Raw genomic sequence first — 55683 nt, 5'->3', positions numbered from 1 at the left:
CAAGATCGCCAACCCCGAGCTGCAGATCGCCGTCGGCGGGTGTCTCGCGCAGAAGGACCGCGGGGAGATCGTCAAGCGGGCGCCGTGGGTCGACGTCGTCTTCGGGACCCACAACATCGGGTCGCTGCCGACGCTGCTGGAGCGCGCGCGGCACAACGCCGAGGCCGAGGTCGAGATCCTCGAGTCACTCGAGACCTTCCCCTCGACGCTGCCCGCGCGGCGCGAGTCGTCCTACGCGAGCTGGGTGTCCGTTTCGGTCGGGTGCAACAACACCTGCACCTTCTGCATCGTCCCCGCCCTGCGCGGCAAGGAACGCGACCGGCGGCCCGGCGAGATCCTCGCCGAGGTCGAGGCGCTCGTCGCCGAGGGCGTGCTCGAAGTCACGCTGCTCGGCCAGAACGTGAACTCCTACGGCGTCGAGTTCGGCGACCGGCTCGCCTTCGGGAAGCTGCTGCGCGCGGCCGGCACCATCGACGGCCTGGAGCGCGTGCGCTTCACCTCGCCGCACCCGGCGTCCTTCACCACCGACGTCATCGAGGCCATGGCCGAGACGCCGAACGTCTGCCACCAGCTGCACATGCCGCTGCAGTCCGGCTCCGACCGCGTGCTGCGCGAGATGAAGCGGTCCTACCGCTCGGCGCGGTTCCTGAAGATCCTCGACGAGGTCCGCGCGGCCATGCCGGACGCGGCCATCACCACCGACATCATCGTCGGCTTCCCCGGCGAGACCGAGGAGGACTTCCAGGCCACGCTCGACGTCGTCGAGCAGGCGAGGTTCTCCAGCGCCTTCACCTTCCAGTACTCGATCCGCCCCGGCACGCCGGCCGCGACGATGCCGGACCAGCTGCCCAAGGCCGTCGTGCAGGAGCGCTACGAACGCCTGGTCGAGCTGCAGAACGCGATCTCCTGGGAAGAGAACAAGAAGATCGTCGGCCGCCGGGTCGAGCTGCTCGTCGCCGCGGGCGAGGGGCGCAAGGACGCCGAGACGCACCGGATGAGCGGCCGCGCCCGTGACGGCCGCCTGGTGCACTTCACCCCGGGCGACGCCCAGGTCCGCCCCGGTGACGTCGTCGAGACGGTCGTGACCTACGGCGCCCCGCACCACCTGGTCGCCGACGGCGACCTGCTGTCCCACCGGCGCACGCGCGCCGGCGACAACGCGGAGGCGGGGCTCCGGCCGAAGACGAGCGGCGTCACGCTGGGCTTGCCGGGCTTCGGTGCCCCGGCCGCGCAGCCTGAGCCGGTGAGCGGGTGTGCGCTGTGACGGAGTCCAAGGGCAACGGCGAGCTGGCCGAGCTGGCCGCCGAGATCGACGAGGTGGGCGACCGCGCGTCGCGCACGGTGGAGCTGGGCCGGCGCGGGTTCACCATCGCGGTGTTCTCGTTCGTGCTGCTGATCTGCCTGCTCCTGCCGTGGGTCGGCGAGTACGCGGGCTGGCGGGTGCTGGCCGGCGAAGGCGGCGGCATCCCGCAGCTGTTCGCGGCGACGTCGACCGGCGTCGGCATCGTCGCGTCGGCGCTGGCGCTGGTGACGCGCCGGTGGTGGCTGGCCTGGGTGTGCGCCGCCGGCGGCTGGTTCGCGTCGGTGGACGGGCTGCTGGCCATCTGGTCGCAGCAGTCGTCGCACGCGAGCGGAGCCGCGGGCGGCGGACCCGGGTACGGCCTGATCATCGGCTGGATCGCGACGATCTGCCTCGCGGTGTCGTGGATGCGGACGGCGTTCTCGCGGAACTGAGTCAGATCACGACGATGCCGATCAGGCTCGACACGACACCGACGTAGAGCTCGGTTTCCGGGTGGAAGACCCGCAGCGTGACGTTTGCGCGGATCCGGAAGCTCACGCTGAACCGGAACACACCGTTGGGCTTGCAGGTACCGGTGGTCAGGTCGACCCAGACGCCGGCTTTGAGCTGCTGCACGATCACCGGTTCGCCACCGGAGACGCTCTCCTGCCCGCCCAGGTCGGCGAACGAGCCTTTGATCTTCGTCTCTTCGCCGACCTTGACGCGGGTCTTGTCGGCCTTCGCCTCGAGTTTGGCCTTGTGCTTCTTTTTGCCCTGAACGGCGGCGGGAGCGGGACCAGTGGCCGCCAGAGCGACGGTCGGCGCGGCGAGCGCGACGGTGCAGGCGATGACCAGTGCGGACACGAGGTTCGATGGCTTGCTCATGATCGAAGTGGAGCACCGGCGCGGCGGGAAAGCGCCGGAAAGCCCCCGGTCGTGACGCGGTAGCGCCCCCTCCGGGTGACGGGTTAACCGTCCGCTTGCCGACTGGCTTGCGCGTGTGCGTGGCCCCGGGGAGCCCTGCTTCGCAGCGAGTGGCGACTTGCCGCGGGAGCTGTCCCCACTGACTCAATCGCTCCCAGTGGGGCACTCGCGACCTCGCCCGAACTGCCCGCCGGTGGTGGAGCGAGCCGGATCCGGGGCCCGCGCGCGGCCCGCCCTCCCTGGGGGCTGCCCCCGCTTCCAGCGTATCGGCGCCCACCGACGGGACCGCCGCAACCGGCGCCGAGCGGCCGGCTTGTCCACATCACGGCGGTGCTGTGGACAAGCCGGCCGGTGGAAGCTCAGCGGTAGGTGACCACGGCCTTAGAGCGGTCGGCGACCAAGGCCTTGGCGGCCTAAACGGTCGGCGACAGCGGCCTCAGCGGCCTAAGCGGTCGGCGACCACGGCCGCAGGCCGAAAGAACCTCAGCGGTAAGCGACCACGGCAGCCGAAGCTCAGCGCTCGGCGACCGTGGCCTCAGCGGCCGGCGACCACGGCCGCCGACCGGCGAAACTTCAGTGGCCGGCGACCGCGGCCGCCGACCGGCGAAACTTCAGTGGCTGGCGACCATGGCCGCTGGCCGGCGAAACCTCAGTGGCTGGCGACCATGGCCGCTGGCCGGCGAAACCTCAGCGGCCGGCGACCACGGCCGCCGGCCGGCAAACCTCAGCGGTCCGCTACCGCAGCCTCCGCGGCCTGCAGCCACTCACGCCACTGGGCGGCCTGCTCATCCGCCTTCTTCGCCCGACGCTCATCCCCAGCCGCCCGGGCCTTGGCCGCCTGGGACTCGAACTGCTCCACTCGCTCGCGGAACTGGGCCGCGCGGGCCTGGGCCTCCGGGTCGGTGCGGCGCCAGCGGCTGTCTTCGGCGGACTTGACCGTGTCCTGGACCGCCTTCAGGCGGCCGTCGAGCTCGCGGATCCGCTCGCGGGGGACCTTGCCGATCTCGTCCCACTGCTCCTGGATCTTGCGCAGCGCGTTCTTCGCCGCCTCCAGGTTCGCGGCCGCGTCGATCTTCTCGGCCTCGACCAGCAGCTCTTCCTTGCGGGACGCGTTCTGCGAGAACTCCGCGTCGCGCTCGGAGAACACCGAGGACCGGCGGGCGAAGAACTTGTCCTGTGCCGCGCGGAACCGCTGCCACAGCGCTTCGTCGCTGTCCTTCGGCGCCCGGCCGGCCGCCTTCCACTCGGTCATCAGGTCCTTGTAGCGGCCCGCGGTCTCGCCCCAGTCCTCGGACTCGCTGATCGCCTCGGCCTCGGCGATGAGCTCTTCCTTGCGCGTCTTCGCCGAGGCGCGCTGCTTGTCGAGCTCGGCGAAGTGCGACCCGCGCCGCCGGTTGAAGCCTTCGCGGGCCTTGGAGAACCGCTTCCACAGCTCGTCGTCGGTCTTGCGGTCGACGCCCTTGACCGTCTTCCACTCGTCGAGGATCGTGCGCAGCCGGTCGCCCGCCGCCTTCCACTGGGTGGAGTCGGCGGCGATCTTCTCGGCTTCTTCGGCCAGCTCCTGCTTCCGGGCGACGGCGGCTGCGCGGGCCACCTCGCGCTCCTGCTTCGCGCTGGCCAGCGCCTTCTCGGCGTGCCCGATGACGTACTCCAGGCGCGCGGCGAGCGCGGCCAAGTCGCCGACCACCGCGGCTTCGGCCAGGCCGTCGCGGATCTGGGTGGCGCTCGACAGCGCGTGCTTCGGGTCGCCGGCGCCGGAGGCCAGCCGGGTCTCCAGCAGCTCGACCTCGGTGCGCACGTCGTCGAAGCGGCGGGCGTAGTGCACCAGGCCCTCGTCGGGACTGCCTGCCTGCCAGACGCCGACCGCGCGCTCGCCCTCGGCGGTGGTGACGTAGACGGTGCCCTCTTCGTCGATGCGGCCCCAGGTGGACGGGGTGGTCTCGGCGAGCGGCACGGGCGGGGCGGCGTGCCCGGCGTGCAGCGCGTGCGGCACCGGGTGCGGGGCCGGGGTACCGGTGGAAGTGTTCTCCTGGGCCATCGCAGGCTCCTTATCGCCTGTACGCCCGCTGGTGCGGGCGCCCCGCCGCGGAAGCGGGGCCGGGTAGTGCGGTCGTCACGGGCCGTGCTCGGATGCTACGGCCCCTCGCGGCATTCAAGCAGCTCAGCGCGCACCGTGGTACTGGATGGGCCACTCGAAGCTCGTGATCCTACTTCCGGTGGACGCTCCGTGGCGGCCCGCCGGTATCGTCAGCCGCCGTGAACAGCCAGATCGTCCCGGTCGCGGTGGTCGGGCCGACGGCCACCGGCAAGACCGCGCTCGCCGTCGAGCTGGCCCTCGAACTGGGCGGCGAAGTCGTCAACGCCGACGCGCTCCAGCTCTACCGCGGCATGGACATCGGCACCGCGAAAGCCACCGAAGCCGAGCGCCGCGGCGTCCCGCACCACCTCCTCGACGTGCTGGATGTGACCGAGACGGCGTCCGTCGCGGCCTACCAGCGCGACGCGCGCGCCGAGATCGAGCGGCTCCTGGCCGGGGGCAAGGTGCCGGTGCTGACCGGCGGGTCCGGGCTCTACGTCCAGGCGGTGCTCGACGACCTGCGGTTCCCGGGCACCGACCCGGTGGTGCGCGCCCGGCTGGACGCCGAAGCCGTCGAAGCCGGCACTCCCGCCCTCTACACCCGGTTGAGTGAACGCGACCCGGCCGCCGCGGCCGCGATCCTGCCGACCAACACACGCCGGATCGTGCGCGCGCTCGAGGTCATCGAGATCACCGGCGCGCCGTTCTCGGCGAACCTGCCGAAGCCCGGCCCGGCCCGCTACGACACGGTCGTGATCGGCGTCGACCGGGAAGCGGGCGAGCTCGACGAGCGCGTCGACGAACGCGTCCGGCGGATGTTCGCCGCCGGACTGGTCGATGAAGTCCGCGCGCTCCTGGAGCGGGGTCTGCGCGAAGGCAAGACGGCGTCACGGGCGCTGGGGTACCAGCAGGTGCTCGCCGAGCTGGACGGCGAAGGCGACTTCGAGGCGGCCGCCGCGGCGACGGCGCAGGCCACCCGGCGCTTCGTCCGGAAGCAACGGTCCTGGTTCCGGCGCGACAAACGGATCCATTGGTACGACGGCGCGGAAACCGGGCTGGCCGCACGCGTCCTGGATACCCTGGGCCGGTAATCTTGCCCCTATGGGCGGAATCGAGTTCCTCAAGGGGCACGGCACGCAGAACGACTTCGTGCTGCTCCCCGACCCGGCGGGCCGCCTCGAGCTGACCGAGGCGAGGGTCGCCGCGCTGTGCGACCGCCAGCGCGGCCTCGGGGCCGACGGTGTGCTCCGCGTCGTCCGCGCCGCGGCGCTGGACATCCCGTCCGAGGGCGAGTGGTTCATGGACTACCGCAACGCCGACGGGTCGATCGCCGAGATGTGCGGCAACGGCGTGCGGGTCTTCGCCCGCTACCTCGTCGACGCCGGTCTCGCGACCGAGGGCGAGTTCGTCATCGGCACCCGGGCCGGCGACCGCCCGGTGGTGGTGCACCCGGACCGTTCGGTGACGGTGTGGATGGGACCGGCGACGATCACCGGCACGTCGGTGACGGTGGTGGCCGGCCGGCCGTTCTCGGGTGTGGCGGTGAACGTCGGCAACCCGCACCTGGTGTCGGTGCTCGACGACGTCGACGTCGCCGACCTCGATCTGCGCGACCAGCCCGACTTCGACCACGACGTCTTCCCGCACGGGGTCAACCTCGAGTTCGTCAACCGCATCGGCGAGGGCGCGCTGCGGATGCGCGTGCACGAGCGCGGCGTGGGGGAGACCCGGGCGTGCGGCACGGGCACGGTGGCCGCGGTGGCGGCGGCGCTGCACCTGGCGGGCACGGACACGGGAGCGTCCACGGTGGACATCCCGGGCGGCCGGGTCGAGGTGACGGTGGCGCGCGGCGAGTCGACGCTGTCCGGGCCCGCGGAGATCGTGGCGCGCGGCGAGCTCGACGAAGCCTGGTGGGCCGCCGCCGGTTCGTGACGGCGTCAGCCGGTTTCGAGGGCGTTCAGGATCTTCCAGGTGTGCCAGTGCGAGTCGTGCTCCTGACAGAGCAAGGAAACGGCGGTCAGCACCGCCACGAGCGCGTTGGTGTGCGTGACCTGGCCCGGCGCGGTGATGTGGTGGCTGGTCACCTGCTGGCTGAAACTCGTCGGGGCGGGCGCTCCGCTGCCCGGCGACCACGGTGTCATGGCGTTCAGCAAGGGCATCACGGTGGCCAGTTCGCGCAAGATGCCGAGCGAAGCGAAGAAGGACAACCCCGCGCTGCGGGCTCGTTCCGACAACGTCTGGACGCGGCTCGGCGCCGGGGCGTGGCTGTGCCGATCGCCGTAGACGATCGTGAACGCGGTGCGGGCAAGCTCGTCGATGAGGTTCGCGGCCGCCGACTGAGCCGGTGCCGGAAGATCGAGACGAAGTGCCCGGACCGCTTCCCGGGCGACCCGGACCGACGGTGCCGCCGCGGGGGCCCGGTCCACCTCGTCCAGGCGGCTGTCGCAGTGGTCGAGGATCGGCTCGCGGCGGTCGTCGAGAACGGCGTGGACCGAGGCTGTTTCGTCGTCGTGGGCGGCCAGGAGCAGCTTGACGGTTTCCGGGTCGGGCACCCAGGCCAGGGGAACGCCGTGCGCCAACGAGAGCCGGACGGCCGCGAAGTAGTCGACGTCCGCCTTGCCATCGGAGACCCAGTTCGGCGGAGCGGCCCGCCGATGGAGCTCGTCGACCCTCTTGCCCGAGGCCCTGGCCGTTCGTTCGACCCAGGGCCAGAACCCGTCGATCGCGCGTCCGATGGAGTCCGCCAGCTGCTGCGTGGGCTCGGGGGCCGGCTCGGCCGCAGCCGGTTGGACCAAGGGCCGGAACGGTCGCAGCAGGTCAGCGACGGCGAACACGAACTCGTCTCCGGTCGCCGCGGGACGCTCCCCGCCCGGCGCATCCGTACTCATGGCGAGAGATTAACGGTCCGGCCCGGCGGAATTCCCGTTTCCGCGGCAGGAATTCCGCCGGGCCCACCGGCGTCAGATCTTCGCTTGCACCGAGAAGTCGCCTTCGCGCGTCTCCACCGACGTGATCGCGCCCGCGAGACGGATGTCCGGCTCGATGCCCGCGAACCGGGCCAGCACCTCGGCCGGGCCGGTCACCGTCAGCGTCTCCACCGCCGTCCGCATCGACACCTTCGCGTCCGTCTTCGCCCGGCGCACCGCGGCGATCACCTCGCCGGCCAGCGTCAGCAGTTCCGGATCGCCCTCGGACGCCGACGCCGCGGGCCAGGACGCCCGGTGCACCGAACCCTCCTGCCACCACGACCAGACCTCCTCGGTCGCGAACGGCAGGAACGGCGCGAACAGCCGCAGCACCGCCGACAACGCCGTCACCAGCGCGGCCTGGGCCGACTGCGCTCCCGCCGGCCCGCTGTCGCCGTACGCGCGGCCCTTCACCAGCTCGACGTAGTCGTCGCAGAACGTCCAGAAGAACGTCTCCGTCACCTGCAGCGCCCGCGCGTAGTCCAGTGCCTCCAACGCCGCCGTCGCCTGCTCGACGACGACGGCCAGTGAAGCCAGCAGCGCCCGGTCCAGCGGCTCCGTGGCGACCGCGTCCGGCGTCGGCACGCCGAGACCGAGCACGAACCGGCTCGCGTTGAGCAGCTTCGTCGCCAGGCGGCGGCCGACCTTCATCTGGCCTTCGTCCACCGCCGTGTCGACGCCGGGGCGCGCGCTCGCCGCCCAGTACCGCACCGCGTCGGAGCCGAAGCGCTCCAGCAGGTCCACCGGTGTCGTCACGTTGCCCTTGGACTTCGACATCTTCTTGCGGTCCGGGTCGAGCACCCAGCCCGCGATCGACGCCGCCCGCCACGGCAGCACGCGGTGCTCCAGCTCCGCACGCACCGCCGTCGAAAACAGCCAGGTGCGGATGATCTCGTGCGCCTGCGGCCGCAGGTCCATCGGGAAGACCCGCTCGAACAGGTCGTCGTCGAGGCTCCAGCGGCCGACGATCTGCGGCGTCAGCGACGACGTCGCCCACGTGTCCATCACGTCCGCCTCGGCGACGAACCCGCCCGGCACGCCGCGCTGGTCTTCGGTGAAGCCCGGCGGGACGTCGCTGCTCGGGTCGACCGGCAACGCGGTGTCGTCCGGCAGCAGACGCGCGTCGTAATCCGGCTCACCATGGGGATCGACCCGGTACCACAACGGGATCGGCACGCCGAAGAACCGCTGGCGGCTGACCAGCCAGTCGCCGGCCAGGTTCTCGACCCACGACGAGTAGCGCACCTTCATGTGCTTCGGCACCCAGTTCAGCTCTTCGCCGCGGGCCAGCATGCGGCTCCGGAACGCCTCGTCGGTGCCGCCGTTGCGCAGGTACCACTGCCGGCTGGCCACGATCTCCAGCGGCCGGTCGCCCTGTTCGTAGAACTTCACCGAGTGCGTGATCGGCCGCGGTTCCCCGTGCAGGGCACCGGATTCGCGCAGCAGCCGGACCATGATCTCGCGTCCCGTGTGGACGGTCTTGCCGACCAGCGGCGCGTACGCCTCCGCCGGCACGCCGTGCGGCGCGTCGGGCAGGAACCGGCCGTCGCGCCCCAGGACCACCCGCGTCGCCAGGCGCAGCTCGCGCCACCACGTGATGTCGGTGATGTCGCCGAAGGTGCAGACCATCGCGATGCCGCGGCCCTTTTCGGGATCCGCCAAGTGGTGTGCCACCACCGGCACCTCGACTCCGAACACCGGCGACCGCACGGACTTCCCGAACAGCGGCTTGAAGCGCTCGTCGTCCGGGTGGGCGACCAGCGCGACGCACGCGGGCAGCAGCTCCGGCCGGGTCGTCGCGATCACGACGTCCGAGCCGTCCTCGGCCGTGAACGCGAGGTCGTGGAACGCGCCGGGGCGTTCGCGGTCCTCCAGTTCGGCCTGTGCGACGGCGGTGCGGAAGCTGACGTCCCAGAGCGTCGGCGCTTCGGCCTGGTACGCCTCACCCCGTTCGAGGTTGCGCAGGAACGCGCGCTGCGAGATCAGCCGCGAGTCGTGGCCGATCGTCTGGTAGGTCATCGTCCAGTCGACCGACAGCCCGAGCTGCCGCCACAACGCCTCGAACGCCTTCTCGTCGGTCACGGTCAGGGTTTCGCACAGCTCGACGAAGTTCCGCCGCGAGATCGAGACCACGTCCTTGCCCGGCTTCTCCGGGGCGCGGAAGGCCGGGTCGTAGGGCAGCGACGGATCGCAGCGGACGCCGAAGTGGTTCTGCACGCGACGTTCGGTCGGCAGGCCGTTGTCGTCCCACCCCATCGGGTAGAACACCTCGAGCCCGCGCATCCGCTTGAACCGCGCGAGAACGTCGGTGTGGGTGAAGGAGAAGACGTGCCCGATGTGCAGCGACCCGCTGACCGTCGGCGGCGGCGTGTCGATCGAGTAGACCTCTTCGCGCGTCTTCGTGCGGTCGAAGCGGTAGGCGCCGGTGGACTCCCATACGGGTACCCACTTGGCCTCCAGACCGTCGACACCGACCTTGTCCGGGACTCGCGGGCGCTCGTACGGAGTACTCATGAACCAACTCTAGGCGGCGGGAGAACCGCTTTTCGCCGCGGTCGGCAGATCGCGCATGTGCCGCAGGGGTGAGCACACCACCCACAACGCCGAGGCCACCTCGCCGGCGAGCGCCACCCACAGCGCGCCGTGCAGCCCGAGCACTTCGCCGAGCGCGCCGCCCAGCAGTCCGCCGAGCGGGATCGTGCCCCAGACGACGAACCGGACGCTCGCGTTCATCCGGCCGAGCAGCCGGTCCGGGCAGATCGCCTGCCGGTAGGAGACCTGCGCGACGTTGTAGGTGACGAGGCCGAACCCGCCGAGGACCAGGCCTGCCCCGGCGAGCACGAGGCGCCAGCCCGGCGCGGCGAGGGCGAGCATGAGCTGGCCGGGCCAGGTGAACAGCGGGACCAGCCAGATCGCCCGCGCCTGGCCGAGCCGCCGGGTGACCGCGCCGGAGCAGAGCGCGCCGAGGATCCCGCCCGCGCCGCCGGCCGCCAGCAGCACGCCGACCGCGGCCGGCGGCAGCCCGGCGACCCGAGTCAGGAACAACACCTGCACGGCGGCGAGCGCGCCGCCGAAGAAGTTCGCCGTCGCCGTGCACGCCACGATCGCGCGCAGCGGCTTGTCGGAGAAGACGAACCGCAGCCCTTCGACGATCTGCGGGAGCAGCCGGGCGTGGACGCCGCGGTCCGGCTCGGGGTCCCTCGTGCGGATGCGGAGCAGGCACAGCGCCGACGTCAGGAAGCCGAGGCCGGTGACGAGCACCGTGTTCGCCGCGCTGATGAGCTGGACCAGCACGCCGGCCGCGCTCGGCCCGGCGATCTGCGCGGTCGACTGGACGGCCTGCAGCTTCGCGTTGCCCTCCACCAGGCGCTCCCGGCCGACGAGCGAAGGCAGGTACGACTGGTACGCGATGTCGAAGAACAGCGTCGCGATGCCGACGAGCAGGACGACCACCAGCAGCTGCGCGAGCGTCAGCACGCCCGCCCACCAGGCGATCGGCACGCTCAGCAGCAGCGCGAACCGGGTGAAGTCGGCGGTGAGCATCACCCGGCGGCGGCTCAACCGGTCGACCCACACCCCGGCGGGCAGCCCGAGCAGCAGGAAGGCGAGCGTCTCGGCCGCGGCCAGCAGACCCATCTCGAACGGCGTCGCGGCCAGTGTCACCGCGGCCAGCAGCGGGACGGCGGTGTTCCCGACGAACGTGCCGAGCTGACTGGCCGTGTCGCCGGCGAAGAGCCGCCTGAAGTCGGCGTGGCGGAAGAGTGACCCCCTGTGCATGGCTCCCGAGTCTGGCCCGAGTGATTGGAAAGTGTCAATCACTGTTCGCTCTAGGCTGTGCGCGTGCCGCCCGAGAAACGACGTACCGCCACCGAAGCCGAGGCCGCCGCGCTGGCCTCCGGAATACGGCTGCGCATCATCCGGTTGACCTTTTCGGAGGCGCTCACGAACAAGGAGCTCGCCGAGCGGCTCGGGCGGGACCCCGCGACGACCCTGCACCACGTGCGCAAGCTCGTCGAGACCGGGTTCCTGGCCGCGCAGCCGCCGCGCCGCGGAGCCCGGGGCGCGAAGGAAATTCCGTATCTTTCGACGGGGCTGTCGTGGACACTCGACTCATGCGGTGATCAGGGTGTGAAGCAGGCGGCGCTCGAGGCCTATCTGGCCGAGATCGCCGATACCGGTCTCGAGGAAGTGCGTCAGACGCGCCTCGTCGTCCAGGTGGCCCCTGAGGAGCGGGAAGAGCTGGAAACCCGGCTCGACGCCCTGTTCGAGGAGTTCCGCGCGCGCCCCCGCCGTCCCGGCGCCGAGCGCACCGCGGTCTACCTCGCCACCTATCCCAGCACGTAAAAGTTCGGTTCCCGCGGCGAATCGTGGGAACATGGAGGCACGATGACAGAACTGACACACACCGAAGACCACGACGACGACCTGTACGACCCGTCGACAGGTGAGATGGAGCTCGAGGACCGCGCGTCCCTGCGGCGCGTCGCGGGACTGTCCACCGAGCTCGACGACGTCACCGAGGTCGAGTACCGGCAACTGCGGCTCGAACGCGTCGTACTGGTCGGCGTGTGGACCGAGGGCACCGCCCTGCAGTCCGAGGCTTCGCTGGCCGAGCTGGCGCGCCTGGCCGAGACGGCGGGCTCGGAAGTCCTCGAAGGGCTCATCCAGCGGCGGACCAAGCCGGACCCGGCCACCTACATCGGCTCGGGCAAGGTGCGGGAAGTCCGCGACATCGTCGTTTCGACCGGCGCCGACACCGTGATCTGCGACGGCGAGCTCTCGCCGGGCCAGCTGCGGCAGCTCGAGGAGAAGGTCAAGGTCAAGGTCATCGACCGGACCGCCCTGATCCTCGACATCTTCGCCCAGCACGCCCGGTCCAAGGAGGGCAAGGCGCAGGTCGAGCTGGCCCAGCTGCAGTACCTGATCCCGCGGCTGCGCGGGTGGGGTGCGTCGCTGTCCCGGCAGGCCGGTGGCCGCGCCGGTGGCGCGAACGGCGGCGTGGGCCTGCGTGGTCCCGGTGAGACCAAGCTCGAGACCGACCGGCGGCGGATCAACAAGCGCGTGGCGAAGCTGCGCCGGGAGATCGCCGCCATGGACACCATCCGCGAGACCAAGCGCGGGCGGCGGCTGGCCAACGAGGTGCCCAGCGTGGCGATCGTCGGCTACACCAACGCCGGCAAGTCGAGCCTGCTCAACGCGCTGACCGGGGCCGGGGTGCTGGTGGAGGACGCGTTGTTCGCCACCCTCGACCCGACCACGCGGCGCGCGCAGACCGCGGACGGGCGCGGCTACACGCTGACCGACACCGTCGGGTTCGTGCGGCACCTGCCGCACCAGCTGGTGGACGCGTTCCGCTCGACGCTCGAGGAGGCGGCGGACGCCGACCTGCTCGTGCACGTGGTGGACGGGGCCGACCCGGCGCCGGAGGAGCAGGTCAGCGCCGTGCGCGAGGTGCTCGGCGAGATCACGCGCAAGCGCAACGAGCCGCTCCCGCCGGAGCTGCTGGTGATCAACAAGATCGACGCGTCCGACGAGGTCAGCCTCGCCCGGCTGCGGCACGCGCTGGCCGGCTCGGTGCCGGTCTCGGCGCGGACCGGGGCGGGCATCGCGGAGCTCGTCGAGGTGATCGCCGAGCGGCTGCCCCGGCCGGAGGTCACGGTCGACGCCCTCGTGCCCTACGCGCGCGGCGAGCTGGTCGCGCGGGTGCACGCGGAAGGCGAGGTGCTCGAAGAGGAGCACGCCGAGGACGGCACGCGCCTGCTGGCGCGGGTCCGCCCGGATCTCGCCGCGGCTTTGCGGGAGTACGAGACCAACTCGACCCGGGCCTGAGACGTCTACATTCCAGTGTGCGATCGGCGTGATCGCACACTGGAATGTTTTCGGAGGTGGCTGGGTGCGCTGGGTGGTCGCGACGGCGGCGGGGTTCTTGGCGTTGTCGAGCGGGCCTTCACCGGCGTGGGCGGCGGAAACGCCGCAGCCGGTGTGCTCGGTGAAGGACTCGCGCATCGGCGAGCTGTCCGGCCTGGTTTCCGACGGCGCGAAGCTCTACGCGATCAACGACGGCGGCACCAAGGTCCAGGTGTTCGTCCTGGGCCGGGACTGCAAGGTCCAGAAGGTCCTGTCCGACAAGACGGACCCGTTCGACGTCGAAGACCTGGCCCGCACCCCCGACGGGACGCTCTGGCTGTCCGACACCGGTGACAACAAGAAGGGCCGGCTGACGGTCGCCCTGCTGGAGATGAGCCCGGCGGGCAAGGTGACCGTGCACCGGCTCACGTACCCGGACGGCCAGCACGACACCGAAGCGCTGATCATGGACAAGGCGGGAACGCCGTACCTGATCACCAAGGACATCCTCGGCGAGGCCAAGGTGTACCGGCCTTCGGGGCCGCTGGCCAGTCCCGGGCCGACCAACCTGGAGAAGGTCGGCACGGTGAAGATCTCCGAGACCGACACGCCGGGCGGCCCGGTGGGCTCGTTCGGCTCGGTGCTCGTGACGGGTGGCGCGTCTACGGCCGACGGAAACGTCGTGGCGCTGCGGACCTACACCGACGCGTACGTGTACGCGGTTCCCGACGGCGACGTGCTGGCCGCGCTGCAGCGGACGCCGGTCCGGATCCCGTTGCCGGGGGAGAAGCAGGGCGAGGCGATCGCGTTCGACCCCGACGGGACGCTGCTTTCGGGCAGTGAGGGGGTCGGCGAGCCGATCCGCGCGGTGAAGGGCGCGGCGGCGCTGGCTCCTCCCGTGTCGGCTTCGGCGGACGGCAAGCCCGCGTCGAGTGCGAGCGGCGGTGCGTCGGACGGCGGGGGAGTGCCGGTGCTGCCGGCGGCGGGGATCGCGGTCGCCGTGGTGGGCCTCGGCTGGTTCGGCTTCACCAGGCTGCGCCGCCGCCGCGCCTGACGTGGTCGCCGTCCGGCGGACGGCCGGCCCCTCCGAGCGGTGCGGGGCGCGGCCGGCGTGGCCGCGCGTCCTGCGCATCGCACGGAGGGGCGAACACGAGCACGTCGTCCGGCTCGGCGGGGGACGGGGCCGGGCTTCCCGTCCTGCCCGCCGGCGGGATCACGCCCGCGGTGGCTCCGCTGCCGATCTCGGCTCCCCACGGCCAAGATCATCCGATCCGGTGAACCTCCCGGGCCGTGCGATAGCCCGGAAGGCACCCCTCAAAGGCGTCGCAGCACGGCGACGACCTTGCCGAGCACCGTCGCGTCGTCGCCGGGGATCGGCTCGTACGCCTCGTTGTGCGGCATCAGCCAGATGTGGCCGCCCTTGCGCTTGAACGTCTTGACCGTGGCCTCGCCGTCGATCATCGCCGCGACGATCTCGCCGTTGTCCGCGTCCGGCTGCTGCCGGACCACGACCCAGTCGCCGTCGGTGATGGCCGCGTCGATCATCGAGTCGCCGGTGACCTTCAGCAGGAACAGCTCACCCTCGCCGACGATCTCCCGCGGCAGCGGGAAGACGTCCTCGATGGCCTGCTCGGCCAGCACCGGGCCACCGGCGGCGATCCGGCCGACCAGCGGCACGTACGCCGCCTTCGGCATGACCGGCTGCTGGTCCATCTCGATGCCCATGGGGTTGTCGTCGGTCGCCGAGAGCACGCCGACCGCGCGGGGACGGTTCGCGTCCCGCCGCAGATAACCCTTGCGCTGCAGGGCACGCAGCTGGTGCGAGACCGACGACGTCGACGTCAGCCCGACCGCCTCCCCGATCTCGCGCACGCTCGGCGGGTAGCCGAAGCGGCTCACCCAGCCGCGGATGACGTCGAGGACCTGCTGCTGGCGGACGGTGAGGGTCTCGTCCACGTCGTACACCTCCGGCATGGAGTGCACACTGCCCCCGGGGGACCCACTGGTCCTGCCCGCCTTGTTCTCCTTCGCCACTGCGTCGCCTCCCAGACGTTCGCTGCACGTATCGCGCGCCGGCTGCCGCCCGCCGGGTGCGGGCAGCCTCGCCGGCGGCATCTGCCCGGCAGATGCCCTGGTCACCGACGTTAGCCCCCGGGCACGACGATTTCAAACATCTGTTCGATCGACACGCCGTGTCCGCTCGATTTTGTCGGTGGCAGGTGGTAGACCTTCGCACGGGCGTTCGATAGAACGCCTGTTCGACCTTGATCCACGGGCCGGCCCCGGCCCCGGAAACAGGCGGACACCAGGGTTTCGAGGAGGTTCGGATGTCCATTCTGGCCGAACGCGGGCAGGCCCGCCCGGCGATCCCGGTCCCGGCGCCACCCCGGCCCGTGCGCGTCCTGCGCGGGCGCCGCGGCGAGGTGCAGCGCCCGCCGACACGCGCACGCGTCGTCGCGGGTCGTCGCCCGGCCGGTTCCCCGTGTGCGGCACCGCGCCGGGTGCCGGTGCGGTGGCCGTGGCTCGCCGCGCTCGCCGTCGCGAGCTGCCTCGTGGTCACCGGGCTCGGCGTTTTCGGTGGTGGCGGCGCCGCGAGCGCGCCCGTGCCGGAACGGACGGCCACGGTGTCGGTCGGTCAGGGCGACACCCTTTCTTCGCTGGCCGCGCGGTTCGCGCCGGACAGCGACGCGAGCGCGGTCGTCGCCCGGATCAAGGAGCTCAACCGCCTGGACGAGGCCGTCCTGGTGCCCGGGCTGCCGCTGACGGTGCCGGTCGCCGGTGCCGTTCCCGCGCCGTGACGCCCGCGGACCGGCCGGACGAAGATCACTCGCTCCGGTGAACCTTCCGCTGGGCCGAACCGGTGAACGCCAGCGTCGCCGCGGGATGGTCCGTTCGGTTCTCACCCGGGCGGGGTCGACCGCGGCCGTGTCGCTTGCGCACGCCCCCGCCGAGTTCTACGCTCGCCCGCTATATGTAGTAGTTACACCGCTGTAGTTGGTCCACAGGTTGGGGTAGACTGGACAGCAGTTGTCCACAGCTGGTCGGCTCTTACCCACCGGATGTCCACAAAACGATCACCAGGTGCAGGGGTGCGTGGTGGCCGGCGGACGTCGACCGGGGCGGTCGGCCGTGAGGGGAAGGTGATCGGCGGATGAGGTGCCCGTTCTGCCGGCATGCGGACTCCCGGGTCGTCGACTCCCGAGAGGTGGATGAAGGCCAGGCGATCCGCCGGCGGCGCTCGTGCGCGTCGTGCGGACGGCGGTTCACGACTTCGGAGACGATGGTGCTCGCCGTCGTCAAGCGGTCCGGGGTCACCGAACAGTTCAGCCGGGACAAGGTGGTGAGCGGCGTCCGCCGCGCCTGCCAGGGCAGGCCGGTCGACGACGACGCGCTGCAGCAGCTCGCGCAGCGCGTGGAGGAGTCGATCCGCTCCGCCGGTCTGGCGGAGATCCCGAGTCACGAGGTCGGCCTGGCCATCCTGGGCCCGCTGCGTGACCTCGACGGGGTCGCCTACCTCCGGTTCGCCAGTGTCTACCGCTCCTTCTCGTCGGTCGAAGACTTCGAGAAGGAGATCTCCGATCTCCGTGAGGCCATGGCGGGTTCTGCTGCCCCGGAGGAGAGCGATCAGCGCGACGACGGTGACTGACCGTCCCGCTGCGGGAGTGAGGGATCGACCGATGACCGAAACCGTGGGAACCGGGGCCGGCGCGGCCGCCGGCAAGAAGAGCAAGGCCACCGGCGGCCTGAGCGTGAAGCGCGTCTTCACGACCGAGGGGAAGCACCCCTACGACCAGGTGACCTGGGAACAGCGCGACGTCGTGATGACGAACTGGCGCGACGGCTCGGTCAACTTCGAACAGCGCGGCGTGGAGTTCCCCGCGTCCTGGTCGGTCAACGCCACGAACATCGTCACCAGCAAGTACTTCCGCGGTGCCGTCGGCAGCCCGCAGCGCGAGCGCAGCCTCAAGCAGCTCATCGACCGCGTCGTGAAGACGTACGTCAAGGCCGCGCGCGACCACGGCTACTTCGCCGCACCGCAGGACCTCGAAATCTTCGAGCACGAGCTCACCTGGATGCTGCTGCACCAGGTCTTCAGCTTCAACTCCCCGGTGTGGTTCAACGTCGGCACGACGTCGAAGCAGCAGGTCTCGGCGTGTTTCATCCTCGCCGTCGACGACACGATGGAGTCGATCCTCAACTGGTACCGCGAAGAGGGCCTCATCTTCAAGGGCGGCTCGGGCGCCGGCCTGAACCTCTCGCGCATCCGCTCCTCGAAGGAGCTGCTCACCTCCGGCGGCACCGCGTCCGGCCCGGTCTCGTTCATGCGCGGCGCCGACGCGTCCGCGGGCACCATCAAGTCCGGCGGCGCCACCCGGCGCGCGGCGAAGATGGTCGTGCTCGACATCGACCACCCGGACATCGAGGAGTTCGTCCGGACGAAGGCCCGCGAAGAGGAGAAGATCAAGGTCCTGCGCGACGCCGGGTTCGACATGGACCTCTCCGGCGCGGACATCTCCTCGGTGCAGTACCAGAACGCGAACAACTCGGTCCGCGTGTCCGACGAGTTCATGCAGGCGGTCGAGAACGGCACCGACTTCGGCCTGCGCGCCCGGCTCACCGGCGAGGTGATCGACCGGACCGACGCGAAGAAGCTGTTCCGCGGCGTCGCGCAGGCCGCGTGGGAGTGCGCCGACCCCGGTATCCAGTACGACGGCACGATCAACGACTGGCACACCTGCCCGGAGTCGGGCCGGATCACCGCGTCGAACCCGTGCAGCGAGTACATGCACCTCGACAACTCGAGCTGCAACCTCGCGTCGCTGAACCTGCTCAAGTTCGTCACGCCCGAAGGCACGTTCGACGCGCCGCTGTTCGCGCGAGCCGTCGAGTTCATCATCACCGCGATGGACGTCTCGATCTGCTTCGCGGACTTCCCGACCGAGCCAATCGCCGACACCACGCGGAAGTTCCGCCAGCTCGGCATCGGGTACGCCAACCTGGGTGCGCTGCTGATGGCGCTCGGCCACGCGTACGACTCCGACGGCGGCCGCGCGCTCGCGGCGGCGATCACGTCGCTGATGACCGGTGTTTCCTACCGGCGCTCGGCGGAGATGGCGCAGGCGGTCGGCGCGTACGAGGGTTACGCGCGCAACGCCGAGTCGCACCAGCGCGTGATGCGCAAGCACGCGGCGGCGAACGAGCTCGTCCGCACCTACCACTCGAACGACGCCGCGGTCCGCGCGCTGGCGACGCAGGAGTGGAAGAAGGGCATCGACATCGGCACGAAGCACGGCTGGCGCAACGCGCAGGCGTCCGTGCTCGCGCCCACCGGCACCATCGGCTTCATGATGGACTGCGACACCACCGGCATCGAGCCGGACTTCTCGCTGGTGAAGTTCAAGAAGCTCGTCGGCGGCGGGTCGATGCAGATCGTCAACCAGACGGTGCCCCGCGCGCTCGAGGCGCTGGGCTACCAGGCCGAGCAGGTCGAGGCGATCGTCGAGTTCGTGGCGCAGAACGGCCACGTCGTCGACGCGCCGGGGCTGCGTCCCGAGCACTACGAGGTGTTCGACTGCGCGGTCGGCGAGCGCTCGATCGCGCCGATGGGGCACGTCCGGATGATGGCCGCGGTGCAGCCGTTCCTGTCGGGTGCCATCTCGAAGACGGTCAACATGCCGGAGACGGCGACGGTCGAAGAGGTCGAGGAGATCTACTTCCAGGGCTGGAAGCTCGGTCTCAAGGCGCTGGCGATCTACCGCGACAACTGCAAGGTCGGCCAGCCGCTGTCGACGGCCAAGAAGGACAAGGCCGTCGCGGAGCCGGAGAAGGTCGTCGAGTACCGGCCGGTGCGCAAGCGCCTGCCGAAGAAGCGCCCGAGCCAGACGGTGTCGTTCACCGTCGGCGGCGCGGAGGGCTACCTGACGGCGGGGTCGTACCCGGACGACGGCCTCGGCGAGATCTTCGTCAAGCTGGGCAAGCAGGGCTCGACCCTCGCGGGCGTGATGGACGCGTTCTCGATGTCGATCTCGGTGGGCCTGCAGCACGGCATCCCGCTCGAGTTCTACGTCTCGAAGTTCTCGAACCTGCGCTTCGAGCCGGCGGGCATGACCGACGACCCGGACATCCGCATCGCGACGAGCGTGATGGACTACCTGTTCCGCCGCCTGGCGCTGGACTACCTGCCGCACGAGAAGCGTTCGCAGCTGGGCATCCTGTCGGCGGACGAGCGCTCGGCGGAGGTGGAGGCGAGCTACGGCACACCGGACCTCGAAACCCTGAGGTCCACAGTGGACTCCTCACCGGAGCCGCACGCGGAGGAGCCCCTGCACCCGCACCGCGAAGCCCAGACGACGACGGAGCTGATGGAGCTCCGCCTCGGCAAGGCGGCGGACGCCCCGCTGTGCATGACGTGCGGAACGAAGATGCGCCCGGCAGGCTCGTGCTACGCCTGCGAAGGCTGCGGCGCGACGTCCGGTTGTAGCTGACGGTCGAGCTGCGGCAGGCGTTCAGTCGAACGCCTGCCGCAGCTCGGAAACCGGCGGCAGGTCGCCGACGAAGCCGAACCGGCCCGCGAGCATTTCGCGAGCTCCGTCCATGAAGGACTTCAACGCGAGCCGCGACAACGCCGCGCCGATGCTGACGCGGCGGACGCCGATCGCGGCCAGCTGGTCCAGGGTGATCGACGGGTCCGCGAAGCCCATCACGACGTTGACCGGCTTGCCCACCGACGACACCACCGCGCGCATCTCCGACAAAGTCCGCAACCCCGGCGCGTACAGCACGTCGGCGCCCGCTTCTTCGAATGCCTGCAGGCGCTTGATCGTGTCGGCGAAGTCGTTCGCGCCCCACAGCTGGTTCTCGGTGCGGGCCGTGAGCACCACCGAACGCGCCCGTGCCGTCTCGACCGCCGCGCGGACGCGGTCGACCGCCAGGCCGAAGTCGTAGATCGGCGCGTCCGGGTCGCTCGACTGGTCCTCGATCGACACGCCGGCCGCGCCCACGTCGGCCGCCGCGTCGATCATCTTCGCCGCTTCGGCCGGGTCGTCGGCGAAGCCGTTCTCGAGGTCCGCGTTGACGGGCAAGGGCGTCGCCTCGGCGATCTCCCGGACGTTGGCCAGGATCTCCGCCCGGGTCGCGCGGGTCCGGCCCACCACGTTGGCCACGCCGAGGCTCGTCGTGGCCAGCGCCTCGTAGCCGAGCCCGGCGAGCAGCCGGGCGGTTCCGGCGTCCCACGGGTTCGGCAGCAGGAGAGGATCGGGCCGATCGTGCAGTGCCCGGAACACGTCGGCGGTCGTCATGCGTCCACCTTCCTCCCGCGAGGGCCGGCGGACAATGGTCAGCGGGCCAGGATGCGGTCCACCGCCCCATCGAGGTCGGCCGCCCGCCCGCGCCAGGCGATGAAGTGGTCCGGGCGCACCAGCACCGCGCCGCCGTCCTCGATTCCCGTTTCCCGCAGCCAATCTTCGTCCTCGACGACGTGGACGTCGAAGTCGCCCGCCGGCGGTTCGCCGGGGCCTGTGAGCAGGGTGAGCCGGCGTCCGATCAGGTCCAAAGTAGACATATCGTCGGCGAGCCAGGCGTGGGGGACCCGTGACCCGGGTGTCCCGTCGAGCACGACGTCCTCGGTGGACGGCAGCCCGGGCCGCGCGTCGAGCACCGCCGCCGAGTCGTAGCGGTAGCCGAGGTGGACGACCGGGGCGTTGACGACGCCGGCCGCAGCGCGGGCCGCCGCCGCGGCGGGGCCCTGCTCCCAGTGCAGGCGCGGGTCCTCGAGCCGTCGCAGCGCCTGGTCGAGCGCCAGCGCCGCCACCGGACGGCGTTCGGCTTCGTAGGTGTCGAGCAGAGCCGGACCCGCGGTGCCGTCGAGGACCGCGGCCAGCTTCCACGCCAGGTTGTGCGCGTCGGCGATGCCGGTGTTCGCACCGAACGCGCCGAGCGGCGGCACCGCGTGCGCCGCGTCGCCGGCGAGAACAACGCGGCCGGCGCGGAAGCGGTCGGCCAGCAGCCCGCGCACCCGCCACGGCAGGACGCTCAGCACCTCCACCGCGAGGTCCGGGACGCCGACCGCGGCCCGGATCAGCGCGGCGCAGCGCGACGGCGGGAAGGCGTCCGCCGGCTCGTCGCCGAGCTCGGTGTGGAAGATCCAGTCCTTCTCGGCGTCGACGGTCACCAGCATCCCGGGCGACTCGGGGGTCGTGATCGTGCAGTTCGCGAAGTGGTGGCCCTTCGTGTACGGCGTCAGGTCGGCGCGGAAGAGGATGTTGAGCAGGGGCTGCCCCAGCGCGCCCGGGCCGGTCGTGCCGATGCCGAGCGCGGCCCGCACCTCGCTGCGGCCGCCGTCGGCCGCGACCAGGTAGTCGGCGCGCTCCGTCCGCCGTCCGTCGGGGCCGTCGAGGACCGCGGTGACGCCGTTGTCGTCCTGCTCGAACGAAACGAGCGTCGTCGAGTACGCGACGGTCGCGCCGCGCTCGCGAGCCGCGGTGAGGAGCACCGAGTCGAGCCGGTCCTGCGGGCAGGTGCCGCGCAGCACGCTCGGGCTGTGCCGCGACGCGGCGACGTTCGGGCTGTTCGGCATGGCGGGCGGCGTGTCGGGCAGGTCCGCCGTCGCCAGCGTGGGGGCGTAGATCTTGCCGAGGCTCGCGGTGCGCCGGACGGCGACCGCCTCGACGGCGTCGGCGATCCCGGCCTGGCGGAAGAGCTCCAGGGTGCGGAAGCCGAGGCCGGTGGCGCGCGGGTGCGCGGACGGGCCGTCCGCGCGTTCGACGACGAGCGCGGGCACGCCGTGGTGGGCGAGGAAGAGAGCGGTGGACAGGCCGACGGTGCCGCCGCCGGCGATGAGTACGCGAGTCATGCTTGCCCCCAGTGGCTACGGTGTTCTCATTACGGATACATCGTAGCCAATCAGGTACGCTGTTCGCAACGAACCCCGGGAGGACGACGATGGCGGACGAGCCGGCGCTGGTCTGGGCGAAGGAGCGGCGCAGTCCGCGGCGCCAGGCCCCGAGCGTCGAGCAGATCGTGCGGACGGCGATCACGATCGCCGACACCGAAGGGCTGCCCGCGCTGTCGATGCGCCGGGTCGCGGCCGACCTCGGCTCGGGCACGGCGTCGCTCTACCGCTACGTCGCGAGCCGCGACGACCTGCTGGACCTGATGATCGACGAGGTCAAAGGCGCCGAGACGACCGAGCCCACCGGCGACTGGCGCGCGGACCTGGCGAACATCGCCCGCCAGGTCCGCGCGACGCTGCTGCGGCACCCCTGGCTGAGCGGCGAGATCCCCGGCCGCCCGGCGCTGGGGGCGAACTCGCTGCGTCGCCACGAGGCCGCGCTCGCGGCGGCGGCGCCGCTGGCCGGGGACATCACGTTCGTCGCGGGGGCGGTGGACGTGGTGCTGGCGTACGTCTTCGGCACGGTGACGCAGGAGCTGGCGGAGCTGCAGGCCCAGCGCCGGTCGGGCCTGACGAAGGAACAGTGGCAGGCGAGCGTCGGTCCGTACATCCGCGACGTCATCGCGAGTGGTGAGTACCCGCAGTTCTCGCGCCGGGTGATCGAGGGGGCGGACCGGAGCGCGGAGGAGGTCTTCGAGTTCGGCTTGGGCTGTGTCCTGGACGGCATCGCGGCCCGCGCGCCGCGCTGAGCTCGGCCCTCAGCTGCCGGCTTGGAGGATCCACTCGCGCCCGTCGGGATCGCGGACGGTCATCTCGCGGGTCCCGAAGTGGGTGTCCTCGAAGGGGGAGACGACGTCGACGTCGGGTGTCGCGTCGTCCGGGGTCTTGACGACGAGCTTCATCCCGGTCGGCCGGCTCTCGGGCACTTCGGCGACGAAGACGTAGGGCCCGTCGCCGTTGCGCAGCAGTCCCGAGTTGTGGTCGGTCGCGAAGTCGAGCTCGAACCCGAGGGCCTGGAAGAACTTGGCTGTCTTACCCCAGTTGTGCGTCTCGACGTACACGGCTTCGATGGTCACGGCTGTTCTCCTTCGGTGGCGAGGTACTGGCGAAGCGCCTCGGTGACGAGCGACGACAGCGACTGCCCGGTGTCGACGGCGTGGTGCTTGACCTCTCGGATCAGGTCCACGGGGAGGTACACGTTGAACTGCTTGACGTCCTTGTCCGCCATGACAGGATGCTAGCATCCTAACTTGGTAGCACGTCAACCTTCACCGGATCTCCACCGGAGGCGCTCGGGAAATCCACGACCGCGCGGCAGGATCGGGCCCGATGAACTGGTTGCGGGAGTTCGAAGCGGAAGCGGAGCGGCGCCGGGGTCGGGAGGACCCACCCTGGGCACGCGGCGCCCGGCTGCACCCGGACGTCGCGCGCAGCATTCAACGGTTCCAGGTCGGCGAAGCCGGCGACGGCGCCAACCTGATCGCCAAAGCCGGCGACGGTGACTACCTCGCCGCAGTCCGGCTCTTCGTCGCCGAGGAGCAGAACCACGCGCGGATGCTGGCCGAACTCCTCGCCGCCGCCGGGGTACCGACCATCGAGAAGCACTGGTCCGACACGGTGTTCGTGTGGTTGCGGCGCGCGCTTGGGCTGCGGCTGGAGCTGATGGTGCTGCTCATCGCCGAGGTCGTCGCGCTGCGGTACTACCGCGCGCTGCGCGACGGCGCCGACGACCCGCTGGTCACGCAGGTCGCCGCCCGCATCCTCGCCGACGAGGAGCGGCACGTGCCGTTCCACTGCGACCGGCTGCGGATCGGGTTCGCGGGCCTCGCCCGGCCGGTGCGGGCGGCGGTGTTCGGGGCCTGGCGGGTGCTGCTGCTCGGCGTCGCGGTCACGGTCGCCGCCGACCACGGGCCCGCGTTGCACCGGCTCGGCCTCGGACGGCTCGTCTTCGTCGCCGACGTGTTCACCGCCTTCGAGGTCGCCCTCGCGCGGATCCGCGGCGAAGAGCCGAAACCGAGGCGGGTGTACGTCCCGAAGCGGGCTCGGCCGCGTGGGCTCGACTAGAGGAGGCTCGCCAGCTCCCGTAGCGACGCGGTGATCCGCTCCGGCGAAACGCCCCGCGCCCGCTGGTGCAGGTACAGCTCCGGTGCGAGCGGCGCCAGCAGGATGTCGGCCAGGACGTCGGGATCGGCGGTGCCCGCCGCCAGCACGCGGACATGCGTGCGCCAGAAGCCGTACGCGCCCGTCGTGAAGCGGGAGTGGCCCACCTCCGTGCCCAGCACCAGGTGCGCGTGCCGCTCCAGCAGCTCCACCATCGCCGCGTAGAACGCCGCCAGCCGCTCGGCCGGCGGTGCGCCCGGGCCCAGTGGCGGGTCGCCGCGGATCAGCGACTCCTGCAGCCGGCGCTCGTGCTCGTCCAGCAGGGCGACGGCGATCGATGCGCGGTCCGGGTAGCGGCGGTAGAGCGTGCCGCGACCGACGCCGGCCGCGCGGGCGATGTCCTCCATCGTCACGCCGGCGGCGCCGTGGGCGGTGAACAGCTCGTCGGCCGCCGCGAGGATCTTCGCGCGGTTGCGGGCCGCGTCGGCGCGTTCGGGCATGGCGCGAGCCTAGGGAATAAGCGGACGGGGCGTCCAGTTGGCCTCAAGTGGACACCGCGTCCACTTGAGGAGGAATCGTGAGCCACCTGCTGCACCTCGACTCCAGCGCCCGCCGCACGTCGTTCTCGCGCGAGCTGTCCGCGCGCTACGCCTCGACCTGGGAGGGCACCCGCACCTACCGCGACCTCGCCGCCGACCCGGTTCCGGTGATCGGCGAGGCCTGGACCGAGATCTGCGACGCACTCCTGACCGCGAGCATCACCGATCCCGCGCACTACGCCGACGTCGTCGAGACCCCAGCGCAGAAGCAGGCTTGGGCGATCGTCGAGCCACTGCTGGCCGAGCTGCTCGAAGCCGACGTCGTCCTGATCGGCGCGCCGATGTACAACTTCTCGATCCCGGCCGCGCTCAAGACGTGGATCGACCAGGTGACGTTCCCGCGGATGTCGTTGAGGGGCAAGGCATTCGTCATCGCCGGCGCCCGCGGCGGGACGTACGCGCCGGGGACGCCGAGAGCCCCGTTCGACCACCACGAGCGCTACCTGCGCGACTTCATCGCCGGGCACTACGACGTCGACGACGTCCGGTTCGTGCACGCCGAGCTGACCAACGCCCTGGTCGACCCGCACCTCGCCGCCCGCGAAGCCGACCGCGTGGCTTCCCGTCGTCAGGCTCTCGAAGGAGTCTCATGGGCTGGGTGACGCTCGTCTGCGCCGGGCTCGTCGAACCCGCTCAGCGTCGGCCGGGTGGCCGCGCTGGCCCTGATCGTCGGCGGCGTCGTGCTCGCGCACGTTACTAATCCGACCAAAAGTAGGCCGGCCCCTGAGCGGCAGGAAACCGTTGCCACGAAAGCCATCCGGCCGTGACTGTGGTCGGATTAGTAACCGACGGCTCAGTACTTCGTGAGCTGCTCCCACAGGAACTCGAAGACCAGCGCCCACTTGAACGCCAGCTGCTCGTTGTCCGCCGCGGCGCCGTGGCCGCCTTCGATGTTCTCGTGGTAGCGGACGTCGTGCCCCTGCTCACGCATGAGCGCCACCATCTTGCGGGCGTGGGCGGGGTGCACGCGGTCGTCGCGCGTGGACGTCACGAACAGCGAAGGCGGGTACGCGCGTCCACTGTGGACGTTCTGGTAGGGCGAGTACTTCGAGATGTACTCCCACTCCGCGGCTTCGTCCGGGTCGCCGTACTCGGCCATCCACGACGCGCCGGCCAGCAGCAGGTGGTAGCGGCGCATGTCCAGCAGCGGCACCTGGCTGACGATCGCGCCGAACCGCTCCGGGTAGCGCGTCAGCATGACGCCCATCAGCAGGCCGCCGTTGCTGCCGCCCTGGATGCCGAGCTGCTCCGGCGTCGTGATGCCGCGCTCGGCGAGATCCGTGGCCACCGCGGCGAAGTCCTCGTAGACGCGGTGGCGGTGCGCCTTGATCGCCTGCGTGTGCCAGCCCGGCCCGTACTCGCCGCCGCCGCGGATGTTCGCGACGACGTACGTGCCGCCGCGCGCGAGCCAGCCGCGGCCGATCATCCCGCTGTAGGACGGCGTCAGCGAGACCTCGAAGCCGCCGTAGCCGGTCAGCAGAGTCGGCCCGCCTTCGGCGCCCGAGGGCCGGACGACGAAGTACGGGATCTTCGTGCCGTCCTCCGACGTCGCGAAGTACTGCGCGACGTCCATGCCCGAAGCGTCGAAGAACGCCGGAGCCTGCTTCAGCACTTCGACCTCTTCGCCGACGTGGCCGTAGCTCAACGTCGACGGCTGGAGGAAGCCGCTGGAGTTGAGCAGGTACTCGTCGCTGACGTCGGGATCGGTGTCGAAGATGTCCGCGCTGCCGAACTCCGGCCCGCCGGACAGCGGCTCTTCGGCCCAGCCGTCCGGGCCCGGCGTCAAGGTGCGCAGCTCGGTGCGGACGTCGCGCAGCGTGCCGAGCAGCAGGTGGTTGCGCGTCCAGGCCCAGTAGTCGAGCGAGGTGTGCTCGTCGGGGGTGAAGAGCGTCGTGAAGGCACGGTCGCCGGCCATGAAGTCGTCGAACCGGATGCCGATCAGCGAGCCGGCCGGGTGCTCGGTGCCGCCGGTCGTCCACGCCGTCCGCGGCCGGACCAGCAGCCATTCGCGGTGGACGGACGCGCTCGCGTCGTCCGGCACGTCGATCTTGACCAGCGCTTCGGGCGTCCGCAGGTACAGCTCGGAGCGGTAGAAGTCGACGGAGCGGCTGACGAAGTCGCGTTCGAAGCCTTCGGTCGGGTCGTGGGACGCGCCGATCGAGACGTCTTCGGGCTTGCCTTCGTAGACCAGGGTCGCGGCTTCGATCGGGGTACCGCGGCGCCACTCCTTGGCCAGCCGCGGATACCCGGAGCTGGTCAGCGTGCCCTCGCCGAAGTCGGTGCCGACGTAGACGCGGTCTTCGTCGATCCAGCCGATCCGCGTCTTCGCCTCCGGCAGGGTGAAACCGCCGTCGACGAACTCGTGCGCGTCGAGGTCGAACTCGCGCACGACCGTGGCGTCCGCGCCGCCGCGGGACAGCTCGACCAGGCCGCGCCGGTAGTCCGGCCGCAGCACGGTGGCGCCCTGCCAGACCCAGTTCTCGCCCTCGGCCTCGGCCAGCGCGTCGACGTCGAGCAGCAGCTCCCACTCGGGCTCGGCCCGCCGGTAGGACTCCAGCGTCGTCCGGCGCCACAGGCCGCGCGGGTGGCTCGCGTCCTGCCAGAAGTTGTAGAGGAGCTCGCCGCGGCGGCGCACGTACGGGATCCGGTCGTCGGCGTCGAGCACCTCGCGCAGCTCGTCACGCAGCTCGGCGAACCGCGCGCCGCGGGTCAGCTCGGTCAGCGTTTCGTCGTTGCGGGCGCGCACCCAGCCGAGCGCGTCGTCGCCGGTCACGTCTTCCAGCCACAGGTACGGGTCACTCATCCCGACAGTTTCGCTTGCTCACGGTCCTGGTGGCCACCGGGCGGCGTTTTCGTTTCGTGATCCGGCCCTCTCGCCCGGTCCGTATGCTGGTCACACGAAGCAGGGGGAGAACGTGAACGACGACGCAGAGCCCGGTTTTCCCGCGCTGCCGTCCGGGGCCCGGTCCCCGGAACCCGCGTGGGTGCCCGAGCCGAACCCCTGGGCACCGAACTGGGCCGCCGCGCCGCCCGTCCCGATCGCCCCGCCGCACAGCCGGCTCTGGGGCGCCGTCGCCGGGGTCATGATCGTCGTGCTGGCGATCTCGCTGATCGCGGCCACCATCCCGCACCGCGTCGACGGCCACGCGTTCGTCGCGCAGGGCGTCGACACCGGCCGCGCGTACGGCGGCGGCTCGGACGGCAAGCCCGCGAAGCCCGTGCAGGAGCTGGCCCGCAACCCGCTGCTCTCCGACAGCATCACGCCCGGGCCCGCCACGTGCTCACTGCCGGACCTCGGCCGGGCCGCCGAGCAGCTCAAGGCCTACTACGGGGCGCTCGTCGACTGCCTGGAGCAGTCCTGGCGCCCGGCGCTGCGGAAGGCGAACGAGCCGACGCTGACCGCCACCGTCTCGGTGACCCTGCCCGAGCACAGCGCGTGCGGCGAAGCGCCGACGGAGAACGAAGCCGTCGCCTACTACTGCGGCGGCGACACCACGATCTACGCCCCGACCGACTGGATGCTGGCGGACGCCGGGCTCAACAAGGCCCGCCACGTCGCGACGATCGCCCACGAGTACGGCCACCACGTGCAGCGCGAGAGCGGGATCCTGGCCGCGGCGGCGGACAAGATGACCTCGCCGAAGGAGGACAGCGCCGCCGACAAGGAGGTCGTCCGCCGGATCGAGCTGCAGGCGAACTGCTTCGGCGCGCTGTTCCTGGCGGCGGTCGCGGGCTCCGGCACGGTCAGCCGGTCGCTGGCGAACGCCGCGGTCGCCGACTACGGCCGCGCCAACGACAGCGACACCCACGGCTCGCGCGCGCACCAGCTGTCGTGGGCGAAGACGGGCTACGACGTGAAGACGACGAAGGCGTGCGACACGTGGAGCGCCGCGCCCGCCGACATCAGCTGACGGTCCACGCCGGATCGCGGCCGAGGAGGGCGAGGAACCGGTCGAGCTCGCTCGCGTCCGCTTCGGTCTTGACGCGGTGGGCGAACGAGCCGTTCTTCTCGCGTCCCTCGTCCGGGATGTTTTCGGCCAGTCGCAGTGCGACGTGCACGGCTTCGGCGTCGGGCTCGTAGGGCAGGCCGAGCGTCCGGGCCAGGTCCCAGCCGTGCGCGACGGTGTCGACGAGGTGCATGTGCGCGGCGATCGTGCCGGGGAACGTGCCGAAGTGGTTGATCGTGAGCTGCCGGTCCAGCACGGCGTCGTCGGCCATGGCGTCGAGGAAGTCGTCGACGGACGCCTGGTAGGCCGCTCGCGCGTCGTCGCCGAGATCGCCGGCGTCCCAGTCCGGCGCCGAGCCTTCGCGGGCCGCGGTCGCGAACGCGTGGTTCTCGCTGACCTGGTGGCGGAGGAGGTCGGCCAGGGTCCAGCCGGCGCACGGCGTCGGGCGGGCGAGGTCGGCGGGCGTGGCGGTGGCGACGAGCTTGTCGAGCACGAGCAGGCTGCGGCGGTCGAGTTCGCGGAGATCCATGTTTCGCACGTTAGGCGGGGGAGCGGACCACGGACAGTGCCAAATCCGCGGCACTTCGGGTGTGCCAATCTGGAGCGGTGGACGTGCACATCGACCTGACCGGGACGCGCGGGCACCGCGACGCGATCTACCGGCAGCTGCGGGCGGCGATCCTGGACGGCCGGATCCGGTCCGGCGAGGCGCTGCCGCCCACGCGGGAGCTGGCGCAGCGGCTGGCGGTCTCGCGGACGACGGTCAGCGCGGCCTACGACCGGCTCACCGCGGAGGGGTTCCTCGCCGGGCGCGTCGGCGCGGGTACGTTCGTCACGGCGTCTTCCTTGACCCGTCCCGCGCCGTCCTCGGTTTCGGGGGTGCGGCCGCTGCCGGAGTGGGACGCGGTGCCGTCGCCGCCCGCGCCGTTCGCCCCGGCGCCGGAGTTCGACTTCCGGCCCGGCGTCCCGGACCTGACGCGGTTCCCGTTCGACACCTGGCGCCGGCTCGTGACGCAGCGGCTGCGCGCCGGCCAGGCCGACCTGATGACCTACGGCGACCCGCAGGGACACGCCGCGTTGCGCGCCGAGATCGCGCGGCACATCGGGGTGTCGCGGGACGTGCGGACGAGCGCGGACCGGGTCGTCGTCACCGCCGGAGCCCAGCAGACGACGGACCTGGTCGGGCGCGTGCTGCTGAGGGCGGGGGATGTGGCCGCCGTCGAGGACCCCGGCTACCCGCCGCCGCGGCTGGTGCTGGCCGCGCGCGGTGTGCGGGTCGCGCCGGTGCCGGTGGACGCGTCCGGGATCGTCGTCGGTGCCATTCCGGCGGGGACGCGGCTGGTGTACGTGACGCCGTCGCACCAGTACCCGCTGGGGCTCTCGATGTCGCTGGAGCGGCGTCTCGAGCTGCTGGACTGGGCCGAGCGGAACGACGCGGTGCTCGTCGAGGACGACTACGACACCGAGTTCCGCTACACCGGACGGCCGCTGGAACCGTTGCACAGCTTGGATTCCCGCGGCCGGGTCGTGTACGTCGGCTCGTTCTCGAAGGTCCTTTCGCCCGCACTGCGGCTGGGGTTCCTGGTCGCGCCGCCGTCGCTGGTGCCGGCTCTGGTGAAGGCCCGGTACCTGACCGACTGGCACGCGCCGAACGTCGAGCAGGCGGCCCTGGCGGCGTTCATGGCCGAGGGCGGCTTCGCGCGGCACGTCCGGCGGATGCGGAAGGTCTACCGCGAGCGGCACGAGCTGCTGTCGAAGGTGCTTCTTCGGGACTTCGCGGATTTCTTGACGCCGTTGCCGTCTTCCGCGGGCCTGCACCTGAGCGCGACCTCGCCGGCGGATCTGTCGACTTTGGTCCGTCGCGCCCGCCGTGACGGCGTCCGGCTGTACTCGCTGGGGGACTTCGCCGTGGGGGAGCGGCGGCACGGGCTCGTCTTCGGTTACGGTGCGGTCGCGGCCGAGCGGATCGGGCCGGGGCTGGCCCGGCTGCGGGCGCTGGCGGACGAGGGAGCGGCATGACCGACGACGTGCTGGTGGCGATCGACGCCGGCCTGCGGCAGCACATCGGCGGCGACCGCGCGGGCGCGTACGCGACGTTCACGGCGTTGTGGGCGTCGATCGGGCCGGACGGCGAGCCACTGCACCGCGTCGCGCTGGCGCACCACATGGCCGACGTGTGCGACGACCCGGCGGAGGAGCTGCAGTGGGACTTGCGCGCACTGGCGGCGGCGGGCGCGATGACCGACTCGGCGACCGCACGCGGGTTCTACCCGTCCCTGCACCTCAACCTGGGCGAGGACTACCGCAAACTGGGTGACGCCGAGGCGGCTCGCGAGCAGCTCGAGCTGGCCCGAAGCCGGCTGGACGCCCTGTGCGTCGACGACTACGCGGCCGGCCTCCGCCTGGCCCTGGACGGCCTGGCCGAGCGCCTAGGCTGAATCTTTTTCATTACCACGAATTCGCCCCGTTTGCCGGACTTTCGCGCCGGTCCCGGTGCCCTTACCCTGTGGTGATCCAGCTCACCGACGGGAAGGATCGCCATGCGGATTGCGGATCTGCTGCGCAAGAAGGGGTCGGCGGTCGCAACGGTCACCCCGGAGACCACGGTGACCGCGCTGCTGGCCGGCCTGGCCGAGAACAACGTGGGCGCGATGGTGGTGGTGTCCCCGGAAGGCTCGATAGCGGGCATCGTCTCCGAGCGCGACGTGGTACGCCGCTTGAACGAGCACGGCCCGGGCCTGCTGGACGGGCCGGTATCGGAGATCATGACCAAGCTGGTGGCGAGTTGCGGTCCGGAGGACTCGGTGGACCAGCTGTCGGTCCTGATGACGGAGCGCCGCATCCGGCACGTCCCGGTCCTGGTGGACGGTCGGCTGGCGGGGATCATCTCCATCGGCGACGTGGTGAAGAACCGGATGGAGCAGTTGGAGAAGAGCCAGGAACAGCTGGAGGCGTACATCTCCCAGGGCTAGAAGTCGGCTGGACACGAGGGCCGGTTCACCCGACGACGGGTGGCCGGCCCTCGGCCATGTCTCACTCCCGCCAGCCTGCGAGTTCCACACCCTTCGCCACATCCACCCGGTAAGACAGCTTCACCTCGCCGGTCTCACCCGCCGCCACGGTCAGTTTCCACGTGAACTCGCCCAGCTCCGAAGTCTCGACCGGCTCCGGCGATGTCTTCACATCCCGAACCGTCACCGCGTCGTCCCGCGAAACCGGCGCCTGATCCAGCACCGTCACCACCGCGGAACGCGGCCCGTGGTTGGCCACGGAAATCCGATACTCCGCCTCACGCCGCCTCTGCCCCGACAAAGTCGCCTTCGACGCGGTCCGCCGAACCAGCTCCCGCTCGACCCGGATCCGGTCGTCCACTCCCAACGCCAGCTCCAGTTCCTCCCCGGGCGCCCATGCCTCCAAAGAAGTCGTCCCCACGAACTCGGCGTCGTGGAACACCGAAGCCCGTCCCGGCCGCAACGCAAAAGAAGACGTGTTGACAACGACAGCCCGCAGATACGCCTCCTCCGCCAACACCGGCGCGGTCACGTAACCCAACTCAGCCGTCAGCGAAAGCTCAGCCAACGTTGTCCGATGCCCCTGCGCCCCCGACGGCACCGCCACCGGACGCGACGGCCGGTACGTCACCGCCGTCGTCCCCTGTTCGACGGTGGCGAACTTCGGCGCCATATTTGCGGCAGCAGCGGAGAAACCCCTCATCCGCGCACCCTCCGGAATCCCGCCACCGGAACCGCCGTACGCCCCCGCCGGCGCTGGCGGGACCGGGTGGACGCGGTCCAGATACCAAGGCGAAAGCTCCGGGACCACCACCGAAATCGCCGGCCGCGCCGTCGACAAAGCCAGCTCGCACTCCGGCCAGTCCTCGCCCGTGTGCTGGCTGACCAACCCGTACGACATCACCGTGACGGAAGTTTCGCGCACCCGGACGTCGTACCCCGGCTCCCAGCTAGCCCCGGGGACCACATAGGACAGTTCCAGCTCGGCCGACCCCGACGGGTCCGAGATCTCCAGCTCCACCACCACCGACGTACTGTCCTCTTCGGACCGCGCGCTATGCGACTCGATCCGCCGATCCAAAGCGGCGAGGTCCTCGCGCAGCCGCGTGATCCGATCCACGAGCACCCGTCGCGCCTTCAACGCGGAAGCCAGCCGCTCACTCAGCGCGTCGGTCACCTCCGCGACGCGCGACGGCTCGGCGGTCCCGGCTGCCAGCGCCTTCGCGAAGCTGCCGCCGCTGCGCTTCGCGAGCGAAGTCAGCAGATCCACCTTCATCGCTTCGGCCGCTTCGTCGTCCACGACGCCGTCGAGGGTCGCCTGGTCCGCGCGTCGCTGCTCCACCAGAACGCGCAACGCCGCGTCGGCCGGCGAGGCGTGCCGTTCGGTGCGCACGTCGACGCCCGTGATCAGTGCGGGACCGGTCCCGGTGACGCGCACCGAGCCCGGGTCGAGCGACAGGGGGAGCCCGGCGAAGGTCAGGCGCGGCCCGCCGTCGAGCGGGGCCTTGCCCCGGCGGGTGATCCGGGCCTGCTGCGGGTAGACGGTCACGGCGGCGATCGGCGCTTCCACGGTCGGCATGCCCCCGACGTTAGTCTCTTGACACTCCCGAGGCCGGAGCGGAAGTCTCGACAGTCGTCCGCTTCGCCCGGCTTGGGGGTTTGAGTGAAAGCCGCACGAACCGCAGTCCTGCTCCTCGCACTGGCCACCCTGCCGCTCACGGCGGTCACCGCCGAAGCCGCCGACCCGCCCGGTCCGGTCTTCACCGGCGGCCAGGCGCAGCCGGTCTTCAACCCGGCCGACGTCATCCGCGAGGACGTCTGGGTCACCGCACCCGTCGACAGCGACCACGACGGCCGGGACGACCTCGTCCACGCCCAGGTCGTGCGCCCGCGCGCGACGCAGCAGGGCCTGAAGGTCCCCGTCGTCTACCAGGCCAGCCCGTACTACGCCGGCGGCAACGACATCGCGAACCACGACGTCGACGTCGAGCTCTACGCGCCCGGGTACGCCCGCGGCCCGGAAGGCCCGCGCGTCGCCGCGCACGGTGTCGGCCCGGCCACCCCGATCACCTGGCGCTACCAGGACTACTTCACCGCGCGCGGGTTCGCCGTCGTCTACGGCGAGTCGCTCGGCTCCGGCCTCTCGACCGGCTGCCCGACCACAGGCGATGTGAACGAGACGATCGGCGCGCGCTCGGTCGTCGACTGGCTCAACGGCCGGACGCCCGCCCGCGACGCCGCCGGCGCCGCGGCGAAGGCCGACTGGAGCACCGGCAAGACCGGCATGATGGGCGTGTCCTACAACGGGACGCTGCCCAACGCCGTCGCGAGCACCGGCGTCGAAGGCCTCGAGACGATCGTGCCGATCGCCGCCATCTCCAGCTGGTACCAGTACTACCGCAACGACGGCGCCGTCGTCGCGGCCGGCGGCTACCAGGGCGAGGACGCCGACGTGCTCGCCGAGTACGTCTACACCCGCGAAGACCGGCAGGTCTGCCGCCCGGTCATCGACGGCCTGACCCGCGACCAGGACCGTGTCACCGGCGACTACACGCCGTTCTGGGACGTCCGCAACTACCGCAACGACGTCGCGAAGGTGCACGCGTCGGTGCTCGCGGTGCACGGCCTCAACGACTGGAACGTCAAGACCGACCAGGTCGCAGAGTGGTACGACGCGTTGAAGGCGCACGGCGTCGAGCACAAGATCTGGCTGCACCAGTCCGGCCACGCGGACCCGTACTCGCTGCGGCGCGACGTCTGGCTCACGACGCTGAACAAGTGGATGTCGCACTACCTCTACGGCATCGCCAACGGCATCCAGAACGAGCCGAAGGCGACGATCCAGCGCGAAGACCTGTCGTGGGTCGACGAAGCCGACTGGCCGGCGCCCACGACGGCCGACGTGCGCGTCTACCCGTGGCCCGGCGGCAAGGCGAAGGGCACCATCGACACCCGCAACCCCGTCCCGGGCACCGCGGCCGTCGAAACCCTCGCCGACGACTCGTCGAAGACGATCGAGCAGCTGGCCGGCCTGGCCTCCTCGGGCAACAGGCTGCTGTACGCGACTTCGGCGGCGAAGCAGTCCGTACGTCTCTCGGGCACCGCGCGCGCCGACTTGGCGCTGGCGTTCGACCGGCCCGCGGCGAACGTCTCCGCGATCCTGCTCGACCGCGCCCCCGACGGCACGTCCCACATCATCAGCCGCGGCTGGACCGACCCGCAGAACCGCACGTCACCGGCCCGGACCGAGCCGATCACGCCCGGGCAGACGTACAAGATCGGCGTCGAGCTGATGCCGAAGGACTACATTCTCGCGGCGGGGCACCGGCTGGAGTTCCTGCTGGCGTCCAGCGACCACGACTACACGCTGCGGCCGAAGCCGGGCGCGGGGCTGGCGCTCGACCTGACCAAGACGTCGGTGACGCTCCCGGTCACGGGCGGCAAGCCGGCCCTGCGAGCCGCGTTCGGCTGATGCTGCCGGAGCACCTGGACGCCGACGTCCGCACGCTGTGGGACTACCACGACCTGCGGCACGAGCCACGGCGTTCCGACGCCGGGATCGGGCTGGGCAGCCGCGATCCCGGCGTCGCCGTCCACACGGCGGAGCTGTTCCACGCGGGGCGCTTCCCGCTCGTGGTGTTCACCGGCGCCAACGCGCCGACGACGGTGGAGCGCTTCCCGCGCGGCGAAGCGGTCCACTACCGCGAGATCGCGCTGGAACTCGGCGTGCCCGACGAAGTGATCCTGGTTGAGCGCGAGGCGCGCAACACGGGGGAGAACATCGTGTTCACCCGCGCGTTGCTCGCCGGTCGGGAGATCCGGTCGGTGACGCTGGTGACGCGGCCGTACCAGCAGCGACGGGCCTACGCGACGGCGAAGCGGCTCTGGCCCGGCGTCGACATCGTGTGCGCGTCGAGGGCGGTGTCGTTCGAGGACCACCTCACCGGCGAAGAAGACGTCGACCGGGTGATCAGCATGCTGGTCGGCGAGACACAGCGCATCACCGAGTACGCGGCGCGGGGTTTCGCGATCCCGCAGCACGTCCCGGACGTCGTGGAGGGCGCGTTCGGCCGCCTCGCGGCGGCGGGGTTCACGCAACGACTGCTCTGAACTTCGTCTCCGATGGGTAACGCCGGTCGCTCGGATTTCGACCCCGGTGGCGACGGCCGAGACCGCCGAGGAGGAAGCCATGGTGAAACTGGAGGAACTCCGGGCAGCGACTGATTTCGTTCTCTCCTCGGGAGAAATGATCTCGGTCAGGTTGACCCTCCGGGCCGCGGACGGGGCATCCCTTGCCGCGTACAAGCTCGGCGAGCTCGTGAGCGGAGGGGAGAAGCTGCTCCTGCACGCGGCGCGGCAACAGTTCAAGGACGTCCGAAGCGCCACTCTCGAGCTCGACGCGAAGAGCGTGGTCATCACCGCCAGGCTCTACGCTTACGGACGACTGAACTTGGGCAGGTTCAGTCGTCTTACGGTGGGCACGCGGTTCGAAGTGAAAGTCCTCGCGTTGCTGAAGGTCTTCATCCCAGCGCTGAAACATCGCGGCGAAATGCAGCTCAAACGGACCCTTCGGGTAACTGCCGCCTGGAGTCCGGGCTGCGATCTGGAGGTGGAGAAGACCGACCCGGTTCTCTCCGCTGACTCTGCTGCGATCGACCATCGAGTACGCCGGATGGATACACGACGGCATCGGCTGAGGTGGCTTTCGGCCGCGACGATCTTGGTGGCCGTGCTCTGCATCGTGGGCGGCGGGTTCGCGTTCGCTTTGACCGGCTCCGCGAGAGTCTTTGCGTTGACTGTGCTTTGCGGCGCTGTACTACTGGCGTATGGCGCGTGGGGTCGGGCGAAAGCACTCTCGCTGTTCCAAGACATCGCAGCGATCCGCGACAAGGAGGAGATCGTCGAATCACTCCAAGACGAGGAGCTGGAGCCTCGGGCGATGAAACTGTTCCAGGTGCACAGCCAGCAGCTGAAGCGGTATTACGACCAGGCACTCCGGCAGCGCGGGCTGATCTTCTTGACCGGGATCTTCTGCATCGTCGCCGGGTTCTCGGTCATCGCGGTCGCGTTCGCCCTGCTCCGCTCCATGGACCCGGCTGGGGCGCTTGAGAAGATCCTGGTGGCGGCGCTCGGGGCGATCGGCGGGATCCTCGGCAACTTCATCGCCGTCGTCTATCTCCGGATGTTCACGGAGACCGTGAAGTCCATCGGCACGTTCCATGACCGGCTGGTGGCGACTCACCACCTGTACTTCGCCAACTTCCTGGTCTCGAAGGTGGCGGACGACCAGGGCCGGGACTCCGCGTTCCAGCTCGTCGCGGAGATCGCTGCGAGACAGGAGCGCGGCGGCGCCACCCCGCCTGCCGGGTGAGTCAGTCCGCGATGCCCGTCCGATAGGCGAAAGCGACCGCCTGCGCCCGATCCCGCAGCCGGGCCTTGGTGAACAGGTGGTTCACGTGGGTCTTCACGGTCGCCTCGCTCACCACGAGCGTGCGCGCGATCTCCGTGTTCGACAGGCCCGCCGCGATCAGCCGCAGCACCTCGATCTCGCGGGCGGTCAGGCCTTCGATCTCCTTGACCCGCTGGGGCGTGCTGCGGGTGGCGGCCTCGACGAGCCGGCGCTGCAGCTCGCCGTCCACTGTGGACTGGCCGGCGGCCGCCGAGCGCAGGGCCCTGGCGATCGCCTCGGCGTCGGCGTCCTTGGTGAGGAACCCGCGGGCGCCGGCGCGCAACGCGGCCAGCAGCGACTCGTCGTCGGCGTACGTGGTCAGCACGACGACCTCGGTGCCCGGGTGCTCGGCGCGGATCCGCTCGGTGGTCTCGACGCCGTCGCAGCGCGGCATCCGCAGGTCGACCAGCACGACGTCGGGGTGGTGCTCGGCGACGAGGTCGAGGGCGGCCAGGCCGTCGGCGGCGGCGCCCACCACCTCGACGCCCGGCAGCAGCCCGAGCAGCGTGACCAGGCCTTCCCGGACCACCGCCTGGTCGTCGGCCAGCACCACGCGCAGCGTCACGCCGGCACCGTCAGGTGAATCCGCCATCCGTCCTCCCCCGGCCCGCTCTCGAACCGCCCGTCGAGCAGCGCGACCCGTTCGCTCATCCCGCGCAAACCGTAGCCTGCCGCCGGCGCGTCCGGCGGGCGCCTGCCCTGCCGGTCGGCGACGGTCAGGTCGACGCTCCCGGAGCCGTAGTCCAGGGTGACGTCGACCTCGGCCTGCGCGGCGTGCTTGCGCGTGTTGGCCAGGGCTTCTTGCACCGCGCGGACCAGCGCGGTGCCGACCGCCGGGGCGAGCTCGCGCGGCTCGCCCTCGATCGTCAGGTCCGCCCGGGCCCCGCTGTCCAGCCGGTAGGCGGCGAGGAGGTCCGCGATCGTGCGTTCGACCGGGACGGCGTCCTCGCGCAGCGCGGCGACGGCCTTGCGGGCTTCGGCGAGGCCGTCCGACGCGAGCTTCTGCGCCCGTTCGATCTGCGCGACGGCGTCCGGGCTCGCTCCGTCGCGCACCAGCATGAGCCGCGCGCCCTGCAGGTTGAGCGACAGCCCGGCGAGCGAGTGCGCCAGGACGTCGTGCAGCTCGCGGGCGATGCGGGTGCGTTCGGCCAGCGCCGCCGCGCGGGCGTGCTCTTCCGTCGCCGTCTGCGCGCGGGCCAGGGCCAGCTCGGTCTGCTCGATCCGGGCCAGCCGGGTCCGCCGGTTCAGCCCGAGCAGCACGATCACGGCGACGATCGCGTACGTCGGCAGCGCTCCGTCCCAGGCGTGGTGGTAACCCGCCCAGAACGTGATCGCGGCCAGGTCGATGCCGACCGCGAGGAAGATCGGCAGCTTCGGCTGCCAGAGCACGACGAAGAACGTGGTGCTGAACATCGTCACCGACGCCCAGCTGTTCGGCACGATCGCCCACAGGGTGCCCGCGGCCGCGATCACGGTGATGCTGAAGACCGGCAGGAAGCGGCTGCCGCCCGCGTCGAAGATCCACAGCAGGGGGAGCGACAGGACCAGGGTGATCCCGATCAGGATCCACGCGAGCGTGTTCGCCCGGGGCATCGCGGCGAACATCGGCACCGCGACGAACCCCCAGCGCACCCAGTCCTGGGCCTGGGGGCGCCCGGGTCGTGTGGCGATCATCAGTGTCCTCCGCTGGGTGCTTGTACGGAAAATGTACCGACGCGGGCTTCGCTGTGCGGTGTCGAGATGTCCCCTTCGTCAGGAGGTTTGCCCATGTCCAGGTTGCGACGGCTCGCCGTGTTCGCCGCCGCCGCGGCGCTGCCCGCGCTCGGCCTCACCCTCGCCGGCTCGGCGACCGCGTCGGCCGCGCCGAACTTCCAGGTGCCGTTCAAGTGCGGGGTCACCGTGACCGCGGCGACGTTCAGCGGCCACAGCCCCGAGTACTCGGTCGACTTCCAGAAGTCGGGCATCACGGGCATGCCGGTGCTGGCCGCGGCGTCCGGCACGGTGACGCGGGTCGCCGACGAGGGCAGCACGAGCTACGGCAAGTGGATCGAGGTCGACCACGGCAGCGGCTGGCGCACCCGGTACGCGCACCTGTCGGCCCAGGAGGTCTCGGTCGGGCAGTCGGTCGCCGGCGGCAAGGAGCTCGGCAAGGCGGGCGCGACCGGCGGGGTCACCGGCCCGCACCTGCACTTCGAAGAGCGGCTGAACGGCGTGGTGCAGAAGGCGAAGCTGAACGGCGTCGCCGTGCCGTACTACGGGCACACGGACTTCACCAGCAAGAACAACTGCGGCGGCAACCCCTACTCCGCCGAAGAGGTCTGCGGCTCGGGCTTCTCCGTCGTCGACCAGCAGGCGCTCGCCGGCTCCTCCGGTACGACGTACCTGCTGTACAACGCCTCGACCAAGGCGAACTGCGTGACGACGCTGAAGGCGACGTCGCTGGGCACGGCGAGCCCCGTCTCGGCGTTCCTCGAGGTCCAGGGCGCGGCGCGGGTGACCGACTCCGGCAGCTTCACCTACTACGCCGGGCCCGTGAAGAAGACCGCCGAGGCGACCTGCGTGAAGTGGGGCGGCTCGGTGGGCAGCAACACCTACGAAAGCGGCTTCGAGCACTGCGGCTGAGCCGGGCCGGTCGGTGGGGCCGGGCAGCATAGCCCGCCCCACCGACAAGAAACCGCCGACCGGCCGGCTCCCGGCCGGATCCGTCCACATCGGTCCCGGCCATCCACAGATTTGCCGCCACCGCCCCCACCGGCCCCGGCCGGCCCCAAGGTGGAGGCATGACCACCGCCACCCCGACCGGCCGGCCGCCGGTCGACCTCCGAAGCCCCGCGCAGCTGCTGGCCGCGCTCCCTTACCTGATCGGGTTCCGGCCCGCGAACTCCGTCGTCCTGCTCGGGCACCGCGGCGACCGCCCGGGCCTGGTGATGCGTGGCGACCTCCCGCGTCGTGAAGACCGCGCCCAGCAGGCCCGGGCGCTCGCCCCGCGGTTCGCCCTCGTCCCGCACACCGGCGTGACCCTGGTGGTGGTCGGCGGCCGCCGAAGACCCGGCAGCCCGCCACCGCACGCGGGCTTCGTCGAGCAGCTGACGGACGCACTGGGCGAGTTCGGCCTTCCGGTGCTGCACGCGATGTGGGTGGCGGACATCGCCGAAGACGCGCCGTGGGGCTGCTACACGGACCCGGAATGCGGCGGCGAGCTGCCGGACCCCCGGGCGACCGTGATGGCGGCGATGGCGACGGAAGGCGGCTCGGTGGCGTTCGACAGCCGCCACGAGCTGGAGGCGCTGCTGGCCCCGCGTTCCCCGGAGGCCGTCGCTCGCCGAGCCGCGTCGATGACACCTTCGCTGCCCTGGCCCGACGCGACCTGCGTGTCCGAGGCGGCCTCGGTGATCCGAGCGGCGTTCGAGCGCCAGCGGCGCGGCTCGGGGCCGCCGACGGACGAGGAAGCGGTCCTGCTGGCGTACGCCCTGAAGGTTCCGCAGATCCGGGACGTGTGCCTGGCGATGGCGGTCCCACCCCACGGCCCGGCCGCGCGCGAGGCGGAGCGCCTGTGGCTGACGCTCGTCCAGGAGCTGCCGGCTCCGGAACGCGCGGAAGCGGCGGCCCTGCTGGGCTACACCGCCTTCATGCGCGGCGACGGCACCTTCGCGGGCATGGCCCTGGAGAACGCGCTGGCGGCGAGGCCGAATCACGTGCTGGCCGGGCTGTTGTGGACGGTGCTGAACCACGGCATGCCGCCGGCGCAGCTGCTGGGACTGGCGCTGGCCGCGGACCCGACCGGGTTGTCCGGTTTCGGGCTGACCCCACCGGATTTCGGCGAGGCCGGGGAGTTCGTCGCTTGTGGACGCTCGGAGGCGCCGGGCGAGCAACCCTGAGGGGCCCGCCGCGGCCTCCGTCTCAGCCCTGCCGGGCCTGGGTGAACTCCCAAGCGTCCCGGACGATCCCGGTCAGATCGGTGCGCTCCGGCTTCCAGCCCAGCTCTTCACGGGCCCGGTCGCTGGCCGCCACGAGCACCGAGGGGTCGCCGGCCCGGCGCGCTGCCACCTCGGCCGGGATCGCGTGGCCGGTGACCTCGCGGCACGCCTCGATCACCTCGAGGACGGAGAACCCCGTGCCGCTGCCCAGGTTGTAGATGCGGTGCGTACCCGCCGTGGCGTGCTTCAGCGCCAGCAGGTGCGCGTCGGCGAGGTCCACGACGTGGATGTAGTCGCGGATCGCCGTGTGGTCGGGCGTCGGGTAGTCGTCGCCGAAGATCTTGATCTGTTCGCGGTCGCCCGTGGCGACCTGGAGAACGAGGGGAATCAGATGGGTTTCCGTGGTGTGGCGCTCCCCGAACGCGCCGTACGCGCCCGCGACGTTGAAGTACCGCAGGCTCACCGCCGCCAGCCCGTGCGCGCCGGCGAAGCTGGTGATCGCGTGGTCGATGGCGAGCTTCGTCGCGCCGTAGGTGTTGGTCGGCCGGGCCGGCGCGGACTCCGGGATCGGCGACTGCTCCGGCTCGCCGTACGTCGCCGCGGTCGAGGAGAACACCAGTCGTGGCGTGCCGTGCTCGCGCATGGCCTCGAGCAGGCGCAGCGACGTGACGACGTTGCCTTCCCAGTACTTCGCCGGCTCCGTCATCGACTCGCCGACCAGCGACTTGGCCGCGAAGTGCAGCACGCCGTCGAAGCCCTCGCGCAGCAGGCTGCCCGCCACCTCGGCCGCGTCACCTTCGACGAACCGCGCGTCCGGGTGGACGGCGTCGGCGTGGCCGGTGGACAGGTCGTCGACGACCGTGACCTGGTGCCCGGCCTCGATCAGCCGGGCGGCGCAGACACTGCCGACGTACCCGGCCCCGCCCGTGACGACCAGCTTCAGGGCGTTGCTCTGCTCCGACACGTCCAGGCCTTCCTGTCGAGGGTGACTGTGCGCCACAGTCTTCCCTCATGGCGACGCGCGGGTCCGGGCGGGGGTTGCCCCGGCCGGACCCACGCGGCCTCAGAGCTCGTCGCGCCCGGCGCCGCGGGAGGGCACCGCGGTGAACATCCGCGGCCGCCGGTAGCCGGCCTTCTCGTACGCCGTTTCGACGGCCGTCTTGACCCCGTCCAGGTCGGCGTCGCGGACCAGCGCGATCGCCGAGCCGCCGAACCCGCCGCCGGTCATCCGGGAGCCGAGGGCGCCGGCCGTCCGGGCCGAGTCGACCGCGAGGTCCAGCTCGGCCGTGGAGATCCGGTAGTCGTCGCGCATGCTGACGTGCGAGGCGTCCAGGTACGGGCCGATGTCGGCCAGCCGGCCGGCGCGCAGCAGCTCGACCACTTCGAGGACCCGCTGGTTCTCGGTGACGACGTGCCGCACGAGCGGCACCAGGTCCTCGGGCAGCCGGTCGAGGGCCGCGGAGAGCCCTTCGACGGTGATGTCGCGCAGCGCCTTGACGCCGAGCAGCTCGGCGGCCCGTTCGGTGCCGCGGCGGCGCTCGCCGTACCCGCCCTCGGCGTGCGAGTGCTTCGTGCGGGTGTCCATGATCAGCACCTGCAGCCCAGCCTCGGCCAGGCCGAACGGCACCTGCTCCTGCTCGCCCGACCGGACGTCGAGGAACAGCACGCGGGACTCGGTGCAGCAGAGGGACGCCGTCTGGTCGAGCAGGCCCGTGGGCGCGCCGACGAAGTCGTTCTCCGACTGCTGGACCCACCGCGCGACCTCGGGTCGCGTCGGCACGCGGTCGCCGGACGCGCCCAGCTCCAGCCCGGCCAGGCCCAGCAACGCCAGCGACACCGCGCACTCGAGCGCGTGGGAGGAGGACAGACCGGCGCCCGAGGGCACATCCCCGGCGATGACCAGGTCGGCCCCGGCCGAAAAGCCCTGGTCACGCAGCACCCAGGCGACCCCCGCCGGGTACGCGGCCCACCCGTCGACGGTGCCCGGCGCCAGGTCGGCGATCTTGAGCTCGCCGGAGCGCTGGAGCTGGCCGTCGTCACCCAGGGTGGCCACGGACAGGATGCCGTCCTCGCGGGGCGAGGCCGCCGCGGCCAGGCGGTGCGGCAGGGCGAACGGCAGCACGAAGCCGTCGTTGTAGTCGGTGTGCTCGCCGATCAGGTTGACCCGTCCCGGCGCGGACCACACGCCGGCGGGCTCGCGGCCGTGCACCGTGCGGAACGCCGAAGCGGCCTCGGAGGCCGGGCTCACCTGGCCAGCGCCAGGACGGCGTGCAGCGCGGAGCTGGCGACCTGAGCGGTGTTGTCGCCGCCGGTGACCTCGATGGTGCCGCCGTTGGACCGGCCGATGGTGACCGTGCCGCCCGGCACGATCCCGACGGACTTGAGCTCGGTCATCAGCGACTCGTCCAGCTGGACGTGCTCGGCGATGCGCCGGATCTCGACGCGGCCGCCGCCGGTGCGGGCGAACTCGTCGAGCCGGACCAGGTCGGCCTCCGCGGGCGGCGCGGGGTCGCCGTCGCCCAGCTTGTCCAGGCCGGGGATCGGGTTGCCGTAGGGCGAGGTGGTCGGGTGGTCGAGCAGCTTGACCAGCTTGCGCTCGACGGCCTCGCTCATCACGTGTTCCCAGCGGCAGGCCTCGTTGTGGACGTGCTCCCACTCGAGGCCGATCACGTCGACGAGGAGGCGTTCGGCCAGCCGGTGCTTGCGCATGACCGCGATCGCCAGTTCGCGGCCGTGGTCGGTCAGCTGGAGGTGCCGGTCGTCGGCCACGACGACCAGCCCGTCGCGCTCCATCCGGGCGACGGTCTGGCTCACGGTGGGGCCGCTCTGCTGCAGGCGCTCGGCGATGCGGGCGCGCAGCGGGACGACACCTTCTTCTTCGAGTTCGTAGATCGTACGCAAGTACATCTCGGTGGTGTCGATGAGATCGTTCACGCTGTCCCCTTCGTCCGCGTTGCTCATCGTAGTCGTTGACCCCGACAGCGGCGGCGGGCCTTCGCGATACCGCGCCGATGGTTACCGATAAGACGGGCAGCCACGGCGGAACCGGATCCGCCGCGGTCCGTCTTCGCCTGTTTTGGGCCGGATCGGGGACAACCCGCCGGTGACGGATATGTCCGCACCCCGAGGCGGCCGGGCGGGCGGCCGCTGCAAGATGGGAGGCATGCGTCCGCTGATCAGCACCACCGACCTCGCCGCCGCACTGGCCGGCCCGGCCGGCGACCGGCCCGTCGTCCTCGACGTCCGCTGGCGGCTAGCCGGCCCGCCCGGCGCCGATTCGTACCGCGAAGGCCACGTGCCCGGCGCGGTCTTCACCGACCTCGACCGCGTGCTCGCGGGCGAGCCGGGCGAAGGCGGCCGCCACCCGCTGCCCGACCCGGCCGATCTGCAGCGCGACCTGCGCGCGGCCGGTGTGCGGGCGGGTGCGCCGGTGGTGGTCTACGACGACGCCGACGGCTCGGTCGCGGCGCGGGCGTGGTGGCTGCTGCGCTGGGCCGGCCACGACGAGGTGGCGGTACTCGACGGCGGTTACGCAGCGTGGACCGCCGGCGCCCACCCGGTGAGCACGGAACCGGCCCGGCCAGACCCGGGCGACGTCACGGTCCGCCCGGGCGGCATGCCGGTGCTCGACGCGGACGAAGCGGCAGCGCTGGCCCGAGACGGCCTCCTGCTCGACGCCCGCGCGACGCCGCGCTACACGGGCGAGACCGAGCCGGTCGACCCGCGGGCCGGGCACATCCCGGGCGCGGTGAACGCCCCGTTCGCCGGCCACACGGACGGCAACGGCCACTGGCGGGTACCCGAGGAGCTGGCCGCCCGCTTCGCGGACCTGGGCCTGCGCCCAGGCGAGCCGGTCGGCGCGTACTGCGGCTCGGGAGTGACGGCGAGTTCGGTGGTACTGGCCCTGGAGCTGGCCGGCCACCCGGGCGCGGGCCTGTACGCGGGCTCGTGGTCCCACTGGTCCCGCGACCCCCGCCGCCCCGCAGCGACGGGCACCCTCCCCGGTTGACCGGAGGCTCGAAGAGGCCGGCAGCGCCCGCCCGCGGCATGCGTCCGCGACTGCTCGCCTCGGGCGGGCCGTCTACGTGCCGCGTGCGGCAGCGGTGTGCCTCTGCGGCGCGGGCGGGCGTGGTGGGGGCCTCATCCTGGCGCCGCTCGCCCAAGCCCAGCGCCGGCGGCAGCCGGCGCGGCCCGGGAGGCGCCGGCGGACCGAGCGGGCCGCGCCACTTCCGGTCCACGGATTCCCCCGATCGGCACTACAGTCGACCGCATGTCGCCGGCTGTTGTTTGGGACTCCGCTCTGCTCGGTTATGACCTGGGCGGGGACCATCCGTTCAACCCCGTCCGGCTGGAGCTCACCGTCCGGCTGGCCACCGAGCTCGGCGTGCTCGACGACGTCCCGCTCCTCGTCCCCACCAGCGCCGGAGACGAAGAACTCCTCCGCATCCACGCCCCCGAGTACATCGCCGCCGTGCGGGAGGCGCCGCTCGTCGGGTGGGATGTCGGGCATGGGCTCGGGACCTCCGACAACCCCGTCTTCTCCGACATGCACGACGCCTCCGCGCTCGTCGTCGGCTCGACGCTGCTCGCCGCCCGGAAGATCGCCGAAGGCGAGGCCACCCGGGCCGTCAACATCGCCGGGGGTCTGCACCACGCCATGCGCGACCAGGCGTCCGGGTTCTGCGTCTACAACGACTGCGCCGTCGCCATCTCGTGGCTGCTCGACCACGGCTTCGAGCGGATCGCCTACATCGACACCGACGTCCACCACGGCGACGGCGTCCAGGCCGCCTTCTACGACGACCCGCGCGTCCTCACCATCTCGATGCACCAGCACCCCTTCACGCTCTGGCCGGGCACCGGCTACTCCGCTGAAACCGGCCGCGGGAAGGCCGACGGCACCTCCGTCAACGTCCCGCTGCCGCCGCGGACGCGGGATCCCGGGTGGCTGCGCGCCTTCAACGCCGTCGTCCCCTCCCTGCTCGCCGACTTCGAACCGCAGCTGCTGTTCACCCAGTGCGGCGTCGACTCGCACGAGGAAGACCCGCTGGCCGACCTCTCGCTGTCCGTCGACGGGCACCGCACCATCTACGCCACCCTGCGCGACCTCGCCGAGACCTACGCCGGCGGCAAGTGGATCGCCGTCGGCGGGGGCGGGTACCAGCTGATCCGGGTCGTCCCGCGGTCGTGGACGCACCTGATCGCCACCGTCCTCGACCGGGACGTCGCCCCCGCGACGCCGCTGCCGCCCGGCTGGGTCGAAACCGTCTCCAAGGCCGCCCCGCACGCCGAACTGCCGGCGGCGATGACCGACGACCGCGAAACCGCGTTCAAGCCGTGGGGCGACGGCGAGGACGACCCGGTCGACGTCGCCGTCCGGGACACCCGCCGGGCCGTCTTCCCGCTGCACGGGCTCGACCCGGACGACCCCAGGGACTGACGATGGCCGGCCGGGACCCCTTCGACTACCCCCGCGACTGGGAAGCCGACGTCGTGCTGTCCGACGGCGGCACCGTCCACCTGCGCCCGGTCGTCCCCACCGACGCCGACGGCCTCGTCGCCTTCCACGGCAAGCTGTCCGAGCGCACTCGCTACTTCCGCTACTTCGGCGCCTATCCACGGATCCCGGAGAAGGACCTGAAGCGGTTCTCCACCGTCGACCACCACGACCGGGTCGCCTTCGCCGCCTTCCTGGGTGACGACATCGTCGCGGTCGGCCGGTACGAACGGCTCGACCACGGGCCGTCGGCCGAGGTCGCCTTCGTCGTCAGCGACGCGCACCAGGGCCGCGGGGTCGGCTCGATCCTGCTCGAACACCTTGCCGCGGCCGCATCGGAATGCGGGCTGCGCCGGTTCGTCGCCGAGGTCCTCGCCGAGAACGCCGCCATGGTGCGGGTCTTCCGCGACGCCGGCTACCAGGTCAGCCGCGAGTTCGAGGAAGGCGTGCTGCACCTGGAGTTCGACATCGACCCGACCGAGGAGTCCCTCGCCGTGGCCCGCTCGCGGGAGCAGGCGGCCGAGGCGCGCAGCGTGCACAACCTGCTGCACCCGTCGTCGGTGGCGGTGATCGGCGCGTCCGCCGAGCCGGGCAAGGTCGGCCACGTCGCCTTCGTGAACCTCCTGGCCGCGGCGTTCACCGGCACCGTCTACCCGGTCAACCGGGACCACCGCTCGGTCCGCGGCGTCCGCGCGTACCCGTCGGTGCTGGACATCCCGGACCCGGTCGACCTGGCCGTCGTCGCGGTGCCCGCCGAGTCCGTCGAGTCCGTTTTGGACGCTTGCCTCGCGAAGGGCGTCAAGACGCTGCTGATCCTCTCGAGCGGCTTCGCCGAAGCCGGGCCGCACGGCCTGCACGCCGAGCTGCGGCTGGTCGGCGAGGCGCGGGCGCACGGCATGCGCGTCGTCGGCCCGAACGCGCTCGGCGTGCTGAACACCGCGCCCGGCATCCGGCTCAACGCCACCCTCGCGCCGCGCCTGCCCGTGCGCGGGCGCACCGGGTTCTTCTGCCAGTCCGGCGCGCTGGGCACCGCGATCCTCGCCGACGCCGAGTCGCGCGGCCTCGGCCTGTCGACGTTCGTCTCGGCCGGCAACCGCGCCGACGTCTCCGGCAACGACCTGCTCCAGTACTGGGAGACCGACCCGGACACCGACCTCGTCCTGCTGTACCTCGAGTCTTTCGGCAACCCGCGCAAGTTCGCGCGGCTGGCCAGGCGGCTCGCGCGGACGAAGCCGATCGTCGCGGTGAAGTCGGGGCGCCACGCTGTCCGCCCGCAGCTGGCCGCGACGTCGACGGAGATCGACGAGGCCAGCGTCCAGGCCCTGTTCGAGCAGGCCGGCGTGGTCCGGGTCGACTCGCTGGCGCAGCTGTTCGACTCCGCGCTCGTGTTCGCCCACCAGCCGCTGCCCGCCGGGCCGCGGGTCGCGATCGTCGGCAACTCCAGCGCGATCGGGCTGCTCGCCGCCGACACCGCGCGGATGCAGGGCCTGCGGCTGGCGTTCGACCCGGTGGACGTCGGCCCGCAGGCCGGGCCGGACGACTTCGCCAAGGCGGTCGGCGAGGCTCTCACCTCGCCGGAGACCGACGCGCTGGTCGTCGTGTTCGCGCCGCCGGTGGCCATCCCCGGCACCGCCTACGCGCGCGCCCTGCGTGAAACCGTCGTCGAACTGGGGCAGCGCAAGCCGATCGTCTCGACGTTCCTCGCCGCCGAAGGCGTGCCGGACGAGCTCGCCGTCCTGACCGACGAAGGGACGCCGACGCGTGGCTCGATCCCGTCGTACCCGAGCCCGGAACGCGCGGTGAACGCCCTCGCCAGGGTCATCCGGTACGCGGCGTGGCGGCAGCGCCCGCAGGGCACGCTCGTGACGCCGCCGGGGATCCACACCGAGCAGGCGCAGGGCATCGTGCGCGAGTTCCTCGACGCCGAGAACGGCAAGACGACACTGCTGTCCGACACCGACGTCGTGCGGTTGCTGGGCTGCTACGGCATCGACGTCGTCCCGTTCCGCGTCGCGTCCACTGTGGACGAAGCCGTCGCGGCGGCGGCCGAGCTGGGGTACCCGGTGACGCTCAAGGCCGTCGACGAGCGGCTGCGCGGCCGGCCCGACCTGGCCGGGGTGCGGCTCGACCTGGCGTCGGCGGACTCGGTGCGCACCGCCTACGAAACGCTGCGCGAGATCTCCGATGACGACGACGTGTACGTCCAGCGGATGGCCCCGAAGGGCCTGTCGTGCGTGATCGGGCTGCAGGACGACCCGTCGTTCGGCACGCTCGTGTCGTTCGGGCTGTCCGGGCTGGTCAGCACGCTGCTGGGGGACCGCGCCTACCGGGCGGTGCCGCTCACCGACGTCGACGCGGCGACGCTGCTGCGCGAGCCCCGGACGGCGCCGCTGCTCACCGGCTACCGCGGCGACGAGCCCGCCGACCTGGCCGCCTTGCAGGACATGGTGCTGCGCGTCGCCGCGCTCGCCGAGGACAACCCGGAGGTGCGGTCACTGGTGCTGGACCCGATCCTCGCGTCGCCGGACGGCGCGTTCGTCGCCAACGCCCGGCTCGTGCTGGGGCCGCCGCCGTCGCGGCCCGACACCGGCCCGCGGCGCCTGCGCGCCATCAACCCCCTGGACTGAACGTGCTGACCGAACTGCTGAAGCAGCACGCCGCGGACGTGCCCGGCGCGGTGGCCCTCGTCGCGCACGGCGACCAGGTCGAGGCGGCGGCCGCGGGGTCGGCCGACGCCGAAGGCACCGTGCCGATGGCGCGGGACTCGCTGTTCCGCATCGCGTCGCTGACCAAGCCGATCACCGCCGCGGCGGTCATGCTGCTCGTCGACGACGGCGAGCTCGCGCTGGACGACCCGATCGCGCGGTGGCTGCCGGAGCTGGCGTCGCCGGTGGTCGTGCGGACGCCGGCCGGGCCGGTCGACGACGTCGTGCCCGCCGTACGCCCGATCACGGTGGCCGACCTGCTCACTTTCCGCTGCGGCTACGGCCTCGCGGCGGACATGACGCTGCCCGCGGTCGACCTGCTGCTGCAGGTGCTGGGTCACCCGGCGGCGGCACCGCGGGCACTGGCGCCGGACGAGTGGACGGCCGCGCTGGCGCAGGTGCCGCTGCTGCACCAGCCGGGGGAGGCGTGGCTCTACGACACCGGTTCGGACATCCAGGGCGTGCTGGTCGCGCGGGTGTCGGGCCGGCCGCTGCCGGAGTTCCTGGCGGAGCGGCTGTTCGAGCCGCTGGGCATGGCCGACACCGGTTTCGCGGTGCCGACCGCGGCGCTGGGCCGGTTCACGAGCGCGTACCGGCCGGGTGGGGCGGGGCTGCAGCTGGTCGACTCGCCGGAGGGCCGCTGGAGCGCCGCGCCGCGGTTCCCGTCCGGCGCGGCGGGGCTGGTGTCGACGGCCGACGACCTGCTGGCGTTCGCCCGGTTCCTGCTGGCCGGCGGAACGGCGGGCGACCACCGGCTGCTGACGCAGGAGTCGGTCCACCGGATGACGGCCGACCACCTGACACCGGCCCAGCGCGAGGCCGGGCGAGTGTTCCTGCACGGCCAGGGCTGGGGCTACGGCGCTTCGGTCGACGTCGAGGCGAAGCGGCCGTGGGAGGTCCCGGGCCGCTACGGCTGGGTCGGCGGCGCGGGCACGGCCTGGCACCTGCTCCCGGCGACGGGCACGGTGACGATCCTGCTGACCCAGGTCGAGCTGCGCGGCCCGGAACCGACCGGGCTGATGCGCGAGGTCTGGACGTACGCGGCGAAGTAGCACCGGCGGCGACGGCCCGCGCGAGTTGGGCGCCGGGCGTGGTGGCCTGCGCGAGCCGGCGGCTGCCTGCGTGAGTTGGGCGCTGGGCGTGGCGGCCGCGTGAACCGGTGGCCGCCTGCGCGAATCGGGGGCCGGGCGTGGTGGCTCGCTGGAACCGGCTGCCGCCCGCGAGTCGGGCGCTGGGCGTGGTCGCCCGCGTGAACCGGCCGCCGCCCGCACGAATTGGGCGCCGGGCGTGGTGGCCCGCGCGAACCGCGGCCGCCTGTGCGTTCGTGGCCGGCCGCCTCGCGCGAGCCGCGAGTACCGAGAGAGCAACCGCCGTCAGGCGTCCGCGGCCAGCTCGTCGCCCAGGGCCAAGAGCTGCGGCGTCGCTCCGCCCAGCAGGAACTCCAGGCGCTTCGCCGCCGTGAAGTACCGGTGGACCTCGTGGTCCACGTCGATGCCCACTCCGCCGTGGATGTGGACCGTCGTGTGGGCCACCCGGTGGCCCGCCTCCGACGCCCAGAACTTGGCCGTTGCCACCGCTTCCGCCGACGGGAGGTCCGAAGCCAGCCGCCAGGCCGCCTGCAGGGACGTCAGCCGCACCGCCTCCACGTCCACGTACGCGTCCGCCAAGCGCTGGCGGACCGCCTGGAACCCGCCGATCACGTGGTCGAACTGCTTGCGCTCGGCCGCGTACGACGCCGTCAGCTCCAGCGCCCGCTCGACCACGCCGAGCTGCTGCGCGCACACCCCCACCGTTCCGCGCAGGCGCAGCCACTCGCCGATGTCGCCCAGCGACGTCCCCGGCACCTCGGACAGCTCCAGCAGGCAAGCGTCCGCGTGGTCGGTCGTCTGCTGGGGGCGGACCGAGACGCCCGGCGCGGCCGCGTCGACCAGGTAGACCTCGCCGGATGCCGCCACGAGGAACCCGTGGGCGAATGCGCCGAAGTGCACCGCCGTCTGCGTGCCCGACACGAGACCGTTCGCGGCCGTGAAACCGGACAGCGCCACCGCTAGAACGCGTTCTCCTCGCAGCACCGGCAGCACCCAGCGGTCCACCAGCTCCGGCGTGCCGAACTCGGCCAGCGCCGACGCCGCCATCGTGATCGACGGCAGGTACGGGACCGCCGCCACCGCGCGGCCGATCTCGGTCAGCACCGCGCACTGCTCCAGCAGCCCGAACCCGCCGCCGCCCAGTGACGACGGCAGGGCCGCGTCCAGTACGCCCGCCTGGCCGAGGGCCGTCCACAGTGGAGCGTCGAAGCCGCCGGTGCCGTGCGGGTCGTGCGTGGCCTTGTCGGCGAGGATCCGCCGGGTCAGCGCGGCCAGGTCGGCCGACGCCTCGGAGGGGGTGAAGTCCATGAAGACGCTCCTAGCGCGTGACGGGCAGGCCGAGGGCGGTCGCGGCGATCATGTCCCGCTGGATCTCGTTGGTGCCGCCGCCGAAGGTCAGGATCAGCGCGGACCGGTGCAGCCGCTCGATCCGCCCGGCCAGCAGCGCGCCCGGCGAACCGTCGCGGACGACGGCGGCCGCGCCCAGCACCTCCATCAGCAGGCGGTAGGCCTCGATCGCGAACTCCGTGCCGTACACCTTCGTCGCCGACGCCTCCGCCGGGCCGAGCTCGCTGGCGGCGGCCGCCCACGCGATCCGCCAGTTCCGCAGCTTCAGGTACTCCGCGCCGGCGTGCACCCGCGCGAGGTGCAGCCGCACCCACTCCTGCTCGATGGCGCCGGTTTCCTTCGCCCACGCGACGACGTCCGCGAGCGCCTTGCGCACCGGCGCCGACGACGTCAGCGCGACGCGTTCGTGGTTGAGCTGGTTGGTGATCAGCGGCCAGCCCGCGTTCTCCTCGGCGACGCGCGCCGACACCGGCACGCGCACCTCGTCGTAGTACGTCGCGCTGGTGCCCGCCCCCGCGACGGTGTGCACCTTGGTCCAGGAAAAGCCGGGCGCGGACGTCGGCACGATCAGGATCGACAGCCCGCGGTGCTTCTTCGCCTCCGGGTCGGTCCGGACCGCGAGCCACACGTAGTCGGCGTGCTCGATCAGGCTGGTCCACATCTTCTGCCCAGTGACGACGTACTCGTCGCCGTCGCGCACCGCGCGCGTCCGCAGCGACGCGAGGTCCGTGCCGGCCTCCGGCTCGGAGTAGCCGATCGAGAAGTGCAGCTCGCCGGCCGCGATCTTCGGCAGGTAGAACGCCTTCTGCTCGTCGGTGCCGTACCGCATGATGGTCGGCCCGACGGTGTTCACCGTGAGGAACGGGACCGGCACCCCGGCGACCGCCGCTTCGTCGGTGAAGATGAGCTGGTCGAGCATCGGCCGGCCCTGCCCGCCGTACTCCTCGGGCCAGCCGAGTGCCAGCCAGCCGTCCTTGCCCAGCTGGCGGACGATCTCCTTGTACGCCACGCCGTCGCCGTATTCGGCGCCGCGCAGGCCGTCACGACGCTCCGGCGTCATCAGCTCGGCGAAGTACTCCCGGAGCTCCGCGGCCAGTGCCCGCTGCTCCGGTGTGTAGTCGATCCGCACCCGTCACCTCGATCCGGCGTTATAGTAGAACCTGTTCTAGTTGTACCAGGACTCACGCGGCGGAGGAAGCATGGAGATCGGCGTCGATCGTTCGCTCTGCGAGGCGAACGCGGTGTGCGTGGGGTTCGCGCCGGACGTCTTCGACCTGGACGACGACGAAGAGCTCGTCATCCAGCCGGGACCGGTTCCGGACAATCAGGTAGAACTTGTTACAGATGCCGTGAAAGGTTGTCCTAAGAACGCCCTGTTCATCGCTAGTTAGCGGTGTTTACTCAAGGGCTTGCCCTCAGCGAGAACAGATTCTAGTGTAGGCGCCGTCACAGGACTCGACGAGGAGGCCGCGCGTGAGCCTGACCGGCAGGACAGCGATCGTCACGGGCGCCGCCGCGGGACTGGGCCGGGCGGAAGCGCTCGCCCTGGCCGGGCAGGGCGCCACCGTCGTCGTCAACGACATCGGCGAGCCCAAGGACGTCGTCGAAGAGATCGAAGCCGCCGGCGGCAAGGCCGTCGCGGTCGCCGGCGACGTGGGCGAGCGGGCCACCGCGGACGCGCTCGTGGCCGCCGCGCTCGACCTCGGCGGGCTCGACATCGTCGTGAACAACGCGGGCGTGCTGCGCGACAAGATGCTCTTCTCGATGTCCGACGACGACTGGGACACCGTGCTCCGCGTCCACCTTCGCGGCCACTTCCTGTTGTCCCGCAACGCCACGAAGTACTGGCGCGACAAGTCCAAAGCGGACGGACAGCCGGTGTACGGCCGGTTGGTCAACACCGCGTCCGAGGCGTTCCTCATCGGCTCGCCCGGCCAGCCCAACTACGCCGCCGCCAAAGCCGGCATCACCGCGCTCACCATGTCGGCCGCCCGCGGCCTGGCCAAGTACGGCGTCCGCGCCAACGCGATCTGTCCGCGCGCGCGGACGGCGATGACCGAGGGCGTGTTCGGCGCGGCTCCCGCCGAGGGCGCCGACCCGCTCTCGGTCGAACACGTCGCACCCTTCGTCGCCTACCTCGCCTCGCCCGCGGCCGAGCACGTCAACGGCCAGGTGTTCATCGTCCACGGCGGCACGGTGTCGCTGGTCGAAGCGCCGCGGATCGAGCAGCGCTGGTCCCTCGACGAGCTCGAGACGTCGGTCAGCGCGTTCTTCGCCGAACGCGACCCCGGCCGGATGTTCGCCGCCACCGAGATCCTGGGAGAGTCATGAGGCTGGACGGGAAGATCGCCCTGATCACCGGCGCCGCGCGCGGCCAGGGCGAGGCCGCCGCACGCGCGTTCGTCGCCGAGGGCGCGAAGGTGCTGATCGCCGACATCCTCGACGACGAGGGCAAGCAGCTCGCCGCCGAACTGGGGGAGCAGGCCGTCTACCAGCACCTCGACGTCGGTGACGAAGACGGCTGGGTCACCGCTCTCGACCGCGTGACCACGGAGTTCGGCGCGCCGAACGTGCTGGTCAACAACGCGGGCATCCTCCATTTCTCGGAACTGGGCAAGACGAAGCTGGCCGATTACGAACGCGTCATCCGGGTGAACCAGATCGGGGCGTTTCTCGGGATGCGCTCGGTCGTTGAACCGATGACCGCCGCCGGCGGTGGCTCCATCGTCAACGTGTCCTCTGTGGAGGGTCTGGCCGGGATGCCCTACCTCGTCGCGTACACCGCGAGCAAGTTCGCCATCCGCGGGATGACCAAGGTCGCGGCGATGGAGCTCGGCAAGAAGCACATCCGCGTCAACTCGGTCCACCCCGGCGCGATCGACACGCAGATGGTCGAGACCGCCGCCGGCGGGCAGAAAGTCGACATGTCGTACGTCGGGAAGAAGGTCGCGCTCGGGCGCGTCGGACAGCCCGAAGACGTCGCGAAACTGGTGCTGTTCCTCGCCAGCGACGAAAGCGCGTACTGCACGGGAGCGGAGTTCGTGGCGGACGGCGGTGCCACGGCCTCGCACGCCCTCAACCTGAGTTTCTGACGATCAGTTAACACCGCTAACGAAAATCGGGCACCGGGTATGGAGAACACTCGGAGGTCAGCGACGACCTACTGGGAGGTGTGGTGAGCGAGAGCACGGGCACGCTCCCGGGAACCGCGGCACTGACCCAGGTCGGGCGCCTCGCGACGCTCTCGTGGGAGGTCCTGCGCGCGATCTTCAAGCGCCCCTTCCAGACCCGCGAATGGATCCAGCAGTGCTGGTTCTTCGCCAGCGTCACGATCCTGCCGACCGCGCTGGTCGCCATCCCGTTCGGCGCGGTGATCGCACTGCAGCTCGGCTCGCTGACCGCGCAGATCGGCGCGCAGTCGTTCACCGGCGCGGCCTCCGCGCTCGCCATCGTCCAGCAGGCCAGCCCGTTGATCACGGCGTTGCTGGTCGCGGGTGCCGGCGGCAGCGCGGTCTGCGCGGACATCGGCGCGCGCAAGATCCGCGAAGAGATCGACGCCATGGAGGTCCTCGGCGTCAACCCGATCCAGCGCCTGATCGTGCCGCGCGTGCTCGCCGCGATGGTCGTTTCGGTGCTGCTCAACGGCTTGGTCAGCGTCGTCGGCGTGCTCGGCGGCTACTTCTTCAACGTCGTCCTCCAAGGCGGCACGCCCGGCGCGTACCTGGCCAGCTTCAACGCTCTCGCCCAGGTGCCGGACCTCTGGGTCAGCGAGATCAAGGCGCTGCTGTACGGCTTCGTCGCCGGGGTCGTCGCGGCGTTCCGCGGGCTGAACCCGCCGCCCGGGCCGAAGGGCGTCGGCGACGCCGTCAACCAGGCCGTCGTCATCACGTTCCTGCTGCTGTTCCTCATCAACGTCGTGCTGACCGCGATCTACCTGCGGATCATCCCGCCGAAGGCCATGTGATGACGGCGGAACCCCTGGAGCACGAACGGACGCTCGAATACATCGCGCGTCCGGGCCAGAGCCTGGAAGGCCT

General features: G+C 71.7%; 52 protein-coding genes (2 of these 52 cut by a window edge). 31 read left to right on the top strand and 21 right to left on the bottom strand.

Annotation, left to right across the window (positions count from 1 at the left end; genetic code table 11):
• On the top strand, window positions 1-1264 hold the 3' portion of the coding sequence (gene miaB, locus ACZ7PG_RS10205) for a tRNA (N6-isopentenyl adenosine(37)-C2)-methylthiotransferase MiaB (RefSeq protein ID WP_470238731.1). The gene continues 218 nt to the left of window position 1, outside the view; only the last 1264 of its 1482 coding nucleotides appear in the window; the start codon falls outside the window, past its left edge; it ends in the stop codon at window positions 1262-1264.
• Window positions 1261-1734 (top strand): Rv2732c family membrane protein, encoded by a 474-nt coding sequence (locus ACZ7PG_RS10200; protein ID WP_470238730.1) that lies wholly within the window; start codon window positions 1261-1263, stop codon window positions 1732-1734. The genes miaB and ACZ7PG_RS10200 overlap by 4 nt, the downstream gene beginning before the upstream one ends.
• A 1-nt stretch (window position 1735) precedes the next feature.
• Here ACZ7PG_RS10200 and ACZ7PG_RS10195 read toward each other — a convergent pair whose 3' ends face one another.
• Both ACZ7PG_RS10195 and ACZ7PG_RS10190 read right to left on the bottom strand, forming a co-directional pair.
• Complete coding sequence (locus ACZ7PG_RS10195; protein ID WP_470238729.1) at window positions 1736-2167, bottom strand: hypothetical protein; 432 nt, start codon at window positions 2165-2167, stop codon at window positions 1736-1738.
• A gap of 763 nt (window positions 2168-2930) precedes the next feature.
• The gene (locus ACZ7PG_RS10190; protein WP_470238728.1) at window positions 2931-4244 is read right to left on the bottom strand and encodes a DUF349 domain-containing protein; all 1314 of its coding nucleotides are present in this window, start codon (window positions 4242-4244) and stop codon (window positions 2931-2933) included.
• Window positions 4245-4462: 218 nt separating this feature from the next.
• Here ACZ7PG_RS10190 and miaA point away from each other — a divergent pair, with 218 nt between their 5' ends.
• On the top strand, window positions 4463-5374 hold the full coding sequence (gene miaA, locus ACZ7PG_RS10185) for a tRNA (adenosine(37)-N6)-dimethylallyltransferase MiaA (RefSeq protein ID WP_470238727.1): 912 nt from the start codon (window positions 4463-4465) through the stop codon (window positions 5372-5374).
• A 10-nt stretch (window positions 5375-5384) separates the two neighbouring features.
• Window positions 5385-6215, top strand: a complete 831-nt coding sequence (dapF, locus tag ACZ7PG_RS10180) for a diaminopimelate epimerase (RefSeq protein WP_470238726.1) — start codon at window positions 5385-5387, stop codon at window positions 6213-6215.
• 5 nt (window positions 6216-6220) lie between these two features.
• Here dapF and ACZ7PG_RS10175 read toward each other — a convergent pair whose 3' ends face one another.
• The 3 genes from ACZ7PG_RS10175 to ACZ7PG_RS10165 form a co-directional block, all read right to left on the bottom strand.
• Window positions 6221-7171: a hypothetical protein gene (locus ACZ7PG_RS10175; RefSeq protein WP_470238725.1), complete on the bottom strand. Its 951-nt coding sequence runs from the start codon at window positions 7169-7171 to the stop codon at window positions 6221-6223.
• Between the two features lie 72 nt (window positions 7172-7243).
• A complete protein-coding gene (gene valS, locus ACZ7PG_RS10170; RefSeq protein ID WP_470238724.1) occupies window positions 7244-9763 on the bottom strand; it encodes a valine--tRNA ligase in 2520 nt (839 codons plus the stop codon).
• Window positions 9764-9772: 9 nt separating this feature from the next.
• Window positions 9773-11026 (bottom strand): MFS transporter, encoded by a 1254-nt coding sequence (locus ACZ7PG_RS10165; RefSeq protein WP_470238723.1) that lies wholly within the window; start codon window positions 11024-11026, stop codon window positions 9773-9775.
• A gap of 63 nt (window positions 11027-11089) precedes the next feature.
• Between ACZ7PG_RS10165 and ACZ7PG_RS10160 the strand changes: the two genes are divergently transcribed.
• The 3 genes from ACZ7PG_RS10160 (at window position 11090) to ACZ7PG_RS10150 (ending at window position 14150) form a co-directional block, all read left to right on the top strand.
• Complete coding sequence (locus ACZ7PG_RS10160) at window positions 11090-11593, top strand: ArsR/SmtB family transcription factor (RefSeq protein ID WP_470238722.1); 504 nt, start codon at window positions 11090-11092, stop codon at window positions 11591-11593.
• Between the two features lie 42 nt (window positions 11594-11635).
• Window positions 11636-13078 carry a GTPase HflX gene (gene hflX, locus ACZ7PG_RS10155; RefSeq protein ID WP_470238721.1) on the top strand — a complete coding sequence of 481 codons (1443 nt, stop codon included), beginning with the start codon at window positions 11636-11638 and terminating at the stop codon, window positions 13076-13078.
• Window positions 13079-13142: 64 nt separating this feature from the next.
• Window positions 13143-14150 carry an NHL repeat-containing protein gene (locus ACZ7PG_RS10150; protein ID WP_470238720.1) on the top strand — a complete coding sequence of 336 codons (1008 nt, stop codon included), beginning with the start codon at window positions 13143-13145 and terminating at the stop codon, window positions 14148-14150.
• Window positions 14151-14410: 260 nt separating this feature from the next.
• Here ACZ7PG_RS10150 and lexA read toward each other — a convergent pair whose 3' ends face one another.
• Window positions 14411-15070, bottom strand: coding sequence for a transcriptional repressor LexA (gene lexA, locus ACZ7PG_RS10145; protein ID WP_364385062.1), 660 nt, complete (start codon window positions 15068-15070; stop codon window positions 14411-14413).
• A gap of 353 nt (window positions 15071-15423) precedes the next feature.
• Between lexA and ACZ7PG_RS10140 the strand changes: the two genes are divergently transcribed.
• The 3 genes from ACZ7PG_RS10140 (at window position 15424) to ACZ7PG_RS10130 (ending at window position 19581) form a co-directional block, all read left to right on the top strand.
• Window positions 15424-15894 carry a LysM peptidoglycan-binding domain-containing protein gene (locus tag ACZ7PG_RS10140; RefSeq protein WP_470238719.1) on the top strand — a complete coding sequence of 157 codons (471 nt, stop codon included), beginning with the start codon at window positions 15424-15426 and terminating at the stop codon, window positions 15892-15894.
• 353 nt (window positions 15895-16247) lie between these two features.
• Window positions 16248-16742 carry a transcriptional regulator NrdR gene (gene nrdR, locus ACZ7PG_RS10135; RefSeq protein ID WP_470238718.1) on the top strand — a complete coding sequence of 165 codons (495 nt, stop codon included), beginning with the start codon at window positions 16248-16250 and terminating at the stop codon, window positions 16740-16742.
• A 31-nt stretch (window positions 16743-16773) separates the two neighbouring features.
• A complete protein-coding gene (locus ACZ7PG_RS10130; protein WP_470238717.1) occupies window positions 16774-19581 on the top strand; it encodes a vitamin B12-dependent ribonucleotide reductase in 2808 nt (935 codons plus the stop codon).
• A 21-nt stretch (window positions 19582-19602) separates the two neighbouring features.
• On the opposite strand, the gene ACZ7PG_RS10125 is transcribed toward ACZ7PG_RS10130, so the two are convergent.
• On the bottom strand, window positions 19603-20394 hold the full coding sequence (locus ACZ7PG_RS10125) for an isocitrate lyase/PEP mutase family protein (RefSeq protein ID WP_470238716.1): 792 nt from the start codon (window positions 20392-20394) through the stop codon (window positions 19603-19605).
• Window positions 20395-20432: 38 nt separating this feature from the next.
• The gene (locus ACZ7PG_RS10120; RefSeq protein ID WP_470238715.1) at window positions 20433-21947 is read right to left on the bottom strand and encodes an FAD-dependent monooxygenase; all 1515 of its coding nucleotides are present in this window, start codon (window positions 21945-21947) and stop codon (window positions 20433-20435) included.
• 89 nt (window positions 21948-22036) lie between these two features.
• Here ACZ7PG_RS10120 and ACZ7PG_RS10115 point away from each other — a divergent pair, with 89 nt between their 5' ends.
• Window positions 22037-22735, top strand: coding sequence for a TetR/AcrR family transcriptional regulator C-terminal domain-containing protein (locus ACZ7PG_RS10115; RefSeq protein WP_470238714.1), 699 nt, complete (start codon window positions 22037-22039; stop codon window positions 22733-22735).
• A gap of 9 nt (window positions 22736-22744) precedes the next feature.
• Here the strand turns inward: ACZ7PG_RS10115 and ACZ7PG_RS10110 are convergent, their stop codons facing one another.
• Both ACZ7PG_RS10110 and ACZ7PG_RS10105 read right to left on the bottom strand, forming a co-directional pair.
• A complete protein-coding gene (locus tag ACZ7PG_RS10110) occupies window positions 22745-23062 on the bottom strand; it encodes a VOC family protein (protein WP_470238713.1) in 318 nt (105 codons plus the stop codon).
• The gene (locus tag ACZ7PG_RS10105) at window positions 23059-23214 is read right to left on the bottom strand and encodes a ribbon-helix-helix domain-containing protein (RefSeq protein ID WP_470238712.1); all 156 of its coding nucleotides are present in this window, start codon (window positions 23212-23214) and stop codon (window positions 23059-23061) included. Before ACZ7PG_RS10105 ends, ACZ7PG_RS10110 begins: the two co-directional genes overlap by 4 nt.
• 101 nt (window positions 23215-23315) lie before the next feature.
• Between ACZ7PG_RS10105 and ACZ7PG_RS10100 the strand changes: the two genes are divergently transcribed.
• A complete protein-coding gene (locus ACZ7PG_RS10100) occupies window positions 23316-24050 on the top strand; it encodes a ferritin-like domain-containing protein (protein ID WP_470238711.1) in 735 nt (244 codons plus the stop codon).
• Here ACZ7PG_RS10100 and ACZ7PG_RS10095 read toward each other — a convergent pair.
• Entirely contained in the window at window positions 24047-24586 is a 540-nt protein-coding gene (locus ACZ7PG_RS10095; protein ID WP_470238710.1) for a TetR/AcrR family transcriptional regulator, read from the bottom strand. The two genes, ACZ7PG_RS10100 and ACZ7PG_RS10095, sit on opposite strands and share 4 nt — an antisense overlap.
• A gap of 77 nt (window positions 24587-24663) precedes the next feature.
• On the opposite strand from ACZ7PG_RS10095, the gene ACZ7PG_RS10090 reads away from it, so the two are divergent.
• Window positions 24664-25287, top strand: coding sequence for an FMN-dependent NADH-azoreductase (locus ACZ7PG_RS10090; protein ID WP_470238709.1), 624 nt, complete (start codon window positions 24664-24666; stop codon window positions 25285-25287).
• Window positions 25288-25478: 191 nt separating this feature from the next.
• On the opposite strand, the gene ACZ7PG_RS10085 is transcribed toward ACZ7PG_RS10090, so the two are convergent.
• The gene (locus ACZ7PG_RS10085; RefSeq protein WP_470238708.1) at window positions 25479-27488 is read right to left on the bottom strand and encodes a prolyl oligopeptidase family serine peptidase; all 2010 of its coding nucleotides are present in this window, start codon (window positions 27486-27488) and stop codon (window positions 25479-25481) included.
• A gap of 112 nt (window positions 27489-27600) precedes the next feature.
• Between ACZ7PG_RS10085 and ACZ7PG_RS10080 the strand changes: the two genes are divergently transcribed.
• Window positions 27601-28596, top strand: a complete 996-nt coding sequence (locus ACZ7PG_RS10080) for a neutral zinc metallopeptidase (RefSeq protein ID WP_470238707.1) — start codon at window positions 27601-27603, stop codon at window positions 28594-28596.
• On the opposite strand, the gene ACZ7PG_RS10075 is transcribed toward ACZ7PG_RS10080, so the two are convergent.
• Entirely contained in the window at window positions 28589-29161 is a 573-nt protein-coding gene (locus ACZ7PG_RS10075) for a TIGR03086 family metal-binding protein (protein WP_470238706.1), read from the bottom strand. The genes ACZ7PG_RS10080 and ACZ7PG_RS10075 overlap by 8 nt on opposite strands.
• 77 nt (window positions 29162-29238) lie before the next feature.
• Between ACZ7PG_RS10075 and pdxR the strand changes: the two genes are divergently transcribed.
• From pdxR to ACZ7PG_RS10060, 3 genes are all read left to right on the top strand, one after another.
• Window positions 29239-30651, top strand: a complete 1413-nt coding sequence (pdxR, locus tag ACZ7PG_RS10070; RefSeq protein ID WP_470238705.1) for a MocR-like pyridoxine biosynthesis transcription factor PdxR — start codon at window positions 29239-29241, stop codon at window positions 30649-30651.
• Entirely contained in the window at window positions 30648-31070 is a 423-nt protein-coding gene (locus ACZ7PG_RS10065) for a hypothetical protein (protein ID WP_470238704.1), read from the top strand. The genes pdxR and ACZ7PG_RS10065 overlap by 4 nt, the downstream gene beginning before the upstream one ends.
• A gap of 102 nt (window positions 31071-31172) precedes the next feature.
• Window positions 31173-31604, top strand: coding sequence for a CBS domain-containing protein (locus ACZ7PG_RS10060; RefSeq protein WP_470238703.1), 432 nt, complete (start codon window positions 31173-31175; stop codon window positions 31602-31604).
• Window positions 31605-31665: 61 nt separating this feature from the next.
• On the opposite strand, the gene ACZ7PG_RS10055 is transcribed toward ACZ7PG_RS10060, so the two are convergent.
• Window positions 31666-33222 (bottom strand): DUF4139 domain-containing protein, encoded by a 1557-nt coding sequence (locus ACZ7PG_RS10055; protein ID WP_470238702.1) that lies wholly within the window; start codon window positions 33220-33222, stop codon window positions 31666-31668.
• A gap of 84 nt (window positions 33223-33306) precedes the next feature.
• Between ACZ7PG_RS10055 and ACZ7PG_RS10050 the strand changes: the two genes are divergently transcribed.
• The 3 genes from ACZ7PG_RS10050 (at window position 33307) to ACZ7PG_RS10040 (ending at window position 37014) form a co-directional block, all read left to right on the top strand.
• Window positions 33307-35115 carry a Xaa-Pro dipeptidyl-peptidase gene (locus ACZ7PG_RS10050; protein WP_470238701.1) on the top strand — a complete coding sequence of 603 codons (1809 nt, stop codon included), beginning with the start codon at window positions 33307-33309 and terminating at the stop codon, window positions 35113-35115.
• A complete protein-coding gene (locus ACZ7PG_RS10045) occupies window positions 35115-35753 on the top strand; it encodes a YdcF family protein (protein WP_470238700.1) in 639 nt (212 codons plus the stop codon). Before ACZ7PG_RS10050 ends, ACZ7PG_RS10045 begins: the two co-directional genes overlap by 1 nt.
• A 79-nt stretch (window positions 35754-35832) precedes the next feature.
• Window positions 35833-37014, top strand: a complete 1182-nt coding sequence (locus ACZ7PG_RS10040; protein ID WP_470238699.1) for a TRADD-N-associated membrane domain-containing protein — start codon at window positions 35833-35835, stop codon at window positions 37012-37014.
• Window position 37015: 1 nt separating this feature from the next.
• On the opposite strand, the gene ACZ7PG_RS10035 is transcribed toward ACZ7PG_RS10040, so the two are convergent.
• Both ACZ7PG_RS10035 and ACZ7PG_RS10030 read right to left on the bottom strand, forming a co-directional pair.
• Complete coding sequence (locus ACZ7PG_RS10035) at window positions 37016-37657, bottom strand: response regulator (protein ID WP_284741292.1); 642 nt, start codon at window positions 37655-37657, stop codon at window positions 37016-37018.
• Window positions 37654-38766 carry a sensor histidine kinase gene (locus ACZ7PG_RS10030; protein ID WP_470238698.1) on the bottom strand — a complete coding sequence of 371 codons (1113 nt, stop codon included), beginning with the start codon at window positions 38764-38766 and terminating at the stop codon, window positions 37654-37656. Before ACZ7PG_RS10030 ends, ACZ7PG_RS10035 begins: the two co-directional genes overlap by 4 nt.
• A gap of 93 nt (window positions 38767-38859) precedes the next feature.
• Here ACZ7PG_RS10030 and ACZ7PG_RS10025 point away from each other — a divergent pair, with 93 nt between their 5' ends.
• Entirely contained in the window at window positions 38860-39714 is an 855-nt protein-coding gene (locus tag ACZ7PG_RS10025) for a M23 family metallopeptidase (protein WP_470238697.1), read from the top strand.
• A gap of 158 nt (window positions 39715-39872) precedes the next feature.
• On the top strand, window positions 39873-40970 hold the full coding sequence (locus tag ACZ7PG_RS10020; protein ID WP_470238696.1) for a DUF4192 domain-containing protein: 1098 nt from the start codon (window positions 39873-39875) through the stop codon (window positions 40968-40970).
• A 22-nt stretch (window positions 40971-40992) separates the two neighbouring features.
• On the opposite strand, the gene galE is transcribed toward ACZ7PG_RS10020, so the two are convergent.
• The 3 genes from galE to ACZ7PG_RS10005 form a co-directional block, all read right to left on the bottom strand.
• On the bottom strand, window positions 40993-41973 hold the full coding sequence (gene galE / locus ACZ7PG_RS10015; protein WP_470238695.1) for a UDP-glucose 4-epimerase GalE: 981 nt from the start codon (window positions 41971-41973) through the stop codon (window positions 40993-40995).
• A 99-nt stretch (window positions 41974-42072) separates the two neighbouring features.
• Window positions 42073-43257: a galactokinase gene (gene galK / locus ACZ7PG_RS10010; RefSeq protein WP_470238694.1), complete on the bottom strand. Its 1185-nt coding sequence runs from the start codon at window positions 43255-43257 to the stop codon at window positions 42073-42075.
• The gene (locus ACZ7PG_RS10005; protein WP_470238693.1) at window positions 43254-43970 is read right to left on the bottom strand and encodes an iron-dependent transcriptional repressor DtxR; all 717 of its coding nucleotides are present in this window, start codon (window positions 43968-43970) and stop codon (window positions 43254-43256) included. Before ACZ7PG_RS10005 ends, galK begins: the two co-directional genes overlap by 4 nt.
• Before the next feature lie 202 nt (window positions 43971-44172).
• Between ACZ7PG_RS10005 and ACZ7PG_RS10000 the strand changes: the two genes are divergently transcribed.
• The 4 genes from ACZ7PG_RS10000 to ACZ7PG_RS09985 all read left to right on the top strand — a co-directional run bounded on the left by ACZ7PG_RS10000 (window position 44173) and on the right by ACZ7PG_RS09985 (window position 50263).
• Window positions 44173-45018, top strand: coding sequence for a sulfurtransferase (locus ACZ7PG_RS10000; protein ID WP_470238692.1), 846 nt, complete (start codon window positions 44173-44175; stop codon window positions 45016-45018).
• A 261-nt stretch (window positions 45019-45279) separates the two neighbouring features.
• A complete protein-coding gene (locus ACZ7PG_RS09995; RefSeq protein ID WP_470238691.1) occupies window positions 45280-46449 on the top strand; it encodes an acetoin utilization protein AcuC in 1170 nt (389 codons plus the stop codon).
• Between the two features lie 2 nt (window positions 46450-46451).
• A complete protein-coding gene (locus ACZ7PG_RS09990; protein ID WP_470238690.1) occupies window positions 46452-49133 on the top strand; it encodes a bifunctional acetate--CoA ligase family protein/GNAT family N-acetyltransferase in 2682 nt (893 codons plus the stop codon).
• Window positions 49130-50263, top strand: a complete 1134-nt coding sequence (locus ACZ7PG_RS09985; protein ID WP_470239030.1) for a serine hydrolase domain-containing protein — start codon at window positions 49130-49132, stop codon at window positions 50261-50263. The genes ACZ7PG_RS09990 and ACZ7PG_RS09985 overlap by 4 nt, the downstream gene beginning before the upstream one ends.
• A 321-nt stretch (window positions 50264-50584) precedes the next feature.
• Here ACZ7PG_RS09985 and ACZ7PG_RS09980 read toward each other — a convergent pair whose 3' ends face one another.
• Window positions 50585-51607, bottom strand: a complete 1023-nt coding sequence (locus ACZ7PG_RS09980; RefSeq protein WP_470238689.1) for an acyl-CoA dehydrogenase family protein — start codon at window positions 51605-51607, stop codon at window positions 50585-50587.
• Between the two features lie 10 nt (window positions 51608-51617).
• Window positions 51618-52775: an acyl-CoA dehydrogenase family protein gene (locus ACZ7PG_RS09975; RefSeq protein ID WP_470238688.1), complete on the bottom strand. Its 1158-nt coding sequence runs from the start codon at window positions 52773-52775 to the stop codon at window positions 51618-51620.
• A gap of 70 nt (window positions 52776-52845) precedes the next feature.
• Here ACZ7PG_RS09975 and ACZ7PG_RS09970 point away from each other — a divergent pair, with 70 nt between their 5' ends.
• The 5 genes from ACZ7PG_RS09970 to ACZ7PG_RS09950 all read left to right on the top strand — a co-directional run.
• A complete protein-coding gene (locus ACZ7PG_RS09970; RefSeq protein ID WP_470238687.1) occupies window positions 52846-53037 on the top strand; it encodes a ferredoxin in 192 nt (63 codons plus the stop codon).
• 82 nt (window positions 53038-53119) lie between these two features.
• Window positions 53120-53977 (top strand): 3-oxoacyl-ACP reductase, encoded by an 858-nt coding sequence (locus tag ACZ7PG_RS09965; RefSeq protein WP_470238686.1) that lies wholly within the window; start codon window positions 53120-53122, stop codon window positions 53975-53977.
• A complete protein-coding gene (locus ACZ7PG_RS09960) occupies window positions 53974-54738 on the top strand; it encodes a glucose 1-dehydrogenase (RefSeq protein ID WP_364385166.1) in 765 nt (254 codons plus the stop codon). The genes ACZ7PG_RS09965 and ACZ7PG_RS09960 overlap by 4 nt, the downstream gene beginning before the upstream one ends.
• 83 nt (window positions 54739-54821) lie before the next feature.
• The gene (locus ACZ7PG_RS09955; protein ID WP_470238685.1) at window positions 54822-55610 is read left to right on the top strand and encodes an MlaE family ABC transporter permease; all 789 of its coding nucleotides are present in this window, start codon (window positions 54822-54824) and stop codon (window positions 55608-55610) included.
• Window positions 55610-55683, top strand: the beginning of a protein-coding gene (locus ACZ7PG_RS09950; protein ID WP_470238684.1) for an MlaE family ABC transporter permease. 775 nt of this gene lie beyond the right edge of the window; the window shows 74 of its 849 coding nt (coding positions 1-74); the start codon lies at window positions 55610-55612; the stop codon falls past the right edge of the window. Before ACZ7PG_RS09955 ends, ACZ7PG_RS09950 begins: the two co-directional genes overlap by 1 nt.

The organism is Amycolatopsis sp. NPDC114504 (assembly GCF_055633595.1).
The sequence above is the reverse complement of the archived record's forward strand: the minus strand, read 5'-3'. Positions and strand labels throughout refer to the sequence as shown.

What these genes read in the sequence shown, in the direction of transcription:
- ACZ7PG_RS10195 (WP_470238729.1), bottom strand. Translation starts at nt 2,167, where the DNA reads ATGAGCAAGCCATCGAACCTCGTGTCCGCACTGGTCATCGCCTGCACC.
- ACZ7PG_RS10190 (WP_470238728.1), bottom strand. Translation starts at nt 4,244, where the DNA reads ATGGCCCAGGAGAACACTTCCACCGGTACCCCGGCCCCGCACCCGGTG.
- dapF (WP_470238726.1), top strand. Translation starts at nt 5,385, where the DNA reads ATGGGCGGAATCGAGTTCCTCAAGGGGCACGGCACGCAGAACGACTTC.
- ACZ7PG_RS10175 (WP_470238725.1), bottom strand. Translation starts at nt 7,171, where the DNA reads ATGAGTACGGATGCGCCGGGCGGGGAGCGTCCCGCGGCGACCGGAGAC.
- valS (WP_470238724.1), bottom strand. Translation starts at nt 9,763, where the DNA reads ATGAGTACTCCGTACGAGCGCCCGCGAGTCCCGGACAAGGTCGGTGTC.
- ACZ7PG_RS10165 (WP_470238723.1), bottom strand. Translation starts at nt 11,026, where the DNA reads ATGCACAGGGGGTCACTCTTCCGCCACGCCGACTTCAGGCGGCTCTTC.
- hflX (WP_470238721.1), top strand. Translation starts at nt 11,636, where the DNA reads ATGACAGAACTGACACACACCGAAGACCACGACGACGACCTGTACGAC.
- lexA (WP_364385062.1), bottom strand. Translation starts at nt 15,070, where the DNA reads ATGCCGGAGGTGTACGACGTGGACGAGACCCTCACCGTCCGCCAGCAG.
- ACZ7PG_RS10140 (WP_470238719.1), top strand. Translation starts at nt 15,424, where the DNA reads ATGTCCATTCTGGCCGAACGCGGGCAGGCCCGCCCGGCGATCCCGGTC.
- nrdR (WP_470238718.1), top strand. Translation starts at nt 16,248, where the DNA reads ATGAGGTGCCCGTTCTGCCGGCATGCGGACTCCCGGGTCGTCGACTCC.
- ACZ7PG_RS10130 (WP_470238717.1), top strand. Translation starts at nt 16,774, where the DNA reads ATGACCGAAACCGTGGGAACCGGGGCCGGCGCGGCCGCCGGCAAGAAG.
- ACZ7PG_RS10125 (WP_470238716.1), bottom strand. Translation starts at nt 20,394, where the DNA reads ATGACGACCGCCGACGTGTTCCGGGCACTGCACGATCGGCCCGATCCT.
- ACZ7PG_RS10120 (WP_470238715.1), bottom strand. Translation starts at nt 21,947, where the DNA reads ATGACTCGCGTACTCATCGCCGGCGGCGGCACCGTCGGCCTGTCCACC.
- ACZ7PG_RS10115 (WP_470238714.1), top strand. Translation starts at nt 22,037, where the DNA reads ATGGCGGACGAGCCGGCGCTGGTCTGGGCGAAGGAGCGGCGCAGTCCG.
- ACZ7PG_RS10105 (WP_470238712.1), bottom strand. Translation starts at nt 23,214, where the DNA reads ATGGCGGACAAGGACGTCAAGCAGTTCAACGTGTACCTCCCCGTGGAC.
- ACZ7PG_RS10100 (WP_470238711.1), top strand. Translation starts at nt 23,316, where the DNA reads ATGAACTGGTTGCGGGAGTTCGAAGCGGAAGCGGAGCGGCGCCGGGGT.
- ACZ7PG_RS10095 (WP_470238710.1), bottom strand. Translation starts at nt 24,586, where the DNA reads ATGCCCGAACGCGCCGACGCGGCCCGCAACCGCGCGAAGATCCTCGCG.
- ACZ7PG_RS10085 (WP_470238708.1), bottom strand. Translation starts at nt 27,488, where the DNA reads ATGAGTGACCCGTACCTGTGGCTGGAAGACGTGACCGGCGACGACGCG.
- ACZ7PG_RS10075 (WP_470238706.1), bottom strand. Translation starts at nt 29,161, where the DNA reads ATGGATCTCCGCGAACTCGACCGCCGCAGCCTGCTCGTGCTCGACAAG.
- ACZ7PG_RS10065 (WP_470238704.1), top strand. Translation starts at nt 30,648, where the DNA reads ATGACCGACGACGTGCTGGTGGCGATCGACGCCGGCCTGCGGCAGCAC.
- ACZ7PG_RS10060 (WP_470238703.1), top strand. Translation starts at nt 31,173, where the DNA reads ATGCGGATTGCGGATCTGCTGCGCAAGAAGGGGTCGGCGGTCGCAACG.
- ACZ7PG_RS10055 (WP_470238702.1), bottom strand. Translation starts at nt 33,222, where the DNA reads ATGCCGACCGTGGAAGCGCCGATCGCCGCCGTGACCGTCTACCCGCAG.
- ACZ7PG_RS10045 (WP_470238700.1), top strand. Translation starts at nt 35,115, where the DNA reads ATGCTGCCGGAGCACCTGGACGCCGACGTCCGCACGCTGTGGGACTAC.
- ACZ7PG_RS10040 (WP_470238699.1), top strand. Translation starts at nt 35,833, where the DNA reads ATGGTGAAACTGGAGGAACTCCGGGCAGCGACTGATTTCGTTCTCTCC.
- ACZ7PG_RS10030 (WP_470238698.1), bottom strand. Translation starts at nt 38,766, where the DNA reads ATGATCGCCACACGACCCGGGCGCCCCCAGGCCCAGGACTGGGTGCGC.
- ACZ7PG_RS10025 (WP_470238697.1), top strand. Translation starts at nt 38,860, where the DNA reads ATGTCCAGGTTGCGACGGCTCGCCGTGTTCGCCGCCGCCGCGGCGCTG.
- ACZ7PG_RS10020 (WP_470238696.1), top strand. Translation starts at nt 39,873, where the DNA reads ATGACCACCGCCACCCCGACCGGCCGGCCGCCGGTCGACCTCCGAAGC.
- ACZ7PG_RS10005 (WP_470238693.1), bottom strand. Translation starts at nt 43,970, where the DNA reads ATGAGCAACGCGGACGAAGGGGACAGCGTGAACGATCTCATCGACACC.
- ACZ7PG_RS10000 (WP_470238692.1), top strand. Translation starts at nt 44,173, where the DNA reads ATGCGTCCGCTGATCAGCACCACCGACCTCGCCGCCGCACTGGCCGGC.
- ACZ7PG_RS09995 (WP_470238691.1), top strand. Translation starts at nt 45,280, where the DNA reads ATGTCGCCGGCTGTTGTTTGGGACTCCGCTCTGCTCGGTTATGACCTG.
- ACZ7PG_RS09990 (WP_470238690.1), top strand. Translation starts at nt 46,452, where the DNA reads ATGGCCGGCCGGGACCCCTTCGACTACCCCCGCGACTGGGAAGCCGAC.
- ACZ7PG_RS09980 (WP_470238689.1), bottom strand. Translation starts at nt 51,607, where the DNA reads ATGGACTTCACCCCCTCCGAGGCGTCGGCCGACCTGGCCGCGCTGACC.
- ACZ7PG_RS09970 (WP_470238687.1), top strand. Translation starts at nt 52,846, where the DNA reads ATGGAGATCGGCGTCGATCGTTCGCTCTGCGAGGCGAACGCGGTGTGC.
- ACZ7PG_RS09960 (WP_364385166.1), top strand. Translation starts at nt 53,974, where the DNA reads ATGAGGCTGGACGGGAAGATCGCCCTGATCACCGGCGCCGCGCGCGGC.